Source organism: Anabaena sp. FACHB-595 (genome assembly GCF_048568275.1).
GTDB lineage: Bacteria > Cyanobacteriota > Cyanobacteriia > Cyanobacteriales > Nostocaceae > Trichormus.
This window is the reverse complement of record NZ_CP183473.1, coordinates 2,562,672-2,620,342: the sequence shown is the minus strand read 5'-3', so window position 1 is coordinate 2,620,342 and position 57,671 is coordinate 2,562,672. Positions and strand designations below refer to the sequence as shown.

The window sequence follows — 57,671 nt, the reverse complement described above, 5'->3', positions numbered from 1 at the left end:
CATAGATTTATTGACGACAATCATGGTTTATAAGTTTGAAGGGAAAAGCCAAAGGGAGGTAGAGGAAATGTTGGGAATTACACTCAAAGAAACACGGGTTTACCGGGAAATTAAGGAAGAAGGACGTGAGGTAGAAGCGCGATCGCTCATTTTCCGTTTACTAAATCGACGTGTAGGGGAATTACCGCAGCAAGTGCGTCAACAAGTTGAATCCCTTTCGTTGGAACAATTGGAAAATCTCGGTGAAGCGTTGCTTGATTTTACCAGCATGGCTGATTTAGATGCTTGGTTGTCGGAATTGGATGGTAATTAAGCAGCGATACCTCTACGCGAGCGATCGCAGGGAGAGTTATGAGACTGGGCGATATCTAACACGAACCTGTACGCTAACGCAGATTTTCTAGTTTTTATCGGTTATATAATTAGGATAGTACACTAATGGCGATCAGTCGTTCATCTGATGCTGACCGTATTATGCGATACCTGATAATAAACTAAACACACAAAGAAACTCCATGAAAAAGGTGACATTAACAGAATTGAGTAATAATATTGAGCATCTATTAGATGAGGTAGTAGAAACAGGTATTCCCATAGAAATTAATAAAAATGGTAAGCTATTTAAAATAGTTCCTGTGGAAAAAACCGATAAACTTAAAAACTTGATTTTTAAGCCAGATGTGATTCAAGGAAATCCCGATGATTTAGTTAATATAAGTTGGGAGCAGGAGATTAATATTGATTTACCTTGATACTCATGTCGTCGTATGGCTTTATTCTGGTTTGACAGATAAATTAAGTGAATTGGCTAAAAGTTTAATTAATGATAATGAAATTTATATATCAGCAATTGTTCGATTAGAGTTACAATATTTATACGAAATAAAACGCATTACACATCAACCAGATACGATTATTGCTGAACTATCTGAGCAGATTGAATTGCAGATATGCAATAAAAGCTTTAACCAAATTATTAGTATGTCTTTGGCAATTAATTGGACTCGCGATCCTTTTGACCGAATTATTACGGCAAATGCTCAAATAGGTAATAATATCCTACTGAGTAAAGATGGAAATATCCTAAATAACTATACTTGTGCCAAATGGTAGAACTGCAATGAAAGCATAATTGCCGTCTATACTCAGGATTTGCGATCGCCAATAATCTATTAAGTTAGATCGCAAGTTAAATCCCTTTCGTTGGAACAATTGGAAAATCTCGGTGAGGCTTTGCTTGATTTTACCAGTATGGCTGATTTAGATGCTTGGTTGTCGGGGTTGGATGGTAATTCTTAAGAGTGCGATCGCTCCCACTTCGGGGGATTTAGTAGGCGATCGCACTAAGCTGTACGCTAACGCAGAGTTTCTAGTTTTCATCGGTATTTCGCACAAGGTGTTTATCCAGTTGATGTTGGGGACGGATTGGGTGATGTGGTACGCTGGACTAACGCATCCTACAAGAACGAATGGCACTCTGGAAAATGGCGATCACCTGACTCGCTCGGAATTTGAACGACGGTATGCGGCTGCACCCCACATTAAAAAAGCAGAACTGCTCGAAGGAATCGATTAAATTCGCCTGAACATGGGGAGTTTGTTGGGCAATTCGCGCAGAAATGGGAAGGCTAACGTTATAAATCAGCTATATTTTCATCTCAGCTTTCTTCATAATCGATTAATTATTGATGTTATCCACCTTCGGGCAAGTATTTAAACAGGTCATCCAATATTTTATTAACTCCTGACATACCGAACCCTCGCCAATTTTCTTGACTGACAACATAAGCTCGATTGTTTTTGACTACTTTTAGACTGCTAAACATGGGATTTTGAAAATAAAAGCTTGATACTCAGTCTCAAAGTAGTTGACATCAAAGCCTGCTAACAGTTGGTGTGAAATTGAGCCAGTTTTTAAGTTTCCTAGTAAGTCTATTTGTCCAAGGTAGTTATTTGCATAAGAAGTAGATTCTTAAGCAAATGAGTCTGTCAAAATGCGGTCATCAATGAGGGTGTTAAAAATGGTTCGGTTTAAAGTTCTGGCTCTTCAGTTCATTTTATGGAACAGAATAATAAATAAAACCCAAAGATAGCCTGCATTCATTGCTGTGACTGGGTTTTAAGTTTTTGAGCCTTTCTATAAAACTGTGATTTTAATGCTCCACCATAAAACCAACGCAAGAGCCAAAGTTCTTTGATTCAGAACTATTGCCAGATTATTGCGAAGTTTCCAGTTTTCACTGAATTCGTGGTTCAGATTTAGAGCAATTCTGTTGGTTGTGATATCAGATAAGACTAAATCAGGATAGGCAGAATAAAAATTTCGAGGTGGTAAGCTACCATCGGTAAGTAGCGGAACTTCAAATATTGGATTATCTGCAAAATATCTAACGTACTCATAAGATAAATTTAGGTCTGTCCGTTCTCCGAATTTTAAGGTAATGGAGGGTGCAATTGTGGTTGTATTGGAATTAACAAAATCTATATAACTTCCAGTACCTCGATGGCTGGTGATAAGTCTGTACAACGCATTTCCATCTGTTGTTAATGGGCCTGATAAGTCAATACTTGGTTGATAAAATCCATAATTACCTGCTTGAAATGCGACATTATAATAGGGTGTACTGAGGGGTTTCTTAGTAACAGTATTTATAACACCACCTGGTTCCTGCGCGCTGAATAGAACTGAGGCTGGCCCTTTTAGCACTTCTACTTGTTCAATTGTCCCGATAGATGACACGGAGTAGTAATCATAATCTCGAAAGCCGTTGCGTAAACTTCCTGAGTCAAATGAGATAAATCCTCTAATAATGTTGGTTCCACCGGGTGCGCCATAGTTGTTAGAACCGTCAAGAACACCACTAACGGTTTCTACTGCCTCAAACACAGTTTGGGCATTGCGATCGCGCAATACTTCCTGCGGCACAACTTGAATCGATTGGGGAATATCCCGCAATGGTGTATCTGTCCGCGTCGCCGTACTGGCATTCGGTACACGATAACTATCCCGTTCCCCCGTCACCACCAACTCAATCGGGTCATCCTGCTGGGCTGCGCGTTGTTCTTCAGGTTTCTCTGTTGCTGGCTGTTCTTCGGTTGGTGTTTCCGGCGTTTGTGCAGATGTGGCTGTAGATGCTACTGCAAAAATCAACCCCATATCATCATCAAATAACTCAACCGCAGGTAACGCTTTCTCCCCAACTACCGTTACCCGCACGGTATTCACATCAATGTTTGTAACTGTAATTTCCGTAATTCCCTCGATGGGTTTTTCCGACTTAAATGTGAAAGCATCCCCATTGGGTAAACGCAACTGCCCACCAGAAACATCTGCAACAAAATTATTATCTTCACTGCGATTTGTGATTTGCAGTTTATCCCCTGCGGCTGTCTCTAAAATTACTTCTACACCTTTCTCTGTGGGATTAGCTTTCACACCCATTATAGGTATAATATCGCCTTGGAGAGTAGAGGGATTGGTTGGTGTCTGTACCAACATTCGAGCGTTAGTTGGAGGAAGTTCAATTTCGCTCAGTTGGGAAATATTTTGCTTGGCTTGTCGAATTTCTGTTTCAACTTCCTCACCTTGGGCGGGACTTGGGATTAAAATAGCGATCGCACTGGTTAACAACAGGCTTTGGCACAACCTATCTAGCTTCATTGATATCCTCACACATCATACCCAACCGGAAAATTTCAGATTTGCAACCTTACATAAAAGTCAGCAAGCCTGTCCCATCCAGCCAGCTTATTGCATAAAAGTTCTAACAGTCACAGCAAATAGTGTAAGGAAATGCCAATCTATGAGTCTATCCCCAAACGGCATCACAGTCCCGAAACGGACTTTTTACCCAACAAACATTGACTTGGTGTAATGCCATACTTTCTTTTAAAGGCTGCTGCAAAGTGACCAAGATGGCTATAACCGACTAAATTGGCAACTTCGGCAACATTCGTATTAGTTCCGCGCAACAACTGTTCGGCTTTCTCCATCCGCATTTGAGTAAGATAACCGAATACAGTTGTGCCAAATAATTCTCGAAAACCTCTGCGTAAAGTGCGATCGCTTACCCCCACCAACCCAGCTAATTCTATCAACAACGGAGGATTTTCTAAGCGAGAAAGAAGGATTTGTTTGGCATGGTGAATCCTGGCAATGGTATCTGATTTTAATGGTAATGGTTGGGAAAATCCTTCACCAGTAAGGAGAGGAGATACCTGTAAAGCAATTAACTCCAGCACCTTCGCTTGTAAATAAATTCGTTTTGTGATTCCTTGATAGGGACAATTAAATATTTGTTGTGTCAAAAATCTTACGGCTGGAGTCATTTCTGGATAAACTAAGGTTTGCCAATCATCCTCCTTTGCCAATAATTTTAATTCTGGGGGAATCCCTCCATCTTTTCCAGGGAAAAAAGTTGCTAATAAATCAGGGGACATCTCAATGTTAATCCCCAATATCCGGGGAGATTGAAAGTGTTTTACCTTCATCTCCCGTTGAATTCCAGCCCCAGAAATAACCGCATTTCTTTCCCCAATCCAGCTACTATCGTCATCTTTAATTATTCCTGAGAGGAATACACCAAATTGCAAGGGATGATTTGAAGCTGGACGTTTGAGTACATAGTCATCGCGGTACTCACAATCAATAATTATCAGATAAAGTTCGGGATGCAATTCAATTTCTTTATGATAGCCACTTCCCAAAAAACTCGGCATTTCCACGTAAAATTCAAATGGTTCTATAGATGAAGGTTGCAGACTAGTTTGTTCTGCTTCATCCCAAAGTTCCTCTTCCTCGCGTTGTGTGAGTGCGATCGCCATAGTGCCATGATTACTGCTGAAGTAGTTCAACTTAATGATACTATTTCGCAATTAATAAGGAAAGTTAGTTAGGCGACTCTGTTGCTTGGTGTGCATAAGCCGGAGGCTTGACGCTAAGTCCTAGCCCTTTTTTGGCGGCTTTGCCAATGGACACGCTGCGCGTTTACGCAGTGTAGCGAAGCTAACGCGTATCGCTAAACATCTATTTGCTGCTAAAATGCCCCCAGGTTTAAGCCAATCTTCCATGCGTCGAGATTCGATATTTTATAAACTATTTCAACAATCTCCCAGTTTGTTATTTGAGTTATTGACAAATCCACCAAGTAATGCAGATGAATATATATTTGATTCGGTAGCTGTTAAAGAGCCTAAATTTGAAATTGACGGTGTATTTTTACCTCCACAAAATCAAAATCCTGGGGTTGTTTACTTCTGTGAGGTGCAGTTTCAACGGGATGAAAGACTATACGAAAGGGTGTTTGCAGAAACCTATCTGTACTTTTATCGCAACCGTGACAGGTTTAGCAATTTACAAATCGTCATCATTTACCCATCCCACAGCTTAGAACAAACTGATATTAGTCCTTACCTGAGTCAACTTAATAGCCCCCAGGTACATCGGATATATTTAGATGAGTTAGGAGATATTCGTTCTTTACCTGTGTGGGTTGGGTTGATGGTGTTGACTACCCTGGAAGAAAATCGTGCAACCGAAGAAGCAAGATACTTACTAGCAAGAAGTCAACAGGAAGTACCTCAACCAGAAAATCGTGCCATCATAGATTTATTGACGACAATCATGGTTTATAAATTTGAAGGTAAAAGCCGACGGGAGGTCGAAGAGATGTTAGGAATTACACTCAAAGAAACACGGGTTTACCGCGAAATCAAGGAAGAAGGAAGGGAAGAAGGAAGGGAAGAAGGAAGGGAGGAAGGAAGGGAAGAAGGAGAAAAATCGCTCGTTTTGCGTCAATTAAATCGACGTGTAGGGATGTTACCGCAGGAAGTGCGATCGCAGGTTGAATCCCTTTCGTTGGAACAATTGGAAAATCTCGGTGAGGCGTTGCTTGATTTTACCAGCATGGCTGATTTAGATGCTTGGTTGTCGGGGTTGGATGCTAATTCTTAAGCAGGGATCGCTAACACTAAGCTGTAAATTAACGCACATTTTCTAGCTTTCATCGATATGTCGCACAAGGTGTTTATCCAGTTGGGGTGATGGGTTACACTGTGACAAGATTGGCGATCGCATTCAAAATCAAGAGGTTTTCGTAGCTTTTAAGAACTCTAGGAAAGCTAAAAGCGATGTAAATGTTTACTTTTTTCACTGGTATGGCAAATATTTAAACAAGTCATCCAATGTCTTATTAGCTCCTGATATACCTAGCGTATACCATCCTACTTTGTCCACAAAATAAACTCGATTGTTTTTGAATGCTTTCAGACTGCTAAATATGGGATTTTGGAAATAAAAACTTGCTCCTCTGCGGTCAACATCAACTATAAACAGAATATCTGAATCGTACTCACCGATTTTTTCAATACTGAGATTCCACCCACCATTACCAGGAAGTGCAAATTTATGACGTATCCCTATATCAGTTAGAATTGGGGAAATTGGCTGAATACCTTTAATGGTTGTCCATATATAACCACCAGTATGAAACAATACGGAAATTTCTACTTGTTCCAGATGATTTCCTATACGTTTTTTTAATTCTTCAATTCTTATCTGGTATTGATTTAAAACTTCCTCTGCTTTTGCTTCCTTACCAACTATTTTAGCAACATATCGCAGGTTTTCTTTAAAGAAAGCCTGATCAACTAGCATTGTATAATTTGGGTAGGGTACAGGAACAGTAGGAGCGATCGCTGTTAATAACTTATATTGATGTGCATTTGTCGATAAAATTAAGTCGGGTTTGAGCATCAAAATTTTTTCTAATGAAGGCTGATAAGCATTTCCAACATTCGTAGCTCCTTTCACTTCATCTAATGATACGCCATGAAGAGATTCTTCTCCTTTGTGCGTATAAGACCCAAAACCAATCGGTTTGATACCGAGAGCTACCAGGGGATCGAGTGTGTTTTCTGGGTCTAATGCAATAATGCGCCGTGGTTTAAGTGGGACACAGGTTTCACCTAATTCATGCTTAATAACTCGACACTCCACAGGATGCTGTTGGGAAATATGAGGTTTTTGGATAACAGGTTGATAACAAGCAGTAATTAAAAGTAAGGAAATAGCCATGATTAAAAATGGCTTATTTAGACGACATAGCTGATTTCCCATTACGCTCTTTGTGACAAGTTTAAAGATAAAATGCTTGTGGGATGATATTAATTTGTTTTTGACATCATCCCCAGCAGATTCTAGAGAAAAATCAATAGCTTAAAGTCATTCTCAAGCACCTCTAAGTATTAAAACTGCCATGAAACTGTCCCTTGTAAAGTTAAAGGTTCTGCTGGATAAACTGTTAAATCAGAATAAGCTGACTCAAAATACTTCAGATCAAATAAATTCCTGATGTTAAGTGCAGCCCTAAAGCGATCGCGTTTGTAAAAAATAGCCGCATCGGTGCGAAGATAGCTAGGTAAATTAAAGCTATTTGCTAAATCTCCTTGGCGATCGCCCAAATAAAACAATCCTAGTCCAAAACCTAATCCCTGCAAATTACCTTTTTGCAATTCATAAGTCGTCCATAAACTTAAACTATGTTCTGGCACATTGTTTAAACGATTGCCAATTGGCAATGAATTATCTTGAGTAATGCGTGCATCTGTATAAGCATATCCTGCAATGATGTTCCATCCAGGAAGTATTTCCCCCGCCACGTTTAATTCAATACCGCGACTGTTTTGTTCCCCTGTTTGAATGGAAAATTCTGGATTAGCAGGATCGTTTGTAGTAACATTCGAGCGAGTAAGATCATAAAAAGCGAGCGTTGCAGATAGTTTTTCGTTAATATCTGCTTTAACTCCTATCTCATACTGAGTACCGCGTCCTGGTTCAAATTGCTCACCATCAGAAGCTCTACCAATAGTTGGGGTGAATGAGCGACTGTAACTTGCATACAGAGAAATAGGAGGAATGGGTTGATAGACAATTCCCACACGGGGACTAAAGGCACTTCCAGATTGAAACTGTTCGGTATTGCTGAGACGATCTGTTTTTGTCTGCTCAAAGATATCAAATCGACCACCAAGAAGTAACTTAAAATTTTCCGCGAATGTTACTTGATCCTGAATGTAGACACCCAAAGAATCTGTTAATGTAGCTTCGTTACCAGCAAAAAGTACCTCAAACCTCTCTGGGCGATAATCTGGGTTGAAAAGATCGAGCGGTGTACCAGTTCGTCCCTCATATTCTGACTGATATTGATCGTATCTGCTCAAATCGACACCAAATAGAAGTTGATGCTTGATAGAACCGGTGGAAAATTTACCGACAACATTTGTGCTGAGGTCATAGGTTTGATACCTATCATCAGCATCTTGCACACCACGCTGTAATGTTCTTTGGTCAGGATCGAGAGCATTAGCGAAGTAAGTATCTCTAGTTTTATTGTAAAAGTGTGAATAGTAAAAGGCATTTCGCAACAGCCAATCTTCACTGAATTTATGCTCTAAGTTGTACCCAACTCTCACAATTTCTGGGCTATAAGTGCTATCTGCTTGTCCAATGCTGCGGTTACGAGGTATCCTGCCGTTGAGATTAGGCAACACAGTACCAACAGCCGGGACACCATTGTAATAACCCTGATTGACCTTATTGTATTCTTGGTCTAGGGTCAAAGTTGTATTTTCACCAAGGGCAAAGCTCAAAGTTGATGCAACAGAAAAATTCTCTCGATCATTAAAATCGACAAAGTTATCCGCTTTCTCGTAGGACGCATTCAGTCTATACAGTGCTGTTTTAGAATCATCTAACGGGCCAGATAAATCAATTGCACCTCGATAAAAATCATAGCTACCAATTGCAGCTTCCACAGAGTAGAAAGGTTCACTTAGTGGTTGTTTTGTCACAATATTGATAGTACCACCAGGATTACCACTACCAAATAAAACTGAACCAGGGCCTCTGAGAACTTCTATGCGTTCAATATTAGAAAAATTTGTGCCTTGACTTCCAAAACGATAGCCCAATCCATTTCTAGTAAAATTATTACCTCCTTGGTCAAAAGAATTAAATCCTCGAATTGTGAAACTGGCAAACTGAGAGTAATTAGAAGCTGTTTGAATCACACCGCTAACATTTTGGAGTGCTTCGTTTAGGGTATTAACTTGCTGATCTTTGAGTACCTGTTGCGGTACAACCTGAATCGACTGGGGAATGTCCCGCAATGGTGTATCTGTCCGCGTCGCTGCACTTGCATTGGGTACACGATAACTATCTGCTTCCCCCGTTACCACCAACTCAATCGGGTCATCCTGCTGCGCTGCGGGTTGTTCCTCCGGTTTTTCTTCTGGTTTTTGGGCTGTTGTCGCCATAGATGCAACGGTAAAAATCAACCCCGTATTATCATCAAATAACTCAACCGCAGGTAACGCTTTCTGACCAACCACCGTTACCCGCACCGTATTCGCATCAATATTTGTAACTATAATTTCTGTAATTCCCTCGATGGGTTTTTCTGACTTAAAGGTGAAAGCATTGCCATCAGGTAAACTTAACTGCCCACCAGTGATATCTGCAATGAAATTATTCCCCGTACTGCGGTTAGCAACTTGTAGTTTATCCCCTGCGGTTGTCTCTAAAATCACCTCCACACCCTTCTCGGTGGGGTTGGCTTTTACTCCTGTAATACCAATAACTTCGCCACTTGTTGCAGGTGGATTGGTTGGTGATGGTTTTTGCACCAATAATTTTGCGCTAGTTGCAGGAAAGTCTATGTTTCCTAGTTGGGGTATATCGAGTATCTTTTCCTCGGCTAATCCCGGTTGTGCCAAATATGCCCAAATACTCACAAAAAGCCACAAACGAATACCTGCGGTCAAGTCGCAACGCTTCATAATTACTCCCTATTGATACTCCTCACATCCCCACCAAAGGAATCTACCCAGCTTCAGCCTCAATTGCTTAATCCTTTACTAAATAACTAAAATCAACAATTATTGCGAAAGATTATTAACTTGGGTAACGCCGAGTATAAAAGAGAGTTAGCTGCAAAATCTATCATCAAACGGCAATTATTATCGCCAAACGGACAATTTACCAGCCGCGCATTCTCTAGGGGTAATGCCAAATTGACGCTTGAAAGCTGCGGTAAAATGCGATGAACTCGAATAACCTACCATCATTGCCACTTCTGTGATAGGAAATTGACCGGAGCACAATAATTTTTCGGCTTTTTCCATTCTTTGGTTAGTTAAATACCCAAACACCGTTGTGTTAAATAGTTCTTGAAAACCCCTGCGAAGGGTTCTTTCACTGACTCCTACAGTTTGCGCTAAATCCAGTAATGATGGCGTATTTTCTAGCCGAGAGAGTAAAATTTCCCTGGCTTGATAAATAGAGTCAATGGTTTCTCTACGCAAACGTGGGGATGGTTGGCTTTTCTTGTGTTCGGCAAGAATAGGAGCTAGTTGCAGTGCCATTAATTCAATGACTTTTCCCTGCAAATACATCCGTTTCGTCATTCCTTCGTAGGGACAATTGATGATTTGCCTGGCAACTAAATTAACTGCCGTTGTCGCTTCCGGGAAAATTAGTGTTTGCCAATCTTCACCCTTGGCAAATATTGTCAATTCGGGAGGAATTTCTCCATCCTGACCAGGGAAAAAAGTCGCCAGTAATTGCGGTGGCATCTGGATGTCAACGGAGACAATTTTCTGGGATTTAGTGTAAAAAATATTCTTAGAAGGTTGGATTCCGCCGCCAGAAATTGCTGTATAACCGCCTCCCACTTGCCCAAAATTATCTCTACATATCCCTGAAGTCAAAACACTAAATTGCAAAGGATGCTCTGATTCCGGGTATTGAAATATGACATCATCACTATATTGATATTCCTCTATTTTTAACCAAAGTTCGGGATATACCTCAATCCATTGTATATAGCCTTTACCGAGTTGCTTGGGTATTTCGCTCCAAGATTCAAAGAATGGCAACGCAGATTTATATATACTGTTTTGCGCTGCCTGTGCATATAGTTCTTCTTCTTCCGCTAGGGTTAGGGTAATGGTCATAAGCAATATTTTAGTGGGCAGTTATCAATTGACTTTTTGGTTATGAATTTAGGGAGGGGTAATTAAGTAACTACCTTAATGATAGTATTTATCAATAGTTCTGTATAGTTGTTTGGGTGTCAGGTTATGACGCGATCGCTCTAAGTCGCTGCTCAAATTTTCTCAAGATATAAGCAGTGAAAGTCCTACTAGGGTTTTTATCGAGCGAGATTTTTTTTCGTCTGTCTGATAGCCTTGGTTTCTGGATTATAATTTCTATTGCGATCGCACAAGGTTTACAACATTACTTCTACAAGTTTCTCTCTGGTAGTGCGTCTCGTTTAGATGGACTAACAGTGTACACAGGTACAGTTTTAATTACAGGTGAGCAATAATTGAATCACGACTCATTTCAATATAGGAGTGACTCTCAAATAATTCGACCAAAGCTTTTAAGTTAGCTGCAAATAATGCTTCTAATTCTAAGTTGTTAATATTACCTGTTGTTATAAGTAATAATTTAAACGGTTTTTGAATCGTTAAAAAAGAATTTAAAAAATCAGAATCCTTCGTAATTAATATGCGCTCATCTCGTATTGATATCGCGTTAATTTCTATATCTGATGTAGCATTTCGATTAGGCAAATCTCTTGTATGAATTGTGTCATAACCCGCAAATTCTAGGAATCGAGCAAGTCGAGCAGGTAATTGAGAATCAACCAGAAATCTCATGAAGCAATTTTATGTATACTTTTAACTTGGCTAAGACGCACAGCAAATTGCAGAGCCGCAAAAATATCTTCCCGCTCTAAATCGTCATAATCTGCTAAGATTTCATCTGGTGTCATGCCTGCGCTAAGTAATTCCAGAATCAATTCTACAGGATAACGAAGTCCTCTTATACAAGGCTTGCCGTGACAAATTTCGGGATTGTAGGTAATGCGTTGTAAGAGGTTACTGCTCATAGTGTTATTTTTGTAAATCATATGTTTGTTGATATATTCTAAATGATTCAGTGGGGAATTTTCGAGAGACAAAAGCTACTATCTACGTATCAAGAAGCAATGGCCAGTACTAAGTACAGGACAAAAATTGTAGAGAGAGAGTAACTTTGCAAACATCCTCTTATAAATAATTGATTTAAAAAATATAAATAACCCTAAAATAAAGTCCGTTTTTTTTCACACAAATCAGATATTAGTTGTAATTATTCTTATTTGATTTTGTGAAAAATATGGCCAAATTTAAGTTTTTAATCGGGAACATCAGTATTTCATTATGTTTATTAAACTTTACAGCCGCAAAAGCAGAAATTATTCCTGATGATACGCTTCCTACTAACTCTATTGTTAGACCTGTAGGGAACATCCGAGTAATTGAGGGAGGTACTCAAAGGGGAGAAAATTTATTTCATAGTTTTAGGGAATTTTCTTTTTCTGTTTTAACTAGCAATGTTACAGGAAATGTTGCTATTTTTAACCACAATTTGGCAGTGCGAAACATTATTACTAGAATTACTGGTGGCTCACATAGTTATATTGATGGTTTGATTACAGCCGCCTCAGGTAGTAGAGCTAATTTGTTTTTGATTAATCCCCAGGGCATAATTTTTGGGGCAAATGCTAGTTTAAATATTGGTGGTTCTTTTGTGGCGACGACTGCAAATAGTATCAAGTTTGCTGATGGGTTAGAATTTAATGCAACTACTAATAATAATACTTCTTTATTAACAGTAAATGTTCCTGTAGGGTTACAATTTGGTGATAGTCCGGGAAATATTGAACAGCCGATTGTTGCTGATTTACCTTTGGGATTGCAAGTAGGAAATGGCAGAACTTTAGGATTAATCGGTGGGAATTTATTATTAGAAAGTAGTCTTTTGGAAGCGCCAGGGGGGAGAGTTGAGCTAGGTAGCGTTACTGGAGGTGGTTTTGTCAGCCTCAGCCAAGTTGATGATGCTTACGCTGCTGGATATTCAGGTGTACAAAATTTTGGAGATATCAGGCTTGCGGCTGGAACTTTAGTTAATACTGGTAGTATCCCCATGCAAGATAGTGGTGGTGCAATTCAAATTCAAGGGAGAAATGTCACTATTGACGATTCACTAGTTTTTGCAGTTAATTTTGGTTTGCAAACAGGAAATAGCCTCATTGTTAATGCTACTGAATCTTTAAAAGTAGGTGGTATTTCTAATATCTTGACTATTGCTCAATCTCAAGCTAAGGCGGGAGATATTTGGATTACGGCTAAAGATTCGGTAGAACTGGGGGAAGAATCATTTATTGGTTCACAGGTCTGTTCTTTAGGGGAAAGTTGTGCCAATGTGACAGGTAATGGTGGCAATTTGACCATTGAAACTAGGCGACTTTTACTAACAGATGGTGCAGGGATAGAAGCTTCTACATTTGGTGCAGGAAACACGGGAAATATTTTAGTTAGAGCTACAGATTCTATAGATTTGAGGGGAGAAAGTGCCGATGGCGATATTCCCAGTGGAATTTTCGCGCAAGTTGCCCCCGATGCTCCAGAAAATGCAGGTAATACTGGCACAATTACCTTAGAAACTCAACAGTTAAATATTCAAGGTGGCGCACAAATATCTAATGTTTCTAGGTATGGAAGTCAGGGGGGAGACCTATTGATTAATGCCTCAGCAGGTATGCAAGTGAGTGGTACTTCCCAATTTGCTACAGCCTCATCTTTAGATATTTTTCGTAGTGGGATTTTTGCTGTAACTCAAGCAGGAACTACCACCAATGACAGCACATTAAATATCAATACTGGATTACTGACTGTAGAAAACGGAGCCAGGATAACGGCAGATAACTTAAATATTGTAGGCGATCGCCTAATTATTCAAAATGGGGCAGAAGTTACGGTGGCTGGAGAGTCGGGAAATTTATCTATCAAGGCGCGATCGCTTAAACTAGATAACCAAAGTCAATTGATTGCTCAAACTACCTCCGGTAATGGTGGCAATATAAATCTCAATCTCAGCGCCATATTGCGACTACGCCTTAATAGTCAAATTTCTACATTTGCTGACGGTAATGGTGGCAACATCGAAATTAATAGCCCTTTCATTGTGGCAACTCCCAATGAAAATAACGACATCACCGCCAATGTGTTCGGGGGTGCAGGGGGTAGGGTGACAATCAGTACTCAGAAATTTCTTGGTTTAGTTGTGCGTAATCGAGGCGAACTTGAGCAAATTTTAGGGACTACCGACCCAAATCAGCTTGACTCAGGATTTCTACTCACCAATGATATCCTGACTTTCTCACAGGCCAGCCCATCTTTCACAAGTATGGTCACAATTAACCAGCCGGATGTAGACTCTCGTCAGAGATTTGCTGCGTTCTCTACAAATCCCATCAATACATCCAGGCTAACCCAGGTTTGTAGTTCAGATGGTGAGACAGAACCAGGACTGAAAGCAACTTTTCCAGGAGACAGGGAAACCAAAAATTCCCCCAGTCCTCACCATTTGTTAACAATCAGTAATTTTACGCCCATTAATGTTGTGGATAACCCTGATTCCCCTAAAATTGTGGAAGCACAGGGATGGGTGATGGATACCAATGGCAATATTGCTTTAGTTGCTCCAGTTCCTACTGTTAATCATCAACATCCCTGGTTTTCGTCCACCATCTGCCATATTCATGAATAAAACTACTAGGGTCTATTATCCTGATTTTGTTACAGGAAGAATACGGAAGATAAAGGGTAAGCTGGTCAAGTCCTTACGTTTGGCTTTGTGCTTTCTGTTGGCGTTGATCTGCACGGTGAATTCGCCAGTGTTGGCAAAAGTAGTCACCCCAACTCATACCGCACAAGTCACTTCTACCATCTCCCTAGTAGAACAGGGTAAAGCCCTATACGATACAGGCAGGTTTGCCGAAGCAGTGCAGATATTACAGCAGGTGGCACAAGAATATCTGCAAAAGGGTGAAAATCTCAAATTAGCAGCGACTCTTAGTAACTTGTCTTTAGCCTATCAACAAATAGGTGCGTGGCAACAAGCACAGCAGGCGATTACAGACAGCTTAAATTTACTTGAGGGCAAAGAACAGAACCCCCAAGTATTAGCCCAATCATTAGATATTCAAGGCCGTTTGCAACTGGCGACGGGTAAAGCAGAGGCAGCTTTAAGCACTTGGCAGCGCACAGCCAAGATATATCAACAAACTAACAATTTTAATGGCGAAGTGCGATCGCAAATCAATCAAGCCCAGGCATGGCGGACACAAGGATTTTATCGTCGGGCGGTGAAAGTTTTACTAGAAGTTAGACAAAAATTACAATCACAGCCAGACTCCCTGGAAAAAGCTGTAGGATTGCGATCGCTTGGTGATGCCCTGATGGTAGCAGGGAATTTAATGGACTCCCGCACTACCTTAGAACAGAGTCTAGAAGTTGCCAAACGCTTGGCAATACCTGGGGAGGTTGCAGCTAGTTACTTTAGTTTGGGCAACAATGCCCGCGCTAAACTGCAAATATCAGAGGCGATCAATTTTTATCAACAAACAATAGCCGCATCCCCCGCACCTTTAACGAAAATTCAAGCCCAAGTTAACCACCTCAGTTTGTTGCTGGACAACGAAAAATTCACGGAAGTGGCAGCTTTAATCCCAGCAATTCAAGACCAAATCAACCAATTACCCCCTAGTCGTGCGGCTATCTACGCCGAGATTAACTTTGCTCAAAGTCTCATGAAACTTACGAGTTCCGAGAACCAAGGGCGGAATAAAAATGTGCCATTAGCACCAAGCACTCAGGATGTAGCCAAATTATTAGCAACAACTATCCAGCAATCCCGCAGCTTGGATGATAAACGGGCAGAAGCTTATGCAATCTTGAGTTTGGGGAATTTGTATGAACAAAACCAGCAGTGGTCAGAAGCCAACAGTCTCACCCAACAAGCCTTAATCTTAGCCCAGGCTAGTAACGCCTCAGACATTATCTATCGCTTGCAGTGGCAATTGGGGCGGTTGTTGTGGGCGCAAAAAGATATATCTGGGGCGATCGCCGCTTATGATGCAGCAGTAGAAAGCCTAAAATCCCTACGCAGTGACTTAGTAGCCGTCAATCAAGATGTGCAGTTTAACTTCCGCGACAGTGTAGAACCCATCTATAGGCAATCAGTAGAGTTATTATTGTCATCCCAGCCAGAAAAAGTTAACGAAAAAATCCTTGATAAAGCCCGGCAACGGATTGAAGCATTACAATTGGCAGAATTAGATAACTTCTTTCGGGAAGCCTGTTTACAAGGTGAAACAGTGTTACTCGATCAAGTGGTAGACCAAGATAACCCCACGGCGGCGATTCTCTACCCGATTATTTTGCGGCGACAAATTCAGGTAATCGTTAAAATTCCCCACAAACCTTTGCAACTTTACAGCACTAATGTTGAGCAAAAAGAAGTAGACAAAGTTCTGAGCGAACTACGCGAAAATCTGGTTCGTCCCACGGCTAGCAAAGCCGTCAAAACTCAATCACAACAGGTTTATGACTGGCTCATCAAACCTATTGAATCAGAACTAGCAGCTAGTGGGGTAAAAACTCTCGTGTTTGTCCCCGATGGTTTATTACGAAATTTACCACTAGGCGCACTCTATGATGGACAGCAATACTTAATAGAAAAATATGCGATCGCCTTGAGTGTAGGTTTGCAACTCCTCGACCCCAAACCACTACAACGAGGAGACCTGAGAGCATTAACTGCTGGACTCACTCAACCCCCGCCAAATTACCCCAACTTTGCCCCATTACCTGCAATCAAGTCGGAAGTAGATTTAATTGCTAGCGCGGGAGTTTCCATTACTAGTTTGTTCGACCAGCAATTTACCCGCGAAGCACTAGAAAAAGAAGTCAATACCGTCTCCTTTAACGTAGTGCATTTAGCCACCCATGGCCAGTTTAGTTCCCGTGCTGAAAACACTTTTATTTTGGCATCAGATGGGCCAATCAACGTCACCCAATTTGATACCTTGCTGCGTGGTCAAGAGCAAATTCGTCCGAGTGCAGTAGAACTATTAGTGTTAAGCGCTTGTCAAACCGCAGCCGGAGACAATCGCGCTGCTCTTGGTCTAGCAGGAGCCGCAGTCCGCGCCGGCGCACGCAGTACGGTAGCATCTCTGTGGCAAATTGATGATGAATCAACAGCTTTATTGGTTGGCGACTTCTATCGAGAACTCAAAAACAACAACATCACTAAAGCCGAAGCCCTCCGCCGCGCCCAACTAAAATTATTACAACATCCCAACTACAGCGCCCCAAGTTATTGGTCTGCCTATGTATTAATTGGTAATTGGTTGTAATTTTTTCTAAAAAAGATGATTAGTGATTAATAGTCAAGGAAAAGAGAGATTTGCATACTTAATAATCTGGCATCAATGGGGAGATAACATAATAAATTTTCCATATCTAGATAATGGAAAACTTATATTCTTTAACTGTCAAAAATAGGTGTATTGCTGAGAACAGCCCAAGTGCGATCGCCTACAATACCATCAACTTTTAAGTTATTTCGTAGTTGAAAAGATTTTACACCTGCTTCCGTAACTAAGCTAAAATCTCCGTCAACCAATCCCGTATAGTATCCAGCATTTTGGAGTCTTTGTTGCAAGGCTTTAACCAGTTCACCTTGGCTACCATATTTCAAAATAGGTAAATCAATTACTCTTCCTTCATATAGAGCTTGCCAAGTTTTATAGCCAACAATTCCATCTTCTGGGATAAAAACCCGATGCTGAAATAAAATTACTCCCCCAACTGTTTCTGAATCTAAAACCCCATCAATAGGCCCAGAATAACAATAATAACTCCTTAATAGCCTTTGTAGTTCTTTGACTACTTCCCCTGTATCACCTTGTTTAAGTGTTGGTTGATTATCAGGTACTTTGCTGTTAGTTGGGTCAGCCATAGTGGTCATGCTTGATACGCCCTATCGAGTGATTTTTATCCTAAAAAAGCCAATTCATCAGACAAATTAAAATTTCACCCACGCTGAGTAATTCTCACTACCTCAGTGGTTAGACTAATAGCAGAAAAGCAAAATATAGCAGTCAGTTTTGGTTTTTGAATTGCCTTGCTTGGGATAAGAATAGAGGAAAATGCTTTTTGATAGGTAAGGAGTTTATTCAAAAATCAAACTTTAGTCCTATATTTGACCAGGGGGATCATAATTTAGCTTTAATTGTTTTAACAGGTAAAGGCTGTAAAGAAAAGATGAGAAATGAGAAGATTTTGCGTATAATTCGATGCAAGTATTTCTCTTATAGAGGAGACGGTTATGTAGAGCAGCAACGCAAATAATTGCATGAAAGCTTATCAACATGAAGCTGCAATTTATTATGACTAGGTTATGCGGTTCTAGAAGCAATATCCTCGAAAGAAAATTTTTAGGCATTCTAGAAGTGTGACCCAAAATAACTTTAACTCAACATACTTCACTACAAATCTTACTAGCACTGGTTACCCAGAGGGTCGCTAGAATTTTGACATACTCACCGACCTAAAGGTGCGGTGATTCTTGACGCTTCACCGGACTGTGCTGGCGAACCAGTCTTACCTGTCCTCTGCGCCCGTTTAAGGTCGTGCCGATGCCCCATGCCGACCATTTTTATATTTTGGGATGCGTTCTCATCTCTGTCGTGTTCAGTATTGCAGTTTAAGCACAACACTGAGCGCACAGATAAATCAATCTTGCCCCACCTATACCCACAACAAGAACAAGTTTGGCTAGTAGGTTCCCATCTACTAATGACCCTGAAATCCCGATTAAGTTTTTCAGATTTACTCTCACAAAATACCCGAAACTCTCTCCATCCCTGCAAGCTAATTATTCTTGCTAACTTACGATTCTTGACCATTCCTGACACATTCAAATCTTCCAAAACAATAGCTTGGTTTTCACTAACTACTTTGGTTGAAAGTTTGTGAAGGAAGTCTTTTCGGGTATCCGCAATTTTGTTGTGTTGCTTGGCGATTCTTAAGCGGGTTCGTTCACGACGCTTAGACCCCTTCTGTTGTCTTGCTATCTTGCGTTGCAGTTTGCGAATTTTGCGGTCTTTCTTTGAGTAATCGGGACTGATTGCTTTTTCTCCATTACTCATAACCGCAAAAGTTTTGATTCCTAAATCAATACCAATGCTTTGGTTTTTAGCTTCAGATTGAATAGGCTCTACTTCTACGACAAAGCTAAGAAAATAACGATTAGCACAGTCTTTAATGACTGTTACACTACTTGGTGCAGATGGTAATTGTCTTGACTTTAGAGGCTTGACGTTGCCAATTTTAGCTAGGTAGACTTCATCTCCTTTAATCGAAAAACCACCAATTCTAAATCTGGCTGATTGTTTACTTGTCTTCTTCTTAAACTTGGGTGTGCCTACTTTTTTGCCTTTGCGTTTACCCTTGAGTGAATCAAAAAAGTTTTTGTAAGCAACTCCTAAATCAGCAACAGATTGTTGTAAAGGGATATTAGAAACATCAGATAACCATGAACGCTCATCAGTCTTTTTAGCTTGCGTAATCACCAGCTTTTGCAAGTCGTTGTTACTAGGAAGCTTTTCGGACTGTTTGCAAACAGCCAGAGCATCATTCCAGACTACGCGAACGCAACCAAACAACTGCGCTAACAGTTGCTTTTGTTGGTCTGTCGGGTAGAACCGGAATTGATATCTGGCTTTCATTGATAATGTATAATTGGTCTGTAGAAGTATTATACATTGGTGAGCAGCGCGTTGGGCGGGTTCCCCGACTTGTAGCGACTGCTCACCCGAAGGGTCTACAAGAAGTGACAAGCCAGTTTCGCAGGGAAAGACACTCTGTTACGGACTTAAAAATTCATTTGGTCTGTGTTACCAAGTATCGTAAGTCTGTATTCACAAAGGAAAGTATTGAACTAATTGAAAAAACGTTTAGAGAGGTAGCTAATAAAATGGATTTTCAAGTAATTGAATTTAACGGTGAAGACAACCATGTTCACGCGCTTATTGAATATCCCCCCAAGTTATCCATCTCTCAAATTGTTAATGCTTTAAAAGGTGTCTCTAGTCGCAGGTATGGACAAGCCGGATACAAGAAACCCCACAAAGAAGCCTTGTGGAGTCCCAGTTATTTCGCTGTGTCCGTAGGAGGTGCGCCATTAGAGATCCTAAAAGAGTACATCAGAAATCAAGAAAAGCCGTCCTAGAACGACGGGGCTTGTATCCCATTCTTTTGGTCAATAAGAATAAAAACCCGATATAGTTGGCATTAAAGCAATTTAAATTGATTTGCAGCTGATACCTTATCAGATTTTTGCCAGTAAATGATGGGGGAAATTGGCTCAACCAATGCAGCAGTTGCATATTATCTATAGTAGTTGGCTGTTGACTATGGACTAATGACTATGGACTAATAACTAATAACTAATACTATGACTAATAATATGACTACTCTCCAAGTTGCTTCTTCCTTGAATGACATCGCTCAACAAACTCGCCAAGCTGCAAGTTTATTGGCGATGCTGTCTACCGAGGCGAAAAATCAAGCGATCGCTGCTGTCGCTCAAGCCTTAGAATCTGCAAAGGAGGAAATTTTACAGGCAAATATTGATGATTGTGAAGCGGCTACGGCTGAAGGGATAGCCAAGCCATTATACAAGCGGTTGCAGTTGGATGAACATAAATTAAGAGATGCGATCGCTGGGGTGCGGGATGTTGGTAAACTAGCAGATCCTATCGGACAAGTACAAATTCAGCGTGAACTAGATACAGGTTTAGTTCTCAAGCGGATAACTTGCCCGTTGGGAGTGTTGGGGATTATTTTTGAAGCCCGTCCAGAAGCAGCCATTCAAATTATCTCCTTAGCTATCAAGTCGGGTAATGGCGTGATTCTCAAATGTGGGAAGGAAGCTGTACGTTCTTGCGAAGCCATAGTAAAGGCTGTGAAACAGGGATTATCAACCACAGATGTCAATCCTGAGGTAGTACAGTTACTCACCACCAGAGAAGAAACCTTAGAACTTTTACGCCTAGATAAATATGTAGATTTAATTATTCCCAGAGGTTCTAACTCTTTTGTGCGGTTTGTTCAGGAAAATACTCGTATTCCTGTACTTGGTCACGCCGATGGCATTTGCCATGTATATATAGATAAGTCCGCAGATATAGAGAAAGCAATTGCTGTGAGCGTCGATGCAAAGGTGCAGTATCCGGCTGCTTGTAACGCCATTGAAACCTTACTTGTCCACCAATCAATTGCGGCGGAATTTTTACCAAAAGTAGCCCAAGCCTTAGCTGAACGTGAGGTGGAATTGAAAGGGGATGAACGGACTTTGCAGATATTACCTGAGATTGCGGCCGCCACAGCCATAGATTGGGAAACAGAATACAGCGATTTTATCTTGTCCATTAAGATTGTAGACTCATTAACCGAGGCGATCGCTCATATCAATCAATATGGTTCTCGTCATACCGATGCCATTATTACCGAAGATGTGGCAGCCGTTAAAACCTTCTTTGGCTTAGTTAATTCAGCCGGAGTCTTTCACAACTGTTCTACTCGCTTCGCCGACGGTTTCCGCTATGGCTTTGGCGCAGAAGTAGGTATTAGCACTCAACAAATGCCCCCCCGTGGCCCCGTGGGTTTAGAAGGACTGGTGACATATAAATATCAGATGACAGGTGCAGGACATATTGTCGCCACTTACACAGGGGAAAATGCCAAACCTTTTACTCACAAGGATTTCTAGGATGAAAATCCCCCGCCTCCAAGGGGATGAGAAATTTGGTCATTGGTAATGGGTAATAGTCCAATTACCTATTACCCATTAGCCATTACCAGATTCCTCAAACTTCATAAATATTTTGTCAAAAGTTGGGAACTATATAGACAATTACACTAGTAGCAGTCGAGGTAATTGTCATGGCTGAATTGTTGAAGGGTTGCGTAGCCATACTGAATCAAGCAGCAAAATGAGACTAGATTCAGTTAACAAAAATTTTTTAAGTGAAAATACTGATAAGACTTTAGTTAAATTCTGTTAAATTAACAGTGCTAATTTAGCTTTTATGAATTAAAAGTTACTCAGAGGAATATAAATTTTTGGTATTTAACTTTTGTTGATGAGACCTTCCACAAGTCGTATTCCTCTATGTATTAGAGTTAATGAATTTACTAAATTTTACACCTAATTAGGGATTAAATTATCGTAAAACATATTCTGTATAAGTAGTTTATGACAAATCCTTTTCAATAACTCTCGTATTTTTTATCACCTACTTAGTTAATCAATTCATGATAGGACTTGTGGCGAAGCTTCCCCATCAACTAAGTTGACACCTATGGAATTTATCTAAAGTAAAAGCAAAATGAGTACAACTCCTATAAATAACTACAGGTTAAATCATAAACTACATCCCCTATCCCTCTTAGCTCAACTCACCAGTCGTCATGCTACAGGCTGCTTACGCGTATTTACAGACACCACATCTTGGACAATTAATTTAGAAGCAGGTAAACTTACTTACGCTTCCTACTCAGATAAATTATTTGAGCGTTTTGATAATCAACTGCGGCGCTTAAGTCAAAAAATACCTACTCTGAACAGCGCTACCCGTGTACAAATGCGGTTGATGTTTGAACCCAAGGGTGAAGATCAATCCATGTTATATGCAGATTATCAGGCGATTTGTTGGCTTGTAAATCAGAACCATATTAACCCCAAACAAGCCGCCATCTTGATAGAAGAACTAGCAAAGGAAGTAATAGAGACATTTTTAGTCATCAAACAGGGAAGCTATGAGTTTTTCCCTGACATTCTTTGGGAAGAAATGCCAAAATTCTGTTATTTAGATTTGCGTTTATTAGTTGAATATTGCCAAAAACAATTACGACAACGCCAACCTACACCACCATCTGTGAATACGGGTGGTGGTTCGCAAGTTTTGCCATCAACTAGACCCGCCTCATCCCCATCATCAAACCAAAATCATCCTGAGAATAGCGTAAACTCTCAGCCAATTAATCCTCCATCGCTAGTTAGAAAAACTTTATATACTATTGCTTGTATTGATGATAGTCAGACAGTCTTAAATTCCATCAGAAGTTTTCTAGATGAGAATGTATTTACAGTGGTGACTATTAATGATCCTGTGAAAGCTTTAATGCAAGTTCTGCGGAGTAAACCAGACTTAATTTTACTCGATGTGACAATGCCCAATTTAGACGGATATGAATTATGTTCCCTATTACGGAGACATTCAGCCTTTAAAAATACGCCTATTATTATGGTGACTGGTAGAACAGGATTTGTTGATAGGGCTAAAGCAAAAATGGTCAGGTCTTCAGGCTATTTAACTAAGCCTTTTGACCAGTCGGAATTATTAAAAATGGTGTTTAAACATATTACTTAAGGCAGGAGATTGAAGAGTGAGTATTACCTTAGTCGGCAAAATTTTGATTGTTGAAGACTCACCTAGTGAATTAGAACTGATGAGTCATTATTTACAAGAGAGTGGTTATGACGTAATTAAGGCGGCTGGTGCAAAGGAAGCTATAGAGAAAGCTTTATTAGAAAATCCTGATGTAATTGTCACTGATGTTGTCATGCCGGGAATGAGTGGATTTGAGTTATGTCGTTCCTTGAAAAAACATCCACTTACAGAAAAACTCCCGATAGTAATTTGCAGTTCTAAAAACCAAGAAATAGACCGTTTGTGGGCAATGAAACAAGGTGCAGATGCCTATATTACAAAACCCTATACCCGCGAAAATCTGCTGCGTACTATTAAATCTGTAGTGATTTAAATCAATGGATAACTCACAAAGTTTAATGACTCCTCTGTCACCTCAAAATAAATCAGGAGATGGTTATCTAAAATTTTACCTCAATCAGCAAAGTGCTGCTATTTTAGCGATGAACCATACCCAAGAAGCAGTTCTGATTCCTGTGGAATCTATTACACCTATGCCAAATATGCCACCTTGTGTCTTAGGTTTAATGAATTGGCGCAGTCGGATAGTTTGGGCAATTGATTTACCAAAAATGCTCAATTTGGAATCGTTGGAAAACCGGTTACATCAATATAGTGTCATTGTGATTAAAGTAGAATCAACATTATTGGGTTTAGTAGTACAAGAGATTAAAGGCATAACTAAATTCATGCCTGATGAGATTCGGTCACCTATTGGACAAGTGGCATCTAGTTTGGTTCCTTATCTACGTGGTTGTGTGACACAACAGGAAGAAAATTTCCTTGTGTTAGATGCTCAAGCAATTGTCAATTCTTCTGTACTTATTGGTAATCAAAAGTATCAATAAAATATTTTCTGTTCTCATTAATTATTTTCCCTAACTGCAATTATGATTAATAAAACCGACATGGCTAAGAGTGATGATGCTCAAAATCAACCATCATTGATTTCTGCTAAACAATCCAGTAATGGGATTGGACGAATCTCCAATAAGCTGAGTCATCTTGTTAATCAGCAGAATTTAGGAGTTTATTACCAACGCTTAAGCTTAAAAACAAAAGCCGTAGCTTTAGCGATCGCACTCGGTACACTCCCCATTTTAACCGTTGGTGCGATCGCCTACAACTTACTCAATAAATCAATTATCCAACAAACGTCTCAAGCTCAACAAACAACCGCCACTAAATTAACCGACACAGTTAACCGCTTCATGTTGGGACGTTATGCAGATATTCAATTTATTTCCCGCCTACCATTTTTAGCAAATCCCCAAGTTAGTAGTAGAACAAGTAAAGAAGAAAAACAACTAGTATTAGATAGTATTATCGAAATTTATCAAAATTACGAAAGTATTGCTGTATTCGATATTCAAGGGGATGTGATTGCCCAGTCTACAGGGGAAAGTTTATATAATCAAAAAGGTCAAAGTTATTTTCAAGAAACGCTCCAGAAAGAAGCACCCATTATTCAACAATCAGAACCATCAAGTATTGATATAACTGCACCAGTGAAAGATATTACCACAGATCAAATTATCGCTGTGGTCAGAGCTAAGATGCCCATCAAAGCTCTAGAAGCGGTCATCAAAGACTATGCTGTTAATGGCAATACATATAATTTACTCGATACCTCAGGGATAATTTTCCTCAGCCCAGAAAAAGAACTATTAGGTAAAGAAGCCAAAGCCAATTATCCCGATTTAGCCGCACCTCTAGATAGTAAAAAAGTTGCCAGTTTCCTTACCACTCCCAAAGTTAATAAAAAACCCGTATTACTTAGTTATGTACCACCGCAAAACTTAGCGGGACTACCAGACCTAAACTGGCAAGTTCTCTTGACCACCGATGCAGATGCTTTATTCCAACCACAACGACAGCTATTGTGGACAATTCTTTTGGGTACAGTATTTGCAGCTTGTGCAGTAGGAGCGATCGCAGCTTGGTTAGCTAACCGTACCATACAACCCCTATCCAACGCGACCACCACCTTAGCAAAACTCGGTCAAGGTGAATTCCCCAGCCGTATAGAAGTAGAAAGGGAAGACGAGTTAGGCGCATTGGCTACCAACATTAACCAAGTCGCCGAACATCTGCAAATTGTGGTCAAACAAAAAGGATTTGTCGTCACCAACCCTGACCAAGAATGGCAACCACAAGATGTTTTACAATTACAACTCCTCGAACTACTCAGCAATGTTGAAGGTGTCGCCAAAGGTGACTTAACAGTCCGTGCAGACGTGACGGCTGGCGAAATCGGTACAGTTGCGGACTTTTTCAACTCCATAGTCGAAAACCTCCGCGATATCGTCACCCAAGTCAAACAAGCAGCTGGTCAATTAAACACTGCTATCGGTTCCAACGAAGGTGCAATCCGTCAACTAGCAGAAGAAGCCCTCACCCAAGCCACGGAAATCAACCGTACCCTAGACGCAGTTGATAAGATGACCCATTCCATGCAGGCCGTAGCCGACAGCGCCCAACAAGCAGCCACCGTAGCTAATCATGCAGCCTTTACCGCCACCAAAAGTGGACAAGCAATGGACTTGACAGTACAAAACATCTTGTCCTTACGCACCACCGTCGGCGAAACTGCCAAAAAAGTTAAACGCCTGGGAGAATCTTCACAACAAATTTCCCGCGTCGTCTCCATCATTAACCAAATCGCCACCCAAACCAACCTCCTCGCCATCAACGCAGGTATCGAAGCCGCCCGTGCTGGAGAAGAAGGCGAAGGTTTTGGCGTAGTCGCCGAAGAAATTGGCGAACTAGCCGCTAGAAGTGCAGTCGCTACCCAAGAAATTGAGCAAATTGTCGAGAACATTCAACGGGAAACTAACGAAGTCGTCAAGGCGATGGAAGTAGGAACTACCCAAGTAGTGGAAGGGACAAGAATTGTGGAAGAAGCCAAACAAAGCCTGGGTCAAATATTAGATGTATCACGGCAAATCGACTCTTTAATTCAATCAATTTCCACCGCTACTGTATCGCAAGTAGAGACATCACAAACTGTTAATAGACTCATGCAAGATATCGCCTCTGTCTCACAACGCAGCAGCGATTCCTCCCGCCTAGTAGCCCAATCTCTCAAACAAACTGTAGAAATTTCTCATCAGTTACAAAAAACTGTGGGTACCTTTAAAGTGAGTTAAGAGTTCGTTGTTGACTGTTAACTGTTAACTAATGACAACTGACCAATGACAACTGACAACTGACCACTGACAAAAACTATGTCAAAAGATAAAGAATTAGAAATCCAGATGCAATTTCTGGAAGAAGCTACAGATTACATTAATACTCTAGAAGGGGTATTACTAGAAATCGACACAAGTCACCGCATTGACTTAGAAAAAATTAACGGTGCATTACGCGCTGCTCACTCAATTAAGGGCGGGGCGGCGATGATGGGATTTCGCGCTTTGAGTGATTTATCTCATCGTTTAGAAGATGCTTTTAAGGTTTTAAAAACCCGCAAAAATTCCCTAGAAATTGATACCCAATTACAAAGTTTATTACTTTCTGCTGTTGATTGGTTGCGGCAAATTCTCCAGTTACTAGGAGAAGGAAATGCGGTAGAAGATGATTGGTTAGCGACATTTTGTCACCCAGTCTTTGATGAATTGCGCGATCGCCTTGGTGATCCAACTCCGGAAGATGCTGCAACCATGCTATCACCAGAGGAGGGGCAAGATATCATTCCTTTGTTATTTGAATCAGAAATCGAAGGGTGTCTCCAGCGTCTAGAGTCGGTTTTGGTAGATCAAAACCAGCCTTGTTTACAAGAAGAAGTCGCCATCATGGCGGCGGAATTGGGCGGTTTGGGAGAAATGTTGCAATTACCAGCTTTTACCCAACTATGTGAATCTATTAAATATCATATAGAAAATTCCAACGGTAATGTCTCAGAAATTGCCCAATTAGCATTACAAACATGGCGGCGATCGCAAGCTTTAGTTTTAACAAATCAACGTGATAAATTACCTACAGAACTCCAATTTGGTGAATTAGTTCATATCCCCGTACATACTCCATCTCTACCACAATTTGAAGCAGATAAACCATCAGAAACATCTATAGAATCAGATTTTATTCCTGAAGATTTGACAGTATCAGAAAAGAATAATCATAATCCCCTTAGCGTTATTAATTTCCCCGAAATACTGACAGAATTTGCTAAAGAAAATACAACAACAGATTATACATTACTTGCTAACAAAGACCGTGAACATCCAGAAAATACAGTCCGTGTTCCTAGTAAACAATTAGAAGAAATAAATGATTTATTCGGTGAGTTGATTGTCCAACGTAATGGCCTTAACTCTCAAATTGAAAGATTACGCAAACTTGTACGTAACCTAAACCAGCGTGTCCATACCCTAGAACGGGAAAATCAAGAATTGCGGACAATTCAGGAGCGAAAAACTACCAAAGACTTGGTAAATGCTCATCATGGTGCAGAATATCCACAGACCCAAGACCCAGAGAGCGAGTTTGATGCCTTAGAGATGGATCGGTATAATGAGTTAAACTTGCGATCGCAAACAGTAGTGGAAACTATTGTCCAAGTCCAAGAAGTCACCACAGATATTCAACTCAGCGTTGACGACACAGACCACGTCGCCCGTAAACTCAATAAAACATCAAAACAATTACAAACCAAGCTCAACCATATCCGAATGCGCCCCATGTCGGACTTAGTTGAGCGTTTCCCCAGAGCCATCCGCGATTTAAATGTAGAATACAGCAAAAATGTTCAATTGAAAATTACAGGTGGTAACACCTTAATTGAACGCAGCATTTTAGAAGCCTTAAATGAGCCATTAATGCACCTATTAAGGAATGCCTTTGATCATGGTATCGAAGAATCTGCCACCCGTCAGGCATTAGGCAAACCAGAACAAGGCTTAATTGAAATTACTGCCACTCACCGCAGTAATCGTACTATCATCACCATGCGCGATGATGGTCGGGGCATTTCTTTAGATAAAATCCGCACCCGCGCCCAAGGAATGGGGATAGATGAGACTTTGCTAGCCAACGCCACTGATGAAGAACTCCTATCACTAATTTTTGAACCAGGGTTTACCACCTCCGAACAAGTCACCGCCTTATCTGGTCGTGGTGTGGGGATGGATGTAGTGCGTAATAACCTCAAACTAGTGCGCGGCGATATTACAGTTGATACAGAATTAGGTGTTGGTACAACCTTTACCTTATCAGTACCATTTACCCTTTCCATCGCCAGAGTGTTGCTAATAGAAACCAACAAAATGCTGTTAGCATTTCCTACCGATGTGGTTTCGGAAATCTCCCTATTGCAAAACGAGCAAGTATTCCCAATGGCGGGTAATGAAGTCCTCAATTGGCAAGGGACGATGCTTCCCCTCATTCGCCTTGGTCGCCACCTAGAATTTAACTGTCCCCGCTACGATAGCCCAGAACTAGAAACACCCCCAGCAATTAATGCCCATAGCGTCTTAATAGTTAAAGGCAATAATCAACCAGTTGCTATATTGGTAGACCGTTGCTGGGGTGAACAGGAAGTTGCTATCCGCCAAGTTGAGGGCAATATACCCTTACCCCAAGGCTTTAGTAATTGCACCATTTTAGGTGATGGTCGAGTTGTGGCATTAGTTAATACCAATGAACTCCTGTATAAAATTGCCACCAATCAACACCCCACCAAAAATCTCCAATCATCATCAGCTACACTAAAAACGCCCTTCCTCTTCTTTGATAGTGCCAAACTACCAGCACCCCCCACTCAAAACAAAGGCACCATTTTAATCATTGATGACTCCATTAATGTGCGTCGCTTCCTAGCATTAACTTTAGAAAAAGGAGGATATCAAGTAGAACAAGCAAAAGATGGTGAAGATGCCTGGGAAAAATTAGAGAGTGGCTTAAAAGTGAAAGCTGTAATTTGTGATATTGAAATGCCACGTCTTGATGGTTATGGCTTTTTAGACCGAATTAACTCCAACTTGGAGACAAAAAATATCCCAGTAGCCATGCTCACTTCTCGTAGTAGCAATAAACATCGGCAACTAGCCATGCAGTTAGGCGCTAGAGCTTATTTTTCTAAACCTTACAATGAGCAAGAATTACTCGGTACGCTAGAAGAACTAATCTTTAATGTAGCTGTAAGTAATTAGTGCTATTTTATGACTCTGATGAAAGAAAAAAATGTAGGTTGGGTTTCACGTTGTTCAACCCAACCTACTGGCGTATCAAGGCTAAAATAGTGGATTAAATTGGAAAAATTAAACACAGATGTAGCTTGCTTCCCGCAGGGTACGCGGATAAAATCGATGTTTTAATGCAACATTTAAGGCTTGACACGCTACTACTCCTAAATTTATCAAAGCCTTAAAAATCACGGGGTCTGAATTGTTATTTAACGAGAGTAATAGAAGAGCGTTAGGAGGTTGCTGCATCGGATTAATGAATGAAGATGAGCAGGTGTGATATGATAATTGCTAATTAATAGCAACTATCTAGTTTTGCGTCTGTAGCCCCATGACATTAATCCTCAATAAATCGGACTGGGATGAGATGTGGCAGCAGACTGCCGCTTCTCATGTGCAGAAGTTTGTCTCTGATGGGTTTGAGGAAGTTTTGCAGATGCCGCAAGTTGCTGGTCAGGGTTATTCTTGTTACATAGAGCTATCACCTGGGGTATCGTTGGGTTTCGCGGATTGCGAATACCACCAGGATTTGATGATCAAGATACCTGCCCACGACCATTTAATTCAAATTAATATTTTGTTATCGGGATTCTTTGACTGTGATGAGGTTCACCCGCGTTTGGATGGGACGCGCAGTTATTTTTCTGGTAGTGGGGTTTCGCCCGGCGTTACCGAAAAGCATCAAGGTGGAGGGCGTTTGAGTTTTGTGAATGTAGAAATTGAGCCAGAGGTGCTGGAATCTTTTTTGGACGATGGACAACGGCAGCTAGACAATATCAAGCAACTATTCCAGGGTGAGGATTGGAAGGTGGCTTTTTACCCAAAGGTGACAGCAAAAGTGCGATCGCTTGCTCAAGAATTATGGCATCCACCCTATCGCGGTGCAGCCAAACGCCTCTATTTACAAGCCAAAGTGTTTGAGTTATTAGCCTTGTATCTAGATTTAATTGCTGACAATCAAGAACCGATTCGCAACTTACCAAAACTCAAACCAGATACAATTGCCCGTATCCACCACGCCAAAGAAATTTTAACCGCTCAAATCGAGCATCCACCATCACTATCAACATTAGCTCAACTGGTAGGCGTGAGCGATCGCACCCTACAACGCGGTTTTCAAATAATTTTTCAGACAACGGTTGTAGGCTATTTGACACAGTTGCGCTTAGATAAAGCCGAACAATTATTACGCCAAGGAGATGTCTGCAACAAGCAACGCCAACCAACAGTAGCAGAAGTAGCAAATCTCGTAGGCTATGGGCATTTAGGTCATTTTTCGGCGGCATTTAAGCGGCGATTTGGCATCACACCTAGACAATGTTTGGCAGGTCACAAGACGGTTTTTGGATCATAACTGGCGGTTTTTGGATAGACACCCTGCGAGTAACTTCCCTATACTACTTTAACTGCTATTAAGAATTATTAGCAGTAATAGGCTGACTTTGATAAGTTTATTGTGTGGTGTGAGGAACGATGAAGCGTTGGTGTTTGTCCCCCAGTATTCATTTATGGTTTATCATCAGCCTTTGTGGATACTTCAATATAATTGCAGTACAACCGGTATGGGCAAAGGATCAACCCAATCCCCAAGATACAGAAACAATAGATATACCCTCTTTATCCCCAAAACAAAAAAACAATTCTCCAATTCCCCAACTTAGTGAAATTAAACTACCGGGGACTAGTGCCATCATGTTGGTACAGACACCAAGCGGGGATATTGTCCCAATTACAGGTGTGAAAGCTAATCCCACTGAAAAAGGTGTCGAGGTAATTTTAGAAACTACCCTTGGGGAAAAACTGCAAATCACAAATCGCAGTGAAGGTAATAACTTTATTGCAGATGTCCCCAATGCTCAGTTGCGTTTACCATCGGGAGAAGCTTTCACATTTCGTTCCGAAAAACCAATTGCGGGAATTACTGAAATAACAGTTACAAATATTGATGCAAATACTGTACGAGTCACCGTGAACGGCGAGACGGCTTTGCCCACAGTTGAGTTATTTGATGGGGATGAAGGGCTGATTTTTGCAGTAGCATCTACGACAACAGCAACGCAGCAACCGCAAGAACAGCCAACAAGTCAAACACCACCAGCAGAACCAACAGCACAGCAGGATGAGCCAATTGAGTTGGTAGTCACGGGAGAGCAAGATAGATATCGTGTCCCCAATGCGAGTACGGTAACGCGGACAGATACACCCCTGCGAGATATTCCCCAATCAATTCAGATTATTCCCCAAGAAGTGTTGCGGGATCAACGCGCCGATATATCCAGCGCGCTGCTAAACGCTCCCAGTGTGCGTAACGCAGCACCTTCTAATTTTGACTCGTTGCGATTGCAGGTACGAGGATTTTTTAGTCAACCTACGCTGAATGGTATTAAAGAGACTAACGGTTTAGCCTCTAACGTGGGGCCTGATTTGACAGGAATCGAAAATATTGAAATTCTTCTAGGGCCAAACTCAGTTTTACTGGGTTCAACATCTCCAGGCGGAACAGTCAACTTTGTCACCAAACAACCTTTACGAGATCCCTACTACTTTGTTGAAGCAACTGTGGGTAGTTTTGATTTTTACCGTGGTGAGGTGGATTTATCGGGGCCGCTAGATGATGAGAAGAAAGCCTTATATCGTCTGAACGCATCTTACAGAGATCAAGGATTTTTCACTGATCTGAGCCAAACTAGAAACCTAGTGATTGCGCCAGTTTTGAGTCTGGAACTGAGCAAAAATACAAATTTGACCATTGAAGGAGTTTATAAGAATCTAGAGCAAGAGAACAATAACTTGGGCTTACCTGCGATTGGCACTATCTTTTCTAATCCTAATGGCGATATACCCCGCAGCCGCATTACTAATGAAGGCGAACTTGATGTCACAACTGCCAGAATTGGATATAGATTAGAGCATAAATTTAATGAGAATTGGTCATTAAATAATTCTTTTCGGTATGGCTACGTTAACTATGACGGTATTGGACTAAACGTTGGTACAAGGCTTTTAGCCGATAATCGTACCCTACTGAGAACAGCTAACGATTCCAATGATCGCTATCGTGACTATAGACTAACAACAAATGTGATCGGCAAGTTTACAACAGGTGCAATCAAGCATCAATTACTATTTGGTATTGATCTAGGAAGGCTGAACAATAGCTTAAAATTTACGGGTAGATCAGGCGCACCCATTGATTTATTTAATCCCATTTACGGTCAACCAGTGGGAGCAATAACATTTGAGAGTGATACTAATACCGTCACTGATGAACTTGGCATCATCATACAAGATCAGGTGGCGATCGCCGACAACTTAAAATTACTCGTCAGTGGTCGATTTGATACCTTCACCCAAACCGACAAAGATTTTCTCGCTGGTACAGAAACCAGTCAATCAGGGAGTGCCTTTAGTCCCCGCGTGGGCATTGTCTATCAGCCAATCCCGCCCATTTCCCTTTATGCTAACTACAGTCGCTCGTTTCAGCCAGCCATCGGTCAAGCCTTTGATGGTAGAACCTTTAAGCCTACCAGAGGTACGCAGTTTGAGGTGGGAGTAAAAGCAGATTTAAACCAGAGGCTTTCGACAACACTGGCGTTGTATGATATTACCCAATCGAACGTTTTAACTGACGATCCAAATAATATAGGCTTTTCTGTGCAAACTGGAGAACAGCGCAGCCAAGGTATTGAACTCAGCCTTACAGGTGAAATTTTACCCGGATGGAATGTATTTGCTAGTTATGCCTATAACGATGCTCGTGTCACCGAAGATAATAGCATTCCCGTAGGCAATCGCGTACAACGCACAACTCCCCATGCGGCTAGTTTATGGACAACCTACGAAATTCAAGGAGGCAATTTGCAGGGATTGGGTTTTGGTTTAGGATTGTTTTATGTAGGCGATCGCGCTGGAGATACGGGAAATACATTTGAAGTACCTAGTTATTTAACAACTAATGCAGCTATCTTCTACAAACAAGATAGATTCCGTGCGGCGATTAATATCAGAAACCTCTTTGACGTAGACTATTTTGAAAATGCTTTCAATCGCTTGCGTGTCTCTCCTGGTGAGCCATTTACAATCCAAGGAACTATTTCTTGGACATTTTGATAATCCCATGATTTTCTAACTCACACTGGAGGATAAAAGCTGACAGGATTTATTTAGACATCTTCAGAAACAAGAATGTTCTCAATTTCTGGAAATGTGTACCAATCCTGTTTTACAAAGCACAAATCTATGAAAATAATTTCACGCCGCTTTGTTGTCTTATTCTTATTAGGAATTTTGATATTTACTGCTATTTGGGTTAGTAGTAAAAGCTTTACCTATGAAGCGACAAACTCAATATCTCCACAACAAAACGCAAAATGTCGAGTGGTGCAACACGTCCAAGGAGAAACTTGTATTCCCCTCAAACCCCAACGAATTGTCACCTTAGATTTTAATAGTTTTGCTGCACTTTTAGCCTTAGATACCAAACCCATCGCCACTTGGATTACAACTGAAATAGAAGATGACTTTCCTTACTTTCAAGGAAAAGCAGAGGGAGTAGAAATATTACGTAGTTCAAGCGGTCAAATTAATTTAGAAAAACTTGTATTACTTAATCCCGATTTAATTATTGTGATTTCCCATCCAGGATTTGCAGGAATTTATAAATATGCTTCACAAATTGCACCTACAGTAGTTCTACCTTGGATAGAAACTAGAGGAAACTGGAAACAACACATTCAAGATACTGCCAGAATTTTAAACAGAAGAGAAACAAGTATTCAACAGATAAATTACTATAACCAACGTGTTAATCAAGTAAAACAGAGACTTAGTAATAATCATCGAAAAATTCACGTATCATTTGCTTTTGTCGCTGCGGGACAATTAGTTATTACTCGTCAAAAATCTTTTGCGGGTGGAATTTTGCATGATATTGGCATATTAAACCCTATATTTGCCGAATCTGGTGATTACGATTTACCTCTTTCGGAAGAACTCTTACCCAACATTGATAGCGATATCCTGTTTATTGCACCGCTACGCAAAGATGATTACTCTGTTATCAAAAAACTTCAGCAAAAGCCTTTATGGTCTAAACTCAAAGCTGTACAGCAAAATCAAGTTTACATAGTAGATTTTTCTGTTTGGCGGGGATTGAATATGCTTGCAGCTTATGCAATGCTCGATGATCTTGATAAATACATATTTAATATCACTTAAAATCATGCCAAAATATAACCTATTTGTCTGTAAATCTTGTCACCCTTCTTCTCAAGAAAGACCAGAAAATCCTCCTTTTGATGGTGAAATTTTACTTGAAAAATTAAATTATTTATGTAGTGAAGAATCGTCACTTCATGAAATAGAAATTAAACCCGTTGAATGTTTGTGGGCTTGTAATCATGGTTGCGTTGTAGCTGCTTCACACCCAGACAAACCCAGCTATCTTTTCGTCAATTTGACTCCAGAAGAAAGCGCAGCATCTTTACTAGAATTTATGCAATTGTATGTCAAGAGTCGTAAAGGTAACGTAGCTTGGAAACAATTACCTGAAGTGCTACAAGCTGCAATTTTCGCGCAAATTCCGCCTGGGGAAAGGTAGCGGTGGTTATATCTTTTTAGTATTATCCTCACTCAACTTCAGCGATTAAACCAAGCCTCTAGATCAGCCATTCCCTGAAAATCTAACAGTGCTTCGCCAAGATTTTCTAATTTTTCTAAGGACAAAGATTCAATGCGCTGACGCACCTCTGAAGATAATTCTCCCACACGACGAGTTAATTGACACAGAACAAGGGATTTTTCTCCTTCTTCCTTAATTTCATGGTAAAGTCTTGTTTCCTTTAGTGTAATCCCTAACATCTCTTCATGTCACCCTTACTCATATAATTATGAAAGTGGCGATCCGGGTGTCAGATTGATATGAAGAATGCGGCATCTATTTTTAAATAAGGGTACTAGCATAAATGAAATGTATTTCAACCAAAACGGTTTCAGGCGATGGGGATAGTTGACGAATTGGGGTAGATAACAAATTTCTTTTTTGAGTTGAATGGATAAATCCCATGCTTCTATTTCATGGAAATTATCTAGTCCCCATTTAAAATCCGCATCGGTTTTGGATACAGTTTCGTGTTTTTTAGTATTAGCTACTCCTTTTTTATCTAGCACATCAAATACCATTTCTACAGAAATAAATTTAGGAGCTAGCATTGTTTTAATTTTTCGAAATACACTTTGGTTTTCCTCCTCGCTTAAATACATTGATACGCCTTCCATGATGATAAATAGAGGCTGATTTGTTGCTGGTGTGATTTGGGATATCCAACTAGATTCGAGAATAGAACTACCAATTAAATGATAGCGATCGCTTTCAGAGATCAGTTTTCTTTTCAGGTCGATAACTTCGGGGAAATCTATTTCGTACCAGTTCATCTCCCCATTGTCAACTCGGAAAAATCTTGTACACAGTCCCCCTCCCAAGTTAATAACTGTAGCTTGTGGATGGGTGATCAAAAATTGTCTTAATATTTCATCGATATTTTTGGCTCGGATGACAACACCTAGTTGAGATGACCAGGAACTAGAATATTTAGAGAAGTCATAATCAACTTTTCCGACAATTTCTACTGCCTTTTTATCTTCCAGAATACAGTCAGAAAATTCCTGCTCGACATAACGTCCGTAGAGGGTAATCATTAATGTTTCAGGTACACCCACAAGTTTTGTTGTCGATTCTTTTTGTGTGTTCATAAGCAATTGTCTATTTACATTAACTACTGTTCGTATTGATGTTTTATTGCTGATGCTTTAAAATCTCACTGTTAAACCTGCAACTAAACTAATACCTGGTTGCACAAATAAATCTAAATTCCCATCATTTGCACTCAATCCTCGCACGTCACCACGTCGCCAATATTTTTCATTGAGAAGATTGAAAACCCCAATATTTAACGTTGCATTGTCGCTCAAATTGTAATACCCAATTAAGTCTAATGTGAAATAACTATCAGGGACAAAGGGATTTGGTATTTCTTCAGTTTTAGGAAGTCTGGGACTTGCTGCGTAACTACCGATTAATTCAGTTCCCCAGCGATTTTGGGGTGCGCGATATCTTAATCCTGTCACTAAGCGGAAGGGATCGACGGATACGAGGGGTTGATTTTCTTCTAAGTCGTCTCCGACAGTGTAACTAGAACTTGCTAGTAAGCTAAATCCCGAACCTAATTTTAATTCTCCCTTGGCTTCTACTCCATAAATTCTCACTTCACCGCGATTCACTGTTTGGAAAGAACCAACTATTAATCCAGGGGTAGGAATGACTCGTCCAAAGGTGTCAATAAAGTTATTATAGTTGTTGTAAAAACCGCTAATACTAAATTTTCCAGAGGGAAATGAACCGCGTAATCCTAATTCAAAATTATTACTGGTTTCGGCTTTTAAATCGGGATTGGGAATGACTGTATATTGACCAGGATTGGTAAAACCGGGGTTAATATCTTCGCCTGTTGGTGCGCGAAATCCACGAGAATATTGAGCAAATCCAGTCACTTCTGATGTGAAGCTATAAACCAATCCCAGCCTCGGTGAAATGGCAGAATCGGAAAAATTAGATGTAGGAAAATTACGCGAGTTCGCGCGATAGATATCGTCTGGGTTGGGATTCAAACTATATGAATCGTAACGAATACCAGGAATAATTGTTAGATTTCCCCAGGTAATTTCATTTTGTAAATAAACACCAAACCTCGTATTATCTGTGTCGGCAATATCTTTGACAGGAAACGCATCAGGGCCCACTCGATTGGTTCTTTCGCCGATAATTCCAGGTGCAGCAATATTTTCTTGAAAACCATCGCGCAGTCGGGATGTTTTGGTATTGGAAAGTTCGGCACCATAAACTAGTCTATGGTTAATATCTCCAGTTTGAAAATTACTTTCTAGCTGAATATCTCCACCAAAGGTATTTTGTTGATAAATCGAACTACGAAAGCGACGACGGTTAACTGCTCCCGTTGTAATTGGTGCAGTTGCGCGACGTAATTCGTTTGATTCTTCGGTGCTGGTTGCTTCTTGATAATAAATTTGGCTGCGTAAAACTTGGAAGAATAAATTGCTATCGGGATTGTTATGTTCGTAGCTTAAATTATATCGATTACGCTTAATTTCATCCGTTGCTGTTAAGCTATCTGTACGGACACCAAAGTTAATCCCACGGGAGGTTAAAACATTGGTGTCTGTGGTGCGATTAATAAACTCTCCAGTTAATTTGAGTTGATCAAAATCACCCAAATTAAATACTAATTTTGTCAACCAACTATTTGCATCGGTAGTTTGGGGATTGGGAGCGCGATCGCTATTTATTTGTGGTTCGTATCCATCCCGTCTGGTGTAAATTAACAATCCCTCCACATCACCCAATCTACCTGCAATTGTAGTTGTGTTACCAATTCCCCGATTGGCACTATCGTAGACAAATTTATTGCTAAAATACCCATCGTCTCCCGATTCGTTCAAATAATCGCTGGGATCTTTGGTAATGAAGGTGACGACACCACCAATCGCATCACTACCGTACAAAGTAGAGGCAGAACCGCGAATAATTTCTACCCGTCGCAGGGTTTCTGTATCGATGTAATTTCTTCCTAGTTGGGTGCTACCAAAATCAAAGGAATCCGGTAAACGCACCCCATCGACTTGTAGCAAAACCCGATTCCCATCAATCCCCCGGATATTGAAGTCTTGGAAACCATAACGTCTCGCATCTCCACTCGTCGATACCCCCGGTTCATAGCGGATTAAATCATCTAAATTCTGAATAAGTTGATTATCAATATCTTCTGCATCAATAACTGTAATTGTTCCTGGGGATTCATCAAGCGATCGCGGTGTTCTAGTTCCCGTCACCGTAATCTCAATATCTGCTTCTTCGTTCTCTTCCTGATTTGTATCTCGCTTGCGTTTGCAAACTTCCGGTTGTTTTTCATCCTCTCGATTTTCTATCACCTCATAACCATCAGGACATTTGGGATTCTTCCCATCTAAATTCACAGGAATAGTATCTGGTTTTTGGGTGAGCCAATCAGCACTTCTATGGGTAAATTCAAGTTCACGAATATTTGGTATTGCTTCTGAATCTTGCTCTTCAGCAGCGAATACCGCAGTTACATAAATAAGATTTATTACGAAAATATTCAAAAATAAAAAGCCTATCTTCACCTGATCAACCTCAAAAATCAGTCAATTCACCGTAATCACGACTGCAAGGATGCAAAAATTATATTTGTCCATATTTGCCACTTAATCTATGCGATCGCATTCAATATTGGCGTTGCATAAATGCGGGATGAATTAAGCTTATTTAGCAAAAAAACTGTCGTCTTTTTTGCGGCTTTGTGCGTATCCTGGGGGTTCCGCCTTAGTGGTATAAGCGAGACACAAATCATCCCATTAATTCAGTAACGCCCAATATTGAACAAAAGAACCACCCAAATTCAGTTACTGTGTCATTGATTACGGATATTTTTTAACTCTCTGTAGTCATCTAAGCATTATTGCTATAAATTGTCAAATGCTACCGATAATTTAGTGACCATTTTCTAAAAACTTGCATGAAAACACATATCCTCAATCACCTACATTTCCTAGCAGGTGTGGTAAAATAGTTGCAAAAACTTAGCATTTAATTAATTTTTCTCCAACCTCCTAGCATGACATTTATCCTCAATGACTCGGACTGGGATAAGATACGTTTACAGGCTAGCAATCTTGACTGGCAAGATTCTGTATGTAGTACATTTGAGGATGTTGCCGAGATCACAAAATATATTGATCGGGATTTTTACTTCTCCGAGGTGGAACTATCGCCGGGAATATGGTTGATGTTGACAGATTGCACCCATCACCATGATTTGATAGTAAAGACACCCGTCCACGACCATACAATTCAAATTAGTATTTGTTTGTCGGGTTTTATAGATTCTGAGGAAGTGCATCCCGTTTTAGGTGGGACACGCGGGTATTTTTCTGGGAGTGGAATTTCACCAGCCTACAACTGCAAGTATCAAGGGAAGGTGCGGTTTACCTGTGTAAATGGGCGTTGTTGCGTGAATAGGCAAAATGGTAAATTTTACCTATCGCCAATGTTTTCTCGCTGCCTGATTTCACAGCCGATAGAGCAAGTGTCTGGAGATGGTGGCTATGACACAAAAGGTTGTTACGACACCATTTCACAACGCGGGGCAAAAGCGATAATTCCACCACTTAGCAACGCAAAAATGCAACAACCACATCCTCATTCCCAACCCCATCCCAGAGATGAAAATCTGCGAAGGGTGAACCAAGTCGGGCGTAAGCAATGGAAACAAGAGAGTGGATATCATCGCCGTTCTTTATCTGAAACTGCCATCTTTCGGCTCAAAACCATCAATGGTTGCAAGTTGAGACGACGCTTTTTTGATAACCAGGCTGTCGAGTTATTTCTGCAATGCGCTGCGCTTAACCGCATGATCCAGTTAGGTAAGCCCGACTCTTACAAAGTTGAATACTAATTCCTATCCTTACTTCGGATTGGTGTGTCCTTTTTTCCTTTCATGCAACAAAGCCAATTGTAAATACACCTTAAACCTATGTCTAAACACACGATATTCATCTGCAAATCCTGCCAAATTTCTTCTGAAGAATGAGCAGTGCGATCGCCCTCGCCGAAGGTTAGGTTGAGGCAGCTATAGTCTCTGCGATGCAGAACCGCACAACTCATACCACACTGGATTGCAATAGGGAAAAGAGGATATGATTTAAAAAATTCATCTTGAAAAGTAGCTATATATATGAATGTTCAACTCGTACAATCAATCAAGCAAATGATTTTAGCATTGCCACCAGAAGAGCAGAACTGGTTAAAGGCGCAGCTAGTTCAGAAAAGCTCTCACTCCCCTGCTCAGGTTGTCGATCTCAATTCCTTCAGTGGCACCATCCAGCTCAAGCAAGATCCGCTTGAATTTCAACATGAGATACGGAATGAATGGGCGTGACGAACAAAAGATACATTCTCGATACGAATGTTACCTTATATCTTTTAGGTGGACGGCTTCTAAACACCTTACCTGTTGGTGAATTCTACTTGTCCGTGATCAGCGAAATTGAAATGCTTTCTTATCCAGCACTCGGCGCAGAAGAAGAGTTGAGAATTCAATAGTTTCTATCACAAGTAATAGTAGTTGGTCTAGATCAAGATTTGAAGAATGCTGCAATCAAACTGCGTAAGCAGTATCGACTGAAATTACCAGATGCGATCATTTGTGCCACTGCCCTAATTTATGATGCAGTTTTGTTAAGTAATGATTTACAACTGGCAAATGTCACAGAAATTAGCGTTGATACTGTTCAAATTCAATAGTTAGCAAATTGGGGCAGTAAAGATACCACAGAGACTTGAGAAAAACTCCAAGAAAACCCTTTATGGCGACAACTCAAGGCAGTGCAAGCAAGAGGAATGACTAGCACTTGATGGGATTGATGCCAGTCTGTGGCTTGTGCAATCTGGTATGGGAGCTACCACCACCAGCGACTGCGACAAGTCGCTTTTTTTACAGCAAATTTTGTGCAACAATTAATAATATTTCTTATTTAAGATATATAGCAGGTTGGGGTACTGAATACTGGAGCGATCGCTGACTTATCAAGTTTGCATTGCATCCAGTATTAGGTGTTCCCTTTTAATAAACTGGAAAAGGTGCGTTAGTTTCAACCATATATCAGCTTGATAATAATAGCAATTATCATTTAACTATGACAAAAATTATTACAAGTACAGACTGGGAAGAAATATGGACAAAAAGTGAACAAAATGGTCAACTTTCTAGTCAATTAAAGAGTTTTGAAACTATCCATCAAGGGAAAATTATAGATATCTGTCATACCTATGAATGCTGGACAGAATTACGTAGCGGATTATTTATTAAGATACATGAAAAAGAGTTTATTAATGATCTGATATGGATCAGAGATATTCCTGATGAATCTCTCTTTGGGTTGAGTTTTTTTCTTTCAGGAAAAGTGAGGATTGAACGCCACGGTTTAACTGACAAGACAGACGAAATCGTAGGCAGATATTATTCAGAATGTAACTGCGATATCAAAGAAACTGAATGGTGGAAAGCCGGAGAAAAGTTTTCACGAATTTATCTGAAAATCGAACCACAGCAATTCTTTCAAAGTTTTGGCGAAGAAGAATTAGAACAGATACCCATTTTCCTGCGCCAAGCAGTGATGAATGGTAAAGTACAGCCTTACTACCAGCAAGGGGAAATTACACAGCAAATGTGGCAGGTGTTATGTAATATCCTCAAGTGTCCCTATCAAGGCTTGATGAAGCGAATGTATTTAGAAAGTCAAGCAATGGAATTGATGACGCTTTATTTCCAACAATTTCAGGAGCAGGAGAGATCTAATCATAGCTTTCCCGGCAAGAATTTGAGAGATGTTGAAAGAATATACCAAGCCAAGGAAATTTTGTTAGGTAATCTAGAAAATCCACCTAGCCTGATAGAGTTAGCACAACAAGTAGGGATAAATGAATTTAAATTGAAGTGTGGGTTTCGTCAAGTTTTCGGGACATCTGCGTTCAAATATTTGCACAACTATCGTCTAGAAAAAGCAAAACAACTCTTAGCATTAGGAGAAATGAAAGTTGAAGAAGTGGCATTTAGAGTAGGTTTTGACAGTCGCAGTTACTTTGCTTTAGCTTTCCGCAAAAAATTTGGTTTGAATCCCAAACAATACTTTCAACAGCAACAAAAATCCCTCTAGCGTTCAAAAAAAATCCCTCTAGCGTTCAAATTAGAAATCCGAATCCCGTATTGTAGATACACTACTAGTTTAGTTAAGAAATATTCCTAACAGCTTGTGGGGATAGATGGAGTGACCTAATACCCTAATCTGTCACAGGAGAGGGGTCAAAAGTTTGATGAATATGTTGGTGTGAGGGAGATTTGGTGATGAGATTAATAAAATCGCTTTCCGGGCTGATGTTTACAGCCTCAGTTTTTATACTCACAACACAGTCAGTTCTGGCTGAAACCGATGGAGGAAATTCGGTTGATATTGGAGATAAAAGCAAATCTGTATCAAGTATTCCCCAGTTGAGTGAGGTAAAACCTCCCCAGACTAATGCCGCACTGTTGTTAACTCAGAACCCTGATGCAGAGGAAATAGTAGAAGTTACAGGGGTACGTATCAACCAAACTGAAAAAGGTGTTGAGGTCATTTTAGAAACTGCTAAAGGTGATGCTCTCAAACCTGTTCAGAAGAATGAAGGCAATAAATTAATTATTGATATTCCCAATTCGCAATTGCGTTACGAGGGTGGCGATACATTTCGTCAAGAAAAACCATTTGCCGGAATTGCGGAAGTTTTGGTAGTTAATCAAGATAATAATACTATCCAGGTGACGGTGACGGGGGAAACAGGACTGCCGATAGTTGAGTTATTTGATGGGGATGAAGGACTGATTTTTGGCGTAACACCTGCTACAACTACGGCGCAACAACCACAAACGCCACAAGCTCAAGAAAAGCCAGCAATTGAAATACCCCAAGAAGAACCAGCAGCACAGCAGGATGAACCGATTGAGTTAGTGGTAACGGGACAACAGAATGGGTATCGTGTACAGGATGCGACGACTGCAACAAAGACAGATACACCTTTGCGCGATATTCCCCAATCTATTCAGGTAGTGCCGCGAGAAGTGCTGGAAGATCGCAACGTGAGAAGTCTAGCTGAGGCTGTGGAAACGGTTAGTGGCGTAGTTGACGGTGCTGACTACAACGGTTCGCCTGCACAAGACTTCATTATTAGAGGATTTGAACAGGGTGGAAGTTTCCGAAATGGCTATCGAGATGTAAATTCTTATGGCTTGACAGGAGTAGGGACGATTGAGCGAGTGGAAGTCCTTAAAGGGCCAGCCTCGGTTTTGTTTGGGGCTGTAGAACCTGGTGGAATAATCAACGTCGTCACCAAACAACCCTTGAGTGAACCCTATTATCAGCTGGGATTTGAGGTGGGGAACAGGGCATTTTATCAGCCTAGTATTGATTTCTCTGGCCCTTTAAACGCCGATAAAACTTTGCTTTATCGCTTCAACGCTAGCTATCAAAGTTCAGATGGTTTTCAAGATTTTGTCAACACAAATCTGACTACAATCGCACCAACAATCGCTTGGAAATTGGGTGATAGAACAGACCTGACTCTATATTATGAGTATATTAACTTCAAAGGAACTTTTGAGCAGTATACCTCTATTCTTAGCGATAATACGTTTCTGCCTCGAAGTTTCTATCAGGCATATCCTAACAATGCTTACGTAGATAATACTACCCAAAAGTTGGGTTACACATTGAGTCACAAGTTTAGTGATAACTGGCAGATTCGTAATAACTTTTCTGTGGTTACTAGTAAAAACGCTGAAGAATATACTTTAGCCACAGGGGTAGTGAACGATCAGTCCTTACGGCAATTTGCTCAAGATCGTGAATTTACGCAAGATAACTATTTTGGACAGATCGATTTGCTAGGAAAGTTTAATACGGGATCGATTTCACACCAAATATTGATAGGTTTTGATTTCAATCATAATATTGATACTTTTGCAAGGGTAGTTCAAAGGAATGTTCCTAATCTAGATATTTTCAATCCCAACTATAATATTCCCAGCTTCGACTATGGCCCACGTTCTAGTTCTACCGAACGTTTTCAAACCTACGGGATTTACCTTCAGGATCAGATTACCTTTCTAGATAATCTGAAATTATTAATCGGTGGACGCTTCGATTGGATTTCCGGCGAGAATACAGACAACGTGACAGGGGATACTACACAAAACCCTGATAGTAGTGCTTTCAGCCCCCGAATCGGGTTAGTGTATCAGCCTAGCAAATCTGTTTCTCTCTACACCAGCTACAGCCAATCTTTCGTCCCTGAAACGGGAGTCAACCCTGATGGTGAAATATTTGAGCCGACAAGAGGAACACAATATGAAGCAGGTATTAAAGCTGACTTTCTAGAGGGTAGGCTTTCGGCAACACTGGCAGCCTATCAAATCACCAAGTCTAATATTCTCACCCCCGATCCTGATCCTGAAAGAGCTGCGCTTGATTATTTAATTCAGGTAGGAGAGCAAAGAAGTCGAGGGATTGAGTTAGATGTTGCGGGGGAGATTTTACCTGGCTGGAAGGCGATCGCTTCCTATGCTTACACTAATGCAGAAGTAACTGAAGATAACGATATTCCTGTAGGCAATCGATTGGTAAGTGTGCCAAAAAACCAAGCTAGTCTCTGGACAACCTATGAGTTTCAAAATAGCGATTTGAAGGGTTTGGGATTTGGTTTGGGGCTGTTTTATGTGGGTACGCGATCGGGAGATTCCGCTAACTCCTTTGAAATACCCGATTACTTGCGTACTGATGCGGCAATTTACTATCGTAGAGATGGTTTTAAAGCTGGTATCAATATCCGTAATCTATTTGATACCGACTATATTAGAACCTCTGACGATGGCAGAACATTCCTGCGAAGAGGTGCGCCTTTTACAATTATCGGCTCTATTAGCTGGGAATTTTAACTCTCTCCTGTAGATCATCAGTTAAGTAATTTGCGTGTACACAGCACCAGTCTTTTAGACAACCTGCCAAATATTAGTTAAAGAAAAAATCCCTGGCAATGAGAAAGAGAGTCATCAATACAATTATGCCATTGTTAGTTCTTGTTAAAGGAGTTTGTGTTTTGACTTTTGCTAAGTTTGTTTGGGTTGTCAAGACTGTTTTTTCGAGTAATTACAAGTTTTTACCATTCTTTCTGACCATAGTTGCTGTTGTTGCGATCGCAGCCTGTAACAACACATCGCAGCTAGAACAAAGGGAAACAAGTGCAACTGCTCTAAGTCCAATAGAAACAAAAACTATTAGCCATGCTTTAGGTAAAGTTAAAATTCCACTTAAACCGCAGCGAGTTGTTGTATTAGAAGAAAATATAATTCTCGATTCTGTACTGGCTCTGGGTGTAAAGCCAGTTGGTGTCATGTATTGTCAGGACTGTGAGGAAAATTTTCGAGGTATCCCCAGCGACTTACTTGCTGATGTTCCAGTGGTGGGCAATATTGGAAATCAACCTTCCCTAGAGAAAATTCTTAGTTTAAAACCCGATTTAATTTTGGGGTTAACATGGCTCAAGAGTTCTTATAAAATCCTTTCCAGTATCGCGCCAACCGTACTGATCGATTTTCCGAGTATGTATGATTTTAAAGAAAGACTACGATATGTAGCCCAGGTGTTGGGAAAGAGCGATCGCGCAGAGGAACTTCTGACTCAGTACCAAAATCGTATCCAAACATTGCGGCAGCAATTAGGAAAGCAACTAGAAACAAAAACAATATCTGTGATTTATCTTGCAGGTTCGGCGGATATTTTTTATAGCTACAGACCGGACTTTCTAGCTTATGGTCAAATTCTTAGCGACGCAGGTTTACGACTAATCCAACAAAATCAAAAACAACGCGAGTTAACTTTAAGTATTGAAGTTTTACCCAAATACGATGCGGATATTTTATTTATTATGACAGAACACTTGACTAGAGATTTTAAAGAAGCAAATCCTGAAGTTTTATCTTTCTTACAAAAGCCTATTTGGTCAAATCTTAAAGCTGTTAAAACTAAACAGATATATAGGGTAAATTGGACTGTCGGGGGAGCTATGGGAGCTAACAGAATAATTGATGACCTCTATAAATATTTAGTCAAAACACCTTAAATCATCGTCAGAGAGCGATCGCGTATCTTGTCGCAGTGTAACGTATTACTCAACTGAATAAACCATGATTGTTGTTAATAAATCTATGATAACACGATTTGCCCGTTGAGGTACTTCCTGTTGACTCCTCTCTAGTAATGCCTATAAATCAATACGGTTCAGTTAAGGAAAAAGGTAGGTTGGGTTGCGCTACGCTTAATCCAACAAAGTATTGATGATGTTGGTTTTTCTTGCATCAACCCAACTTACAGCAGTAATATTTTTAGGCTTAACTGAACTGTATTGGCCTATAAATTACCTTTTTGGGATATAAATTTGCCGTTTCTGGATAGAATTCGCATATCAAAAAATAGTAATATCTATATATTTTGGTCAACTGCAATTGCAATGGCTAACTAGAAAACCTAAATCCCTGAATTTTAATTTAGATCATGACATCAACATTCCATCATGTATCAAACAAACTTTCTCCCTTGCGCCGATTACTCAATTATGGACAAAAATATCGTGGACAAATTTACCAAGCGTCTACCTATTCGGTTATTAATACAGTTTTAGATTTAGCCCCCCCTTGGTTAGTGGGTATTGCCGTAGATATATTAGTGCAACAACAAGATTCTACAATTGCTAAATTTGGTATTAAAGAAGTAGTATGGCAATTTGCATTACTTTCATTAATTACCGTTATTGTTTGGATATTTGAATCACTTTCCCAATACGCTTATGACAGAATTTGGCGAAATGTGGCTCAAAATATCCAACATAGTTTACGTTTAGACGCCTACAATCATTTACAAAAATTAGAATCGGCTTATTTTGAAGACAGCAGTACAGGCGGTTTGATGTCAATTCTCAGTGATGATATCAACCAACTTGAAGATTTTTTAAATGGGGGAGCAAATGAAGTTATCCAAGTCACCACTTCCTTAATAATTTTGATTGTTGGTGCGTTTTTCATTTTGCCATTTAACATTACTCTTGCAGCAATGTTACCTATGCCCTTTATTCTTTGGGGTTCACTGGTATATCAAAAACGGCTAGAACCCCGTTATGCCGATGTTAGAGAAAAAGTTAGTTTTCTCAACTCGCGGCTTGCTAATAATATTAGTGGAATTACGACAATTAAAAGTTTTACAGCAGAGAAGTATGAAAGTGCCAGACTAGCAGAGGAAAGTGAAGCTTACAGAAAAAGTAACGCCAAAGCAATTAAACTTTCTGCTGCTTTTATTCCTTTAATTAGAATGTTGGTTTTAGCAGGGTTTACGGCTTTGTTATTTCTGGGAGGTATGGCAGCATATTCACAGAAAATATCTATAGGTAATTACAGCGTTTTACTGGTGCTGGTACAAAGATTACTGTGGCCATTGGTGTTTTTAGGAGAAACTTTTGACCATTATCAAAGAGGAATGGCTTCTACTAGGCGGGTAATGGATTTATTAGATACTCCTATCCAAATTATTACGGGGGATGTACCTTTAGTTGTGGAAAATGTGCGGGGTGAGGTTGATTTTAAAAACGTTACCTTTGCCTATCAAAACAGTGAAGTGATTATTAAAGATTTATCTTTACATATTCCTGCCGGAAACACTATTGCGGTTGTTGGTTCTACAGGTTCGGGTAAAAGCACTTTAGTGAAATTATTGTTACGATTTTATGATGTTTCTCATGGCTCAATTACCATTGATGGGATTGATATTCAAAAGTTAAATTTATCTGATTTACGTCGCAGTATTGGCTTAGTTAGTCAAGATGTATTCTTATTTCATGGTACGGTGGCAGAAAATATTGCCTACGGTACTTTTGATGCTAGTGATGAAGCCATTATTAATGCTGCAAAAGTAGCTGAGGCACATGATTTTATTATGCGACTTCCCCAAGGTTATGAAACAATAGTTGGGGAACGTGGACAAAAGTTATCTGGGGGACAACGCCAACGTATTGCGATCGCTAGAGCAGTTTTGAAAAATCCGCCGATTTTGATTTTAGATGAGGCAACATCTGCGGTGGATAATGAGACGGAAGCAGCTATTCAACGTTCTTTAGAAAAGATTACCGTAAATCGAACTACCATTGCGATCGCTCACCGTCTTTCTACAATACGCCACAGTCATTGCATATATGTCATGGAGCATGGTCAAATTGTCGAGCAGGGTACACACGAAGATTTAATCGCCCTGGATGGGATTTACACCAACTTGTGGCGTGTACAGTCTGGGGTGCATTAAACCAATGTTTATTTAGCCCTTGCCTAAGTTGCTCGGCATCATCTATTCAGTGGTAAACTTATTGACAATAAGTTACACTTAGGCATCATGTAAAAATAACTTGAACGATTTACCGAATAGTTAGATCATCAGAATGTAACCGAATTAAAGGCTTAGATGTCTGATAACCAAGTAGTAGAAAGCATTCAAGACAAGTATGATTCGTTAAAGCCCTATTTGAACGAGAAAACACGGCGTGTTTGGGCAGCAATCGAAGCCCGAAGCCTGGGGTGGGGAGGTATCAGTCAGGTTGCGCTCGCAACTGGACTATCCCGGACTACAATCCATGCTGGGATAAGGTTATTGTTAGAAGCTTCAGAGGAAGAAACCTCGAATGGCGATAGTAATCGAATTCGTTCGTCAGGTGCTGGACGTAAACTACTGGAAGAAAAAGACGCGATGCTGTTATCAGATTTAGAATCGCTGATTGAACCAGTGACGCTGGGAGATCCAGAATCGCCTCTAAAATGGACTTCTAAAAGTGTAGTGAAACTGGCCGCGGCATTAAACATTGGCGGACATAGGACTAGTCCTAAAAGTGTTTACAACTTACTTGAATCGCTGGGCTACAGCTTACAATCAAATCGTAAAACCCGTGATGGCTCATCTCATCCAGATAGGGACGACCAATTTTTACATATTTCCAAGCAAGTCTTGCACTTTCAATCCCAGAACGAACCCGTAATTTCAGTGGATACTAAAAAAAAAGAATTAATTGGAGATTTTAAAAATTCCGGAACCGAGTGGTGTGAGAAGGCACGGCCAATTGAGGTGAAGATGCATGATTTTGTTGACCCCAAATTGGGCAAAGCAATTCCCTACGGAATTTATGATTTAACCTCAAATCAAGGATGGGTGAATGTTGGCATCGACCACGATACAGCAGAGTTTGCAGTCGAGTCTATTCGTCATTGGTGGTACTCAATGGGAAAAGAAGTTTATCCAAAAAGCCAGCATATAATGATTACGGCTGATTGCGGTGGTAGCAATAGTTATCGCTCTCGATTGTGGAAATTAATGTTCAGAATTCACTTGCCATGTAATCACAATGATTTCTGCAAACCCTAAGACAAATATTAGCCGCGACAACGCTCCTAAAATGGCTTCCATCGTCCAGTTCTGACTCTGAACCTCCCAGATCATCCAAACAATATAGAATCCCATCACCAACCAGGGTAGAATTACCGCTGAATTCCGTCTGCGATAGAAGCGGATCGTCCTCTCGCGCCAAAATGGGAAGGTGCTGAGAAGACAAAAAATGTAGGAGGTTCCTGCACTGATGAACAAGCTTCTTTGAAGACCCGAAGGCAGGTTTGGGTATCCAAGTGCGATCGCACTCAGACAGACTCCCAGCGCGAGGTACAGAAAAGTAAACAAGGTAAATCGTTTCATTATTTCTTCTCCGGTAAAGCTTATTCTCTGTACCAGACACGCACACATTGAAAGCAATTGATTGCAAGACCCTGACTGATCATCACTGGGTGGAAAGCATTACTAGTCGTCACTCCGTAGACATCATCACTTGTGCCTTCAATCCGATCGGGTAAAACAACGGTTTCAACATTGATTACCTGTATCGTTGTACTTTCGATCCACTGATTTACAGTACTAACAACATCAGAGAAGGATTCGTAATCGGAAGCTCCGCCGAAGGGCCCCCGCTCAGTAATCCGAGGCGCAAAATCTTTGCACTGAATCATTTGATTTACCACCTGAAAACTGTAAATTTGAGCATCAATTCAAGTAGTGGGCATCGCCCACCATTTTTAAAACCTTTCACGGTAAAGCTTTGTGGGCAGTGCCAGCCCTACGATATCTATTCCAAAACTTAAGCCAACCTTGCCAGTAAACCGCTAAGAACAAAAGCAAAAGCATGAAAGCTGATATGGGCTAACATTGCAGCTTCTAGCGAATATTGCCAAAAGAGCCAGCCAAACGCAGTCCCCGCAATTCCATTCAGTAACAACGCCCGAATAATCACAACTGGAGTGAGGGGAACGATTGCAGTAGTCGCTGGCAGGTGTAGTAGTCCAAATACCAAAGCGGCTAGAAAGATCGCACCCTGGTAAATCCCTTGACTTGGCAACGTAACGCCTTGTTTTAGCCATTTCCACGCGATCCAAACAAGCAGCGACATTAAGCCCCATCGCATCAAAATTTCCTCAGTGATGCCGCCATAAAGCATTGCTGTAAGTGAACTCAGCCAATTCGGTTCTGTATGACTGGATGCCTGTAGCGCTTCAGGTAGAGCAGGTTTCATGAACCGATCAAGCAACAGGACAGTGATTGTTGTCGCTGCACCCACACCCAAGCTCCATTTCATCTCAATGACAGAATATGGAATTTTAGGGGTATGAAGTACCCAGTAGTCAATCAAATGTGAGCGTAATCCAACGCGATAGGCACAGCCAATTCCGATCAGAATGCTGATTGCCAGTAGAATTGAATACTGTAGTCCTTGCAGAGGCATTAAAATCCATAATGGAGGCACTTTTCCCAGTGTTTCTGGAGACAGTTTCGCTAACTGTTGCTCGATTAAAGGAATAGACGTGATCGTAAACATCACAATTCCCACACTGCCCAATACAAATAAAATTCCAAATTGTTTCAGAATTGCCATTGGTTTAATCTCCAGATGCTCTGTCCTATTAGCTCATGCCAGCAGCTATGATTGCTGGGATTGCGGGCAGGTTGAAAACGACGTGAATGCGTTTACTGATTCACACTGCTCATATGTCGAGGTGCATAACGTTCTCCAGGTGTTCCCTCGACTTCCGAAATTTAGCTCATTTGTCCAATCGGTCGAACAATGATTTCATTCACATCTACCTCTACGGGTTGCTCGATCGCAAAGGCAATCGCACGCGCGATCGCATCTGCCGGAATCACTGCCTCACGAAATCCCTCCACCCATTCTGCTGCTTCAGCATCCGTGATCGTGCTGGCAAGTTCAGTTTCCGTCACTCCAGGCGAAATCACCGTAACCCGGATGTCCGTCGATTCTTGCCGCAGTCCCTCGGAAATCGCCCAAACTGCAAACTTAGTGGCGCAGTACACGGCTGCGGTTGGATAGACGTTATGCCCGCCAATCGAGGATAGATTGACAAACTGCCCTGATCGTTGCTGCTTAAAGAGGGGTAGTGCAGCAGCAATCCCATGAAGCACACCGCGAATGTTCACATCAATCATGCGGTTCCATTCATCGATCTTCAGCACCTCTAGCCTGGAAAGCGGCATCAAGCCCGCATTGTTCACCACAACATCAAGGCGACCAAATTTATCTTGGGCAAACTCGACAAAGGCTTGCATATCTTCGAGGTTGGTGACATCAAGGGTGCGGTATTCTGCTTCGCCACCTTTAGAGCGAATTTCGGCAGCGATCGCTTCCAATCGATCGGTACGCCGCGCCCCTAACATAACCCGTAAACCCTGGCGAGCCAGCAATCTAGCAGTTGCTTCACCAATACCGCTACTAGCTCCAGTAATCGCAATAACTTTGTTCTCATCAGTTGACATGGCGATTGTTCCTTGTAAGTAATTAAATTAACGAGATTACCGACGACCCTTCAGATGATTTTGGGAAACGGGTTCGGATGCCTCATCGCGTTTGAACACCCGGAAAACAATCACCAGGAAAATGGGAATCAGCACGAGAGAGGTGATGTCGTAGAATCTTGCATGGTACTCACTAACGCTGAACAGGGCTGGCGTAGTGAAGAAGCTTCCAGACCAGTTGAACAAAAGAAAGTACGCGATGTTGTTAGCGAAATGTGCGCCGATCGCAAGCTCGGTAGTGCCGTCGATCAATGAAACGATCGCAAACAGCAGACCCGTGCCGACGAAGAGTCCGAGGAACATCCCGATCCAGCCGCCCTCCTGTGACTCTGGATTAGTGGCGTGCGGCAGCGTGAAGATCACAGCCGAGACGATCGCCAGAAACACCCGATTCGACCAGATCAGGCTTGCGCCCTGCACGATGTACCCGCGAAAGAAAAGCTCCTCAGTGGTCGTCTGGATCGCAGTGATGACCAGCGCGATCGGCACGAAGAGCGCGAACGTCTTGAGGTCGGAGTTGAAGGAGAAGCTATCGGGGTAGAGGAGGTACTGCCCTAGTCCGGCTAGCAGCACCCACGGCACAAACCCAGCTACAAAGCCGTGACCGACGCGAGTCCAACTGATCTGCTCCCGCGCCGTGATGAGCGTTCGGGGATGACGCTGGTGGATGAGGGTGACGGCGATGAGGATTCCTGCGAGGAACACCGGAAAACCTGCCATGCTCACGACAAAGCCCCCTACCCGACCGAATGCGGCATAATCTAGCCGACCGAAAGCCGCGACACCCTCTTTGCCGCCGAGCGCAAGCGCGACGAGCGCACTGGCGAAGTTGGCAACGACCATCCAGGCAAAGAGGATGATTATCAGCCCCAGAACATACCGCCACCACCGATACTTACCCCACCCAGCAGCCTCGACGTAAGTCGCGTCTTTCACTTCTGTTCCGATTCCCTGATGTCTTTTGATTGCTTTAATTTTCATCTTTGTCTCCTGTACTCGTACATATATGTAGTACTTGGAAGTTAGCCAACCTGTTTTGCGGTCATTCCAGTGAGGCGTTTAAATTCAACAAAACAGGCAAAAACTAGCGAGCAAATGCGCGATCGCCGACTAGCACTCACAAACAAGTCAGATATAAATAGAGCTTAGTGACTTGCTGCAACAATGGCTGTCATCAACTCTGTCATTTTCCAGCGTGCGGTATATCGAATGGTATTGATAAATAGGACTGGGGCAGTTGTTACTCCACTGTGTATTCCACTTTCGATATCTTCGTGGATGCGATCGACATATACTTGTTTAGACAAGTTTTTGAGAAACTGAGGAATATCAAGCCCCAAATCATTGGCGTACTCTACAAGATAACCGTTCTCTAACTTCTGTTGATAAACAAATAAAGTATCGTGCATTGGCCAAAACTGTCCTTGGGCAGCGGCGGCTTCAGCGACTTCGGCGGCTCGTTGAGCATGAGGATGAATCTGTGTTTGCGGAAAATGACGGAAGATAAAGCATAAATAATCTTCTCCAAAAGAAGCACTCAGCTCTTGTTTGATTCCTTGAATCATCCTGTAAACGTCCGCACTTCTAGAGCATTGATAGTCTCCATACATCACCAGCACGACCTTGGCACTCAGCACACCTTGCATCCAATCTTGAGTTGAAGGGGGTACAAGTAAGGAACTGTAGCTGCGATCATCGTTCATTTTTTTACGTTTGCAGTAAGTATGGAACTTTGCAATTGACTTGCTCAATCCATTGACTGCATCTCTATTTGCATACATTCAATATAGGAAATTGCCTTCAAGCTGTCTTCTATAGCGAGTTAAAATTTTTACAGTATAAATTGATAGAGCAACCATGCCATCGTGGAGTAGAAGGCTGGTTCTAACTCAAGTTAGAATCCCAATTCTATCGAAAGTACATCCTATAAATTAACAATGCCGCGTTTAACGGCAACAATTACAGCTTGGGTGCGTTCGTCCTTGACGTTGCCGTAGGCATCGCTAACATCTAACTAGCGATAAGAAGCGCTTCCTACAACTAGGATGAGTACGATCCTGGTTGCAAAATGGCGGGTTTTGGCATTGATATTTGCTGGCTCCTGCACTTAGTTGCGATCGCTGGCACGATCGATCAGTGCGTTTGAGGGCAAGCTCGGATCAAGCACCTTGCGCGCACTGTCAACTCCTACAACGGGCAGTGCCGGTTTCCCTACTCCCCCAATCATTACCGGAATGCCGTTAACGTAAGCATCCTCAACCATCGTGGCGAGGGTATCTTCAGTGTTGTGAGCGTCAAACTCAAGCCGCAGATGCTCATCCCAGAGTTCTTGCAAAAACTTCTGGGCTGGTGTCAGGTTGCTAGTTGCCTTTCCATTTGCTTGTTCGTCTACAGATTGCTGTTTGACCATGATTGGATTCTCCTAGTTCTATTTATTTAAAGTGTATTGAGTTCCAAGGCTCGACTTCTTTCAAATTCTTACAATGATTTGTCAGATTCTTGTGGAATTAACGAACCCGCTTTGGTGTCATTCCAGTAATTCGCTTAAACTAAGGATTTGAGCGTTTGCGATCGCCCGCTTCCGTCCCCTTTACATTTCTTTAGAGACAGCCTCTTACCGCTCTCAAGGAGCATGATTTGCCTGATTGGATGCACTTCTATTTGCATAGATTCAATATAGGCGATCGCCTTCAAGCTGTCTTCTATAGCAAGTTAAAATTTTTACAGTATAAATTGATAGAGCAACCATGCCATCGTGGAGTAGAAGGCTAGTTATAACTCAAGTTAGAATCCCAATTCTATCGAAAGTACATCCTATAAATTAACAATGCCGCGTTTAACGGCAACAATTACAGCTTGGGTGCGATCGCTAACATCCAATTTATTCAAAATCCGATTGACATGAGATTTGACAGTGCCTTCACCAATACTCAAAGCATCTGCAATATCGGCATTGCTCATTCCCTGCGCCAGTGAGCGGAGTACTTCTAGTTCTCTTTCACTCAGTTCTGGATTGCTGAGGCGCTGTACCAACTTTGCTCCTACATCAGGCGGAATATACTTATGACCCCGATGAACGGTACGAATAGCATTCAGAAGCTCGTCAGGTTCAGTTTCTTTCAACAGATATCCTTTTGCGCCTGCCTGCAATCCCCGATAAATATCTTCGTCACTATCATACGTGGTCAGTACAATAATCCGAGCAGATTTAGCAGTAGCACAAATTGCACTGATGGCGGCAACGCCTTCCACTTCCGGCATTCGCAGATCCATCAGCGTGACATCTGGTTGATGTTCCTCAAAGAGAGCGATCACTTGTTCCCCATTTTCAGCCTGGGCAACCACCTGCATCTCTGGGTCACGGTTAATAATCGTGGCTAATCCTTGCCGAAAAATAGCATGATCGTCTGCAATCAGAACCCGAATGGTTATGGCTTGGCTCATCGTGATGCTACTCCCAATTGACGGTAACAACAATCTCTGTTCCTTGTCCAGGTTGACTCCTAATCGTGAGTTGTGCGCCGATGCGCTCTGCCCGTTCGCTCATGCCTAATAAGCCAAAACCCTCAGAGGCTGGAATACTGCCAACTCCAAAGCCCTGTCCATTGTCTCTCACGCGCAAGCAGAATCGATCGCGATCGTAGACTAGTTCTACTCGGATTTCGTCAGCATTGGCGTGTCTAATCGCATTGGTTAAGGCTTCCTGCCCCATCCGCAGTAGGTTACTCTCGATTTCAGTCGGCAGAGAATATACTGCACCCTCAATCTCATAATATAAAGTCGTATCTATTGCGGCAGTTCTAAGTTGAGCGACGAGACGATGTAGAGCGCTCTGTAGACTGCCTTCCTCCAAAAGCTGAGGACGGAGTGCTACTACCGATCTCCGCGCTTCAACCAGTCCAGTTCGCGCCAATTCTTTGATCAGGTCTAGGTGTGACTCAGTTGCTTCTAAATCATCCGTTAGCACCTGTTTTGCCGCTCCCACCTGAGCCAGAATGCCTGTAAACGCCTGAGCGAGTGTGTCGTGAATTTCGCGTGCCATACGGTTACGCTCTTCCAGAATTGAGGCTGCTTCTGCTCGCTTTTGCAGCGTAATATCTCGCGCTATCCAAATCACCTGTTCGTGCCGAATCGGTGCAATACGCGCCGAAAACCAAGTTTCTCGCCCATCTATCTGTAGGCTGTATTCAACGGTAAGTACTTGTTGGGTTCTCAGCACCTGCTGAATATAACCCATAAATTTATCGGCTTGTTCTTCTTCAAAAATCTGATGCAGTGTTTTACCAACCTTCTCCTCAACTGAACTATACAACTGCCTCGGATTCCCTGCGACTGTTTCGATCACTCGCCCTTGGGCAGTAACAACACATAGCGGATCGGGAATGGCTGAAAAGAGCGACCGTAGCTCTGCTTCAGAGGCTTGCAATGCTACTTCTGCCTGTTTGCGTAAGCGGAGCTCGTCGTAGACATCGCTAATATCTGCAATCACCCCTTCGATGTAGTCATCGCCTGCATTCAGATAAGAAGAGAAAAGTCCCCAAAACACTGTCCCATCTCGTTTTCGCATCTGTGCTTCATAGCTTCGCACTTCCCCATCCCGCTTCATCACCTCAATGCCTTGTTGGCGATCGCTGGGATTGACCCAATAGCCTATAGTGTGTTCAATCCCAATAATTTCTTGGGGTGAATCAAAGCCAAACAGATCGGCAAAGCGTTGATTGGCATTGAGAATTAATCCATCACAGGTGCGGGTTCGGTAGATGCCAACCTGCGAGTTTTCAAAGATAGCTCGGAACTTGGCTTCACTGCGTTGTAATGCCTCTTCTGCTTGTCTACGCTGGGTGGTGTCATTGCCAACCGATAAGATTTCAACGACATCTCCCTGTTCATTGAAGATAGCTTGATTTGACCAAGCAACCCAAACTCGCCGACCGTCTCGACACAGGTTTTCACCCTCGCCTTGCGGGTACGATTGAGGATTACGAAGTAAATCATGGACAAAGGGTTTGACATCGCGTCCAGAGATTTCGATGTCTGGAATGATTGTTTCAAATAAGGTTCGCCCTAAAATCTGATGTTCTTCATAGCCAAGAAGCTTTACCCCATAATCGTTAATGTAGTGAATCCGTCCTTGCGGATCATAGCGAATGATAACGGAATTTGCGGTTTGTAGCAGGTTGCGATAATTTGCTTCACTTTGTCTCAATGCGGCTTCAGTTTGTCGGCGTTCCGCGATCTCCTGCTGCAAGGCTTGAGTTTGCTCTTCTACCTTCCTTTCCAGTGTTTCGGAATAATCCGATAACCGTTCATATAACCGAGTATTCTCCAGTGAAATTGCTGCCTGAGCAATCAACAGTTTAAGGACTTGCACGCGATCGCTAGTAAACACTCCGGTACTAAGATTGTTCTC

General features: G+C 41.3%; 44 protein-coding genes and 3 pseudogenes (2 of these 47 cut by a window edge). 28 read left to right on the top strand and 19 right to left on the bottom strand.

The features are described 5' to 3' along the window. The 5 genes and pseudogenes from ACN222_RS10885 to ACN222_RS10865 all read left to right on the top strand — a co-directional run. Positions 1 to 313 carry the 3' end of a DUF2887 domain-containing protein gene (locus ACN222_RS10885; protein ID WP_010996341.1) on the top strand. Its footprint begins 533 nt before the window's first position, so only the last 313 of its 846 coding nucleotides appear in the window; the start codon falls outside the window, past its left edge; it ends in the stop codon at positions 311 to 313. 202 nt (positions 314 to 515) lie between these two features. Next, positions 516 to 752, top strand: coding sequence for a type II toxin-antitoxin system Phd/YefM family antitoxin (locus ACN222_RS10880; RefSeq protein WP_010996340.1), 237 nt, complete (start codon positions 516 to 518; stop codon positions 750 to 752). A 31-nt stretch (positions 753 to 783) separates the two neighbouring features. Continuing rightward, entirely contained in the window at positions 784 to 1,113 is a 330-nt protein-coding gene (locus ACN222_RS10875; protein WP_231865534.1) for a type II toxin-antitoxin system VapC family toxin, read from the top strand. Positions 1,114 to 1,176: 63 nt separating this feature from the next. Then, positions 1,177 to 1,299, top strand: a pseudogene (locus ACN222_RS10870) (DUF4351 domain-containing protein); the annotation flags it as partial. Continuing rightward, positions 1,286 to 1,576 carry a hypothetical protein gene (locus ACN222_RS10865; protein ID WP_084789087.1) on the top strand — a complete coding sequence of 97 codons (291 nt, stop codon included), beginning with the start codon at positions 1,286 to 1,288 and terminating at the stop codon, positions 1,574 to 1,576. The pseudogene ACN222_RS10870 and the gene ACN222_RS10865, both read left to right, overlap by 14 nt. 561 nt (positions 1,577 to 2,137) lie before the next feature. On the opposite strand, the gene ACN222_RS10860 is transcribed toward ACN222_RS10865, so the two are convergent. Then, entirely contained in the window at positions 2,138 to 3,661 is a 1,524-nt protein-coding gene (locus ACN222_RS10860; protein ID WP_049942423.1) for a TonB-dependent receptor plug domain-containing protein, read from the bottom strand. 164 nt (positions 3,662 to 3,825) lie between these two features. Beyond that, the gene (locus ACN222_RS10855) at positions 3,826 to 4,824 is read right to left on the bottom strand and encodes a helix-turn-helix transcriptional regulator (protein ID WP_010996336.1); all 999 of its coding nucleotides are present in this window, start codon (positions 4,822 to 4,824) and stop codon (positions 3,826 to 3,828) included. A 244-nt stretch (positions 4,825 to 5,068) separates the two neighbouring features. On the opposite strand from ACN222_RS10855, the gene ACN222_RS10850 reads away from it, so the two are divergent. Further along, positions 5,069 to 5,953 carry an Rpn family recombination-promoting nuclease/putative transposase gene (locus tag ACN222_RS10850; RefSeq protein ID WP_010996335.1) on the top strand — a complete coding sequence of 295 codons (885 nt, stop codon included), beginning with the start codon at positions 5,069 to 5,071 and terminating at the stop codon, positions 5,951 to 5,953. A 195-nt stretch (positions 5,954 to 6,148) separates the two neighbouring features. Here ACN222_RS10850 and ACN222_RS10845 read toward each other — a convergent pair whose 3' ends face one another. The 3 genes from ACN222_RS10845 to ACN222_RS10835 all read right to left on the bottom strand — a co-directional run bounded on the left by ACN222_RS10845 (position 6,149) and on the right by ACN222_RS10835 (position 11,013). Then, a complete protein-coding gene (locus tag ACN222_RS10845; RefSeq protein ID WP_010996334.1) occupies positions 6,149 to 7,117 on the bottom strand; it encodes an iron-siderophore ABC transporter substrate-binding protein in 969 nt (322 codons plus the stop codon). A gap of 128 nt (positions 7,118 to 7,245) precedes the next feature. Next, positions 7,246 to 9,837 carry a TonB-dependent siderophore receptor gene (locus ACN222_RS10840; RefSeq protein WP_010996333.1) on the bottom strand — a complete coding sequence of 864 codons (2,592 nt, stop codon included), beginning with the start codon at positions 9,835 to 9,837 and terminating at the stop codon, positions 7,246 to 7,248. 180 nt (positions 9,838 to 10,017) lie between these two features. Continuing rightward, entirely contained in the window at positions 10,018 to 11,013 is a 996-nt protein-coding gene (locus ACN222_RS10835; RefSeq protein ID WP_010996332.1) for an AraC family transcriptional regulator, read from the bottom strand. A 176-nt stretch (positions 11,014 to 11,189) separates the two neighbouring features. Between ACN222_RS10835 and ACN222_RS10830 the strand changes: the two genes are divergently transcribed. Beyond that, positions 11,190 to 11,387: a hypothetical protein gene (locus tag ACN222_RS10830; RefSeq protein WP_096637137.1), complete on the top strand. Its 198-nt coding sequence runs from the start codon at positions 11,190 to 11,192 to the stop codon at positions 11,385 to 11,387. On the opposite strand, the gene ACN222_RS10825 is transcribed toward ACN222_RS10830, so the two are convergent. Next, a complete protein-coding gene (locus ACN222_RS10825) occupies positions 11,371 to 11,724 on the bottom strand; it encodes a DUF5615 family PIN-like protein (protein ID WP_010996331.1) in 354 nt (117 codons plus the stop codon). The genes ACN222_RS10830 and ACN222_RS10825 overlap by 17 nt on opposite strands. Next, on the bottom strand, positions 11,721 to 11,957 hold the full coding sequence (locus ACN222_RS10820) for a DUF433 domain-containing protein (RefSeq protein WP_044522937.1): 237 nt from the start codon (positions 11,955 to 11,957) through the stop codon (positions 11,721 to 11,723). Before ACN222_RS10820 ends, ACN222_RS10825 begins: the two co-directional genes overlap by 4 nt. A 269-nt stretch (positions 11,958 to 12,226) precedes the next feature. Between ACN222_RS10820 and ACN222_RS10815 the strand changes: the two genes are divergently transcribed. Both ACN222_RS10815 and ACN222_RS10810 read left to right on the top strand, forming a co-directional pair. Continuing rightward, the gene (locus ACN222_RS10815; RefSeq protein ID WP_044521260.1) at positions 12,227 to 14,662 is read left to right on the top strand and encodes a filamentous hemagglutinin N-terminal domain-containing protein; all 2,436 of its coding nucleotides are present in this window, start codon (positions 12,227 to 12,229) and stop codon (positions 14,660 to 14,662) included. Continuing rightward, positions 14,655 to 17,312 carry a CHAT domain-containing protein gene (locus tag ACN222_RS10810; protein ID WP_010996328.1) on the top strand — a complete coding sequence of 886 codons (2,658 nt, stop codon included), beginning with the start codon at positions 14,655 to 14,657 and terminating at the stop codon, positions 17,310 to 17,312. The genes ACN222_RS10815 and ACN222_RS10810 overlap by 8 nt, the downstream gene beginning before the upstream one ends. 131 nt (positions 17,313 to 17,443) lie before the next feature. Here ACN222_RS10810 and ACN222_RS10805 read toward each other — a convergent pair whose 3' ends face one another. Next, the gene (locus ACN222_RS10805) at positions 17,444 to 17,926 is read right to left on the bottom strand and encodes a peptidoglycan-binding domain-containing protein (RefSeq protein ID WP_010996327.1); all 483 of its coding nucleotides are present in this window, start codon (positions 17,924 to 17,926) and stop codon (positions 17,444 to 17,446) included. A 574-nt stretch (positions 17,927 to 18,500) separates the two neighbouring features. Then, positions 18,501 to 19,688: an RNA-guided endonuclease InsQ/TnpB family protein gene (locus tag ACN222_RS10800; protein WP_010996326.1), complete on the bottom strand. Its 1,188-nt coding sequence runs from the start codon at positions 19,686 to 19,688 to the stop codon at positions 18,501 to 18,503. A gap of 5 nt (positions 19,689 to 19,693) precedes the next feature. Here ACN222_RS10800 and tnpA point away from each other — a divergent pair, with 5 nt between their 5' ends. From tnpA to ACN222_RS10745, 11 genes are all read left to right on the top strand, one after another. Continuing rightward, entirely contained in the window at positions 19,694 to 20,191 is a 498-nt protein-coding gene (gene tnpA, locus ACN222_RS10795; RefSeq protein ID WP_010996325.1) for an IS200/IS605 family transposase, read from the top strand. A 237-nt stretch (positions 20,192 to 20,428) separates the two neighbouring features. Beyond that, positions 20,429 to 21,733, top strand: a complete 1,305-nt coding sequence (locus ACN222_RS10790; protein ID WP_044522932.1) for a glutamate-5-semialdehyde dehydrogenase — start codon at positions 20,429 to 20,431, stop codon at positions 21,731 to 21,733. 619 nt (positions 21,734 to 22,352) lie between these two features. Next, positions 22,353 to 23,396, top strand: a complete 1,044-nt coding sequence (locus tag ACN222_RS10785) for a response regulator (RefSeq protein WP_010996323.1) — start codon at positions 22,353 to 22,355, stop codon at positions 23,394 to 23,396. A 16-nt stretch (positions 23,397 to 23,412) separates the two neighbouring features. Next, positions 23,413 to 23,790 (top strand): response regulator transcription factor, encoded by a 378-nt coding sequence (locus tag ACN222_RS10780; RefSeq protein ID WP_010996322.1) that lies wholly within the window; start codon positions 23,413 to 23,415, stop codon positions 23,788 to 23,790. Positions 23,791 to 23,794: 4 nt separating this feature from the next. After that, complete coding sequence (locus tag ACN222_RS10775; RefSeq protein ID WP_010996321.1) at positions 23,795 to 24,304, top strand: chemotaxis protein CheW; 510 nt, start codon at positions 23,795 to 23,797, stop codon at positions 24,302 to 24,304. A 42-nt stretch (positions 24,305 to 24,346) separates the two neighbouring features. Further along, complete coding sequence (locus tag ACN222_RS10770; protein ID WP_010996320.1) at positions 24,347 to 26,605, top strand: methyl-accepting chemotaxis protein; 2,259 nt, start codon at positions 24,347 to 24,349, stop codon at positions 26,603 to 26,605. 78 nt (positions 26,606 to 26,683) lie between these two features. Then, positions 26,684 to 29,608, top strand: a complete 2,925-nt coding sequence (locus ACN222_RS10765) for a hybrid sensor histidine kinase/response regulator (RefSeq protein WP_010996319.1) — start codon at positions 26,684 to 26,686, stop codon at positions 29,606 to 29,608. A gap of 400 nt (positions 29,609 to 30,008) precedes the next feature. Further along, a complete protein-coding gene (locus ACN222_RS10760) occupies positions 30,009 to 30,995 on the top strand; it encodes a helix-turn-helix transcriptional regulator (protein WP_231865533.1) in 987 nt (328 codons plus the stop codon). A 119-nt stretch (positions 30,996 to 31,114) separates the two neighbouring features. Further along, positions 31,115 to 33,751: a TonB-dependent siderophore receptor gene (locus ACN222_RS10755; protein WP_010996316.1), complete on the top strand. Its 2,637-nt coding sequence runs from the start codon at positions 31,115 to 31,117 to the stop codon at positions 33,749 to 33,751. Between the two features lie 129 nt (positions 33,752 to 33,880). Next, entirely contained in the window at positions 33,881 to 34,858 is a 978-nt protein-coding gene (locus ACN222_RS10750; protein WP_044521254.1) for an iron-siderophore ABC transporter substrate-binding protein, read from the top strand. Between the two features lie 4 nt (positions 34,859 to 34,862). After that, entirely contained in the window at positions 34,863 to 35,240 is a 378-nt protein-coding gene (locus tag ACN222_RS10745) for a DUF1636 domain-containing protein (RefSeq protein ID WP_044522928.1), read from the top strand. Positions 35,241 to 35,278: 38 nt separating this feature from the next. Here the strand turns inward: ACN222_RS10745 and ACN222_RS10740 are convergent. From ACN222_RS10740 to ACN222_RS10730, 3 genes and pseudogenes are all read right to left on the bottom strand, one after another. Beyond that, positions 35,279 to 35,506 (bottom strand): annotated as a pseudogene (locus ACN222_RS10740) (DUF4351 domain-containing protein); the annotation flags it as partial. 21 nt (positions 35,507 to 35,527) lie between these two features. Continuing rightward, complete coding sequence (locus ACN222_RS10735) at positions 35,528 to 36,391, bottom strand: class I SAM-dependent methyltransferase (RefSeq protein WP_010996312.1); 864 nt, start codon at positions 36,389 to 36,391, stop codon at positions 35,528 to 35,530. Positions 36,392 to 36,448: 57 nt separating this feature from the next. Beyond that, positions 36,449 to 38,836, bottom strand: a complete 2,388-nt coding sequence (locus tag ACN222_RS10730; protein ID WP_231865532.1) for a TonB-dependent hemoglobin/transferrin/lactoferrin family receptor — start codon at positions 38,834 to 38,836, stop codon at positions 36,449 to 36,451. A gap of 512 nt (positions 38,837 to 39,348) precedes the next feature. Between ACN222_RS10730 and ACN222_RS10725 the strand changes: the two genes are divergently transcribed. The 8 genes and pseudogenes from ACN222_RS10725 to ACN222_RS10690 all read left to right on the top strand — a co-directional run. Next, positions 39,349 to 40,188: a transposase gene (locus tag ACN222_RS10725; protein WP_010996310.1), complete on the top strand. Its 840-nt coding sequence runs from the start codon at positions 39,349 to 39,351 to the stop codon at positions 40,186 to 40,188. Between the two features lie 279 nt (positions 40,189 to 40,467). Next, on the top strand, positions 40,468 to 40,671 hold the full coding sequence (locus ACN222_RS10720) for a hypothetical protein (RefSeq protein ID WP_010996309.1): 204 nt from the start codon (positions 40,468 to 40,470) through the stop codon (positions 40,669 to 40,671). Positions 40,672 to 40,850: 179 nt separating this feature from the next. Beyond that, complete coding sequence (locus tag ACN222_RS10715) at positions 40,851 to 41,036, top strand: PIN domain-containing protein (protein ID WP_269083599.1); 186 nt, start codon at positions 40,851 to 40,853, stop codon at positions 41,034 to 41,036. A gap of 392 nt (positions 41,037 to 41,428) precedes the next feature. Beyond that, positions 41,429 to 42,448, top strand: coding sequence for a helix-turn-helix transcriptional regulator (locus tag ACN222_RS10710; protein ID WP_010996307.1), 1,020 nt, complete (start codon positions 41,429 to 41,431; stop codon positions 42,446 to 42,448). A gap of 188 nt (positions 42,449 to 42,636) precedes the next feature. Further along, positions 42,637 to 45,258, top strand: coding sequence for a TonB-dependent siderophore receptor (locus ACN222_RS10705; RefSeq protein WP_044521252.1), 2,622 nt, complete (start codon positions 42,637 to 42,639; stop codon positions 45,256 to 45,258). A gap of 161 nt (positions 45,259 to 45,419) precedes the next feature. Further along, positions 45,420 to 46,442: an iron-siderophore ABC transporter substrate-binding protein gene (locus tag ACN222_RS10700; RefSeq protein ID WP_231865530.1), complete on the top strand. Its 1,023-nt coding sequence runs from the start codon at positions 45,420 to 45,422 to the stop codon at positions 46,440 to 46,442. Between the two features lie 431 nt (positions 46,443 to 46,873). Next, positions 46,874 to 48,667 (top strand): ABC transporter ATP-binding protein, encoded by a 1,794-nt coding sequence (locus ACN222_RS10695; RefSeq protein ID WP_010996304.1) that lies wholly within the window; start codon positions 46,874 to 46,876, stop codon positions 48,665 to 48,667. A gap of 156 nt (positions 48,668 to 48,823) precedes the next feature. Further along, a pseudogene (locus ACN222_RS10690) lies at positions 48,824 to 49,723 on the top strand (ISAzo13-like element ISNsp4 family transposase); the annotation flags it as partial. An 811-nt stretch (positions 49,724 to 50,534) separates the two neighbouring features. Here ACN222_RS10690 and ACN222_RS10685 read toward each other — a convergent pair. The 7 genes from ACN222_RS10685 to ACN222_RS10655 all read right to left on the bottom strand — a co-directional run. After that, positions 50,535 to 51,326 carry a CPBP family intramembrane glutamic endopeptidase gene (locus ACN222_RS10685; RefSeq protein WP_010996301.1) on the bottom strand — a complete coding sequence of 264 codons (792 nt, stop codon included), beginning with the start codon at positions 51,324 to 51,326 and terminating at the stop codon, positions 50,535 to 50,537. Between the two features lie 161 nt (positions 51,327 to 51,487). Next, positions 51,488 to 52,222 (bottom strand): SDR family oxidoreductase, encoded by a 735-nt coding sequence (locus ACN222_RS10680; RefSeq protein ID WP_010996300.1) that lies wholly within the window; start codon positions 52,220 to 52,222, stop codon positions 51,488 to 51,490. 36 nt (positions 52,223 to 52,258) lie between these two features. Beyond that, positions 52,259 to 53,242, bottom strand: a complete 984-nt coding sequence (locus ACN222_RS10675; protein WP_010996299.1) for a CPBP family intramembrane glutamic endopeptidase — start codon at positions 53,240 to 53,242, stop codon at positions 52,259 to 52,261. A 164-nt stretch (positions 53,243 to 53,406) separates the two neighbouring features. Beyond that, positions 53,407 to 53,964, bottom strand: coding sequence for a DsbA family protein (locus ACN222_RS10670; protein ID WP_010996298.1), 558 nt, complete (start codon positions 53,962 to 53,964; stop codon positions 53,407 to 53,409). A gap of 404 nt (positions 53,965 to 54,368) precedes the next feature. Then, entirely contained in the window at positions 54,369 to 54,671 is a 303-nt protein-coding gene (locus tag ACN222_RS10665) for a hypothetical protein (protein WP_010996297.1), read from the bottom strand. A gap of 404 nt (positions 54,672 to 55,075) precedes the next feature. Continuing rightward, positions 55,076 to 55,705 carry a response regulator gene (locus tag ACN222_RS10660; RefSeq protein WP_010996296.1) on the bottom strand — a complete coding sequence of 210 codons (630 nt, stop codon included), beginning with the start codon at positions 55,703 to 55,705 and terminating at the stop codon, positions 55,076 to 55,078. Between the two features lie 7 nt (positions 55,706 to 55,712). Continuing rightward, positions 55,713 to 57,671, bottom strand: partial view of a PAS domain S-box protein gene (locus tag ACN222_RS10655; protein ID WP_416365178.1) — the 3' portion only. The gene runs 546 nt beyond the window's last position; only the last 1,959 of its 2,505 coding nucleotides appear in the window; the start codon falls outside the window, past its right edge; the stop codon is at positions 55,713 to 55,715.

Excerpts from the sequence above, each read along its gene's own strand:
- ACN222_RS10680 (WP_010996300.1), bottom strand. The coding sequence starts at position 52,222 with ATGTCAACTGATGAGAACAAAGTTATTGCGATTACTGGAGCTAGTAGC.
- ACN222_RS10850 (WP_010996335.1), top strand. The coding sequence starts at position 5,069 with ATGCGTCGAGATTCGATATTTTATAAACTATTTCAACAATCTCCCAGT.
- ACN222_RS10860 (WP_049942423.1), bottom strand. The coding sequence starts at position 3,661 with ATGAAGCTAGATAGGTTGTGCCAAAGCCTGTTGTTAACCAGTGCGATC.
- ACN222_RS10880 (WP_010996340.1), top strand. The coding sequence starts at position 516 with ATGAAAAAGGTGACATTAACAGAATTGAGTAATAATATTGAGCATCTA.
- ACN222_RS10810 (WP_010996328.1), top strand. The coding sequence starts at position 14,655 with ATGAATAAAACTACTAGGGTCTATTATCCTGATTTTGTTACAGGAAGA.
- ACN222_RS10705 (WP_044521252.1), top strand. The coding sequence starts at position 42,637 with ATGAGATTAATAAAATCGCTTTCCGGGCTGATGTTTACAGCCTCAGTT.
- ACN222_RS10805 (WP_010996327.1), bottom strand. The coding sequence starts at position 17,926 with ATGACCACTATGGCTGACCCAACTAACAGCAAAGTACCTGATAATCAA.
- ACN222_RS10720 (WP_010996309.1), top strand. The coding sequence starts at position 40,468 with ATGAATGTTCAACTCGTACAATCAATCAAGCAAATGATTTTAGCATTG.
- ACN222_RS10675 (WP_010996299.1), bottom strand. The coding sequence starts at position 53,242 with ATGAAAATTAAAGCAATCAAAAGACATCAGGGAATCGGAACAGAAGTG.
- tnpA (WP_010996325.1), top strand. The coding sequence starts at position 19,694 with ATGTATAATTGGTCTGTAGAAGTATTATACATTGGTGAGCAGCGCGTT.
- ACN222_RS10750 (WP_044521254.1), top strand. The coding sequence starts at position 33,881 with ATGAAAATAATTTCACGCCGCTTTGTTGTCTTATTCTTATTAGGAATT.
- ACN222_RS10835 (WP_010996332.1), bottom strand. The coding sequence starts at position 11,013 with ATGACCATTACCCTAACCCTAGCGGAAGAAGAAGAACTATATGCACAG.
- ACN222_RS10785 (WP_010996323.1), top strand. The coding sequence starts at position 22,353 with ATGAGTACAACTCCTATAAATAACTACAGGTTAAATCATAAACTACAT.
- ACN222_RS10845 (WP_010996334.1), bottom strand. The coding sequence starts at position 7,117 with ATGGGAAATCAGCTATGTCGTCTAAATAAGCCATTTTTAATCATGGCT.
- ACN222_RS10865 (WP_084789087.1), top strand. The coding sequence starts at position 1,286 with ATGGTAATTCTTAAGAGTGCGATCGCTCCCACTTCGGGGGATTTAGTA.
- ACN222_RS10710 (WP_010996307.1), top strand. The coding sequence starts at position 41,429 with ATGACAAAAATTATTACAAGTACAGACTGGGAAGAAATATGGACAAAA.
- ACN222_RS10735 (WP_010996312.1), bottom strand. The coding sequence starts at position 36,391 with ATGAACACACAAAAAGAATCGACAACAAAACTTGTGGGTGTACCTGAA.
- ACN222_RS10840 (WP_010996333.1), bottom strand. The coding sequence starts at position 9,837 with ATGAAGCGTTGCGACTTGACCGCAGGTATTCGTTTGTGGCTTTTTGTG.
- ACN222_RS10685 (WP_010996301.1), bottom strand. The coding sequence starts at position 51,326 with ATGGCAATTCTGAAACAATTTGGAATTTTATTTGTATTGGGCAGTGTG.
- ACN222_RS10815 (WP_044521260.1), top strand. The coding sequence starts at position 12,227 with ATGGCCAAATTTAAGTTTTTAATCGGGAACATCAGTATTTCATTATGT.
- ACN222_RS10745 (WP_044522928.1), top strand. The coding sequence starts at position 34,863 with ATGCCAAAATATAACCTATTTGTCTGTAAATCTTGTCACCCTTCTTCT.
- ACN222_RS10800 (WP_010996326.1), bottom strand. The coding sequence starts at position 19,688 with ATGAAAGCCAGATATCAATTCCGGTTCTACCCGACAGACCAACAAAAG.
- ACN222_RS10660 (WP_010996296.1), bottom strand. The coding sequence starts at position 55,705 with ATGAGCCAAGCCATAACCATTCGGGTTCTGATTGCAGACGATCATGCT.
- ACN222_RS10820 (WP_044522937.1), bottom strand. The coding sequence starts at position 11,957 with ATGAGCAGTAACCTCTTACAACGCATTACCTACAATCCCGAAATTTGT.
- ACN222_RS10665 (WP_010996297.1), bottom strand. The coding sequence starts at position 54,671 with ATGGTCAAACAGCAATCTGTAGACGAACAAGCAAATGGAAAGGCAACT.
- ACN222_RS10755 (WP_010996316.1), top strand. The coding sequence starts at position 31,115 with ATGAAGCGTTGGTGTTTGTCCCCCAGTATTCATTTATGGTTTATCATC.
- ACN222_RS10775 (WP_010996321.1), top strand. The coding sequence starts at position 23,795 with ATGGATAACTCACAAAGTTTAATGACTCCTCTGTCACCTCAAAATAAA.
- ACN222_RS10725 (WP_010996310.1), top strand. The coding sequence starts at position 39,349 with ATGACATTTATCCTCAATGACTCGGACTGGGATAAGATACGTTTACAG.
- ACN222_RS10790 (WP_044522932.1), top strand. The coding sequence starts at position 20,429 with ATGACTACTCTCCAAGTTGCTTCTTCCTTGAATGACATCGCTCAACAA.
- ACN222_RS10670 (WP_010996298.1), bottom strand. The coding sequence starts at position 53,964 with ATGAACGATGATCGCAGCTACAGTTCCTTACTTGTACCCCCTTCAACT.
- ACN222_RS10765 (WP_010996319.1), top strand. The coding sequence starts at position 26,684 with ATGTCAAAAGATAAAGAATTAGAAATCCAGATGCAATTTCTGGAAGAA.
- ACN222_RS10760 (WP_231865533.1), top strand. The coding sequence starts at position 30,009 with ATGTGGCAGCAGACTGCCGCTTCTCATGTGCAGAAGTTTGTCTCTGAT.
- ACN222_RS10770 (WP_010996320.1), top strand. The coding sequence starts at position 24,347 with ATGATTAATAAAACCGACATGGCTAAGAGTGATGATGCTCAAAATCAA.
- ACN222_RS10825 (WP_010996331.1), bottom strand. The coding sequence starts at position 11,724 with ATGAGATTTCTGGTTGATTCTCAATTACCTGCTCGACTTGCTCGATTC.
- ACN222_RS10855 (WP_010996336.1), bottom strand. The coding sequence starts at position 4,824 with ATGGCGATCGCACTCACACAACGCGAGGAAGAGGAACTTTGGGATGAA.
- ACN222_RS10695 (WP_010996304.1), top strand. The coding sequence starts at position 46,874 with ATGACATCAACATTCCATCATGTATCAAACAAACTTTCTCCCTTGCGC.